Source organism: Allobosea sp. AAP35 (assembly GCF_001295925.1).
Classification (GTDB): domain Bacteria; phylum Pseudomonadota; class Alphaproteobacteria; order Rhizobiales; family Beijerinckiaceae; genus Allobosea.
The window spans coordinates 1-54,391 of record NZ_LJHQ01000042.1; the positions used below are offsets into that span (position 1 = coordinate 1).

Annotated in this window: 58 protein-coding genes and 1 tRNA gene (1 of these 59 cut by a window edge); 22 read left to right on the forward strand and 37 right to left on the reverse strand. The window is 66.9% G+C overall.

The annotated features are described in order from the left end of the window. Positions 1–355 (reverse strand): ChbG/HpnK family deacetylase (locus IP69_RS14210; RefSeq protein ID WP_156323466.1); only part of this gene is annotated, 355 nt, incomplete at its 3' end. A 184-nt stretch (positions 356–539) separates the two neighbouring features. Here IP69_RS14210 and IP69_RS14215 point away from each other — a divergent pair. Continuing rightward, positions 540–1,541 carry a glycosyltransferase family 2 protein gene (locus tag IP69_RS14215; RefSeq protein WP_054143492.1) on the forward strand — a complete coding sequence of 334 codons (1,002 nt, stop codon included), beginning with the start codon at positions 540–542 and terminating at the stop codon, positions 1,539–1,541. Between the two features lie 205 nt (positions 1,542–1,746). After that, positions 1,747–3,273: a murein biosynthesis integral membrane protein MurJ gene (gene murJ, locus IP69_RS14220; RefSeq protein WP_054143493.1), complete on the forward strand. Its 1,527-nt coding sequence runs from the start codon at positions 1,747–1,749 to the stop codon at positions 3,271–3,273. Positions 3,274–3,441: 168 nt separating this feature from the next. Here the strand turns inward: murJ and IP69_RS14225 are convergent, their stop codons facing one another. The 4 genes from IP69_RS14225 to IP69_RS14240 form a co-directional block, all read right to left on the reverse strand. Next, entirely contained in the window at positions 3,442–4,422 is a 981-nt protein-coding gene (locus IP69_RS14225) for a nitronate monooxygenase (RefSeq protein WP_054143494.1), read from the reverse strand. A 2-nt stretch (positions 4,423–4,424) separates the two neighbouring features. Continuing rightward, entirely contained in the window at positions 4,425–5,291 is an 867-nt protein-coding gene (locus IP69_RS14230; protein WP_054143495.1) for a branched-chain amino acid aminotransferase, read from the reverse strand. Positions 5,292–5,535: 244 nt separating this feature from the next. After that, positions 5,536–5,853, reverse strand: coding sequence for an AzlD domain-containing protein (locus IP69_RS14235; protein WP_054143496.1), 318 nt, complete (start codon positions 5,851–5,853; stop codon positions 5,536–5,538). Further along, the gene (locus IP69_RS14240) at positions 5,840–6,547 is read right to left on the reverse strand and encodes an AzlC family ABC transporter permease (protein WP_054143497.1); all 708 of its coding nucleotides are present in this window, start codon (positions 6,545–6,547) and stop codon (positions 5,840–5,842) included. The genes IP69_RS14235 and IP69_RS14240 overlap by 14 nt, the downstream gene beginning before the upstream one ends. 138 nt (positions 6,548–6,685) lie before the next feature. Here IP69_RS14240 and IP69_RS14245 point away from each other — a divergent pair, with 138 nt between their 5' ends. After that, the gene (locus tag IP69_RS14245; RefSeq protein ID WP_082359329.1) at positions 6,686–7,372 is read left to right on the forward strand and encodes a 4'-phosphopantetheinyl transferase superfamily protein; all 687 of its coding nucleotides are present in this window, start codon (positions 6,686–6,688) and stop codon (positions 7,370–7,372) included. A gap of 10 nt (positions 7,373–7,382) precedes the next feature. On the opposite strand, the gene IP69_RS14250 is transcribed toward IP69_RS14245, so the two are convergent. The 8 genes from IP69_RS14250 to pheS all read right to left on the reverse strand — a co-directional run bounded on the left by IP69_RS14250 (position 7,383) and on the right by pheS (position 15,986). Beyond that, on the reverse strand, positions 7,383–8,123 hold the full coding sequence (locus IP69_RS14250) for a TerC family protein (protein WP_054143499.1): 741 nt from the start codon (positions 8,121–8,123) through the stop codon (positions 7,383–7,385). 134 nt (positions 8,124–8,257) lie between these two features. Continuing rightward, positions 8,258–9,337 carry a tartrate dehydrogenase gene (locus tag IP69_RS14255; RefSeq protein WP_054143500.1) on the reverse strand — a complete coding sequence of 360 codons (1,080 nt, stop codon included), beginning with the start codon at positions 9,335–9,337 and terminating at the stop codon, positions 8,258–8,260. Further along, positions 9,334–10,245, reverse strand: coding sequence for an alpha/beta hydrolase (locus IP69_RS14260; RefSeq protein WP_082359330.1), 912 nt, complete (start codon positions 10,243–10,245; stop codon positions 9,334–9,336). The genes IP69_RS14255 and IP69_RS14260 overlap by 4 nt, the downstream gene beginning before the upstream one ends. Before the next feature lie 199 nt (positions 10,246–10,444). Beyond that, on the reverse strand, positions 10,445–12,868 hold the full coding sequence (pheT, locus tag IP69_RS14265) for a phenylalanine--tRNA ligase subunit beta (protein WP_054143501.1): 2,424 nt from the start codon (positions 12,866–12,868) through the stop codon (positions 10,445–10,447). A 10-nt stretch (positions 12,869–12,878) separates the two neighbouring features. Beyond that, positions 12,879–13,328: a hypothetical protein gene (locus IP69_RS14270; protein WP_054143502.1), complete on the reverse strand. Its 450-nt coding sequence runs from the start codon at positions 13,326–13,328 to the stop codon at positions 12,879–12,881. Next, positions 13,325–13,651: a hypothetical protein gene (locus tag IP69_RS14275; protein ID WP_054143503.1), complete on the reverse strand. Its 327-nt coding sequence runs from the start codon at positions 13,649–13,651 to the stop codon at positions 13,325–13,327. Before IP69_RS14275 ends, IP69_RS14270 begins: the two co-directional genes overlap by 4 nt. A 42-nt stretch (positions 13,652–13,693) precedes the next feature. After that, positions 13,694–14,878: a ceramide glucosyltransferase gene (locus tag IP69_RS14280; protein ID WP_054143504.1), complete on the reverse strand. Its 1,185-nt coding sequence runs from the start codon at positions 14,876–14,878 to the stop codon at positions 13,694–13,696. A 25-nt stretch (positions 14,879–14,903) separates the two neighbouring features. Next, positions 14,904–15,986, reverse strand: a complete 1,083-nt coding sequence (gene pheS, locus IP69_RS14285; RefSeq protein WP_054143505.1) for a phenylalanine--tRNA ligase subunit alpha — start codon at positions 15,984–15,986, stop codon at positions 14,904–14,906. Positions 15,987–16,122: 136 nt separating this feature from the next. Between pheS and IP69_RS14290 the strand changes: the two genes are divergently transcribed. The 3 genes from IP69_RS14290 to IP69_RS14300 are packed head-to-tail and all read left to right on the forward strand — an operon-like array spanning position 16,123 to position 17,756. Continuing rightward, positions 16,123–16,584 carry a hypothetical protein gene (locus IP69_RS14290; protein ID WP_156323467.1) on the forward strand — a complete coding sequence of 154 codons (462 nt, stop codon included), beginning with the start codon at positions 16,123–16,125 and terminating at the stop codon, positions 16,582–16,584. Positions 16,585–16,587: 3 nt separating this feature from the next. Next, positions 16,588–17,115, forward strand: coding sequence for a hypothetical protein (locus tag IP69_RS14295; RefSeq protein ID WP_054143507.1), 528 nt, complete (start codon positions 16,588–16,590; stop codon positions 17,113–17,115). Next, positions 17,112–17,756, forward strand: a complete 645-nt coding sequence (locus tag IP69_RS14300; RefSeq protein WP_054143508.1) for an SCO family protein — start codon at positions 17,112–17,114, stop codon at positions 17,754–17,756. Before IP69_RS14295 ends, IP69_RS14300 begins: the two co-directional genes overlap by 4 nt. Positions 17,757–17,804: 48 nt before the next feature. Here IP69_RS14300 and IP69_RS14305 read toward each other — a convergent pair whose 3' ends face one another. After that, positions 17,805–18,494 carry an isochorismatase family protein gene (locus IP69_RS14305; protein WP_054143509.1) on the reverse strand — a complete coding sequence of 230 codons (690 nt, stop codon included), beginning with the start codon at positions 18,492–18,494 and terminating at the stop codon, positions 17,805–17,807. 62 nt (positions 18,495–18,556) lie between these two features. Beyond that, positions 18,557–19,522 carry an MBL fold metallo-hydrolase gene (locus IP69_RS14310; RefSeq protein ID WP_054143510.1) on the reverse strand — a complete coding sequence of 322 codons (966 nt, stop codon included), beginning with the start codon at positions 19,520–19,522 and terminating at the stop codon, positions 18,557–18,559. A 146-nt stretch (positions 19,523–19,668) separates the two neighbouring features. Between IP69_RS14310 and IP69_RS14315 the strand changes: the two genes are divergently transcribed. Next, positions 19,669–20,592, forward strand: coding sequence for a LysR family transcriptional regulator (locus IP69_RS14315; protein WP_054143511.1), 924 nt, complete (start codon positions 19,669–19,671; stop codon positions 20,590–20,592). 81 nt (positions 20,593–20,673) lie between these two features. Here the strand turns inward: IP69_RS14315 and rplT are convergent, their stop codons facing one another. The 3 genes from rplT to IP69_RS14330 form a co-directional block, all read right to left on the reverse strand. Next, entirely contained in the window at positions 20,674–21,054 is a 381-nt protein-coding gene (rplT, locus tag IP69_RS14320) for a 50S ribosomal protein L20 (protein ID WP_054143512.1), read from the reverse strand. Between the two features lie 28 nt (positions 21,055–21,082). Continuing rightward, the gene (rpmI, locus tag IP69_RS14325; RefSeq protein WP_054143513.1) at positions 21,083–21,283 is read right to left on the reverse strand and encodes a 50S ribosomal protein L35; all 201 of its coding nucleotides are present in this window, start codon (positions 21,281–21,283) and stop codon (positions 21,083–21,085) included. 154 nt (positions 21,284–21,437) lie between these two features. Continuing rightward, the gene (locus IP69_RS14330; RefSeq protein ID WP_248306839.1) at positions 21,438–22,049 is read right to left on the reverse strand and encodes a TetR/AcrR family transcriptional regulator; all 612 of its coding nucleotides are present in this window, start codon (positions 22,047–22,049) and stop codon (positions 21,438–21,440) included. Between the two features lie 119 nt (positions 22,050–22,168). Between IP69_RS14330 and IP69_RS14335 the strand changes: the two genes are divergently transcribed. Next, positions 22,169–22,567, forward strand: coding sequence for a RidA family protein (locus tag IP69_RS14335; protein ID WP_054143514.1), 399 nt, complete (start codon positions 22,169–22,171; stop codon positions 22,565–22,567). A 21-nt stretch (positions 22,568–22,588) separates the two neighbouring features. On the opposite strand, the gene IP69_RS14340 is transcribed toward IP69_RS14335, so the two are convergent. The 5 genes from IP69_RS14340 to IP69_RS14360 all read right to left on the reverse strand — a co-directional run bounded on the left by IP69_RS14340 (position 22,589) and on the right by IP69_RS14360 (position 29,316). Then, complete coding sequence (locus IP69_RS14340; RefSeq protein ID WP_054143515.1) at positions 22,589–25,231, reverse strand: chemotaxis protein CheW; 2,643 nt, start codon at positions 25,229–25,231, stop codon at positions 22,589–22,591. A gap of 153 nt (positions 25,232–25,384) precedes the next feature. Continuing rightward, on the reverse strand, positions 25,385–26,473 hold the full coding sequence (locus IP69_RS14345; protein ID WP_054143516.1) for a DUF1176 domain-containing protein: 1,089 nt from the start codon (positions 26,471–26,473) through the stop codon (positions 25,385–25,387). Between the two features lie 103 nt (positions 26,474–26,576). Next, positions 26,577–27,308 carry an aldolase gene (locus tag IP69_RS14350; RefSeq protein WP_054143517.1) on the reverse strand — a complete coding sequence of 244 codons (732 nt, stop codon included), beginning with the start codon at positions 27,306–27,308 and terminating at the stop codon, positions 26,577–26,579. 149 nt (positions 27,309–27,457) lie between these two features. Beyond that, entirely contained in the window at positions 27,458–28,000 is a 543-nt protein-coding gene (infC, locus tag IP69_RS14355) for a translation initiation factor IF-3 (RefSeq protein WP_054143548.1), read from the reverse strand. A gap of 98 nt (positions 28,001–28,098) precedes the next feature. Then, positions 28,099–29,316 carry a glycosyltransferase family 4 protein gene (locus IP69_RS14360; protein ID WP_054143549.1) on the reverse strand — a complete coding sequence of 406 codons (1,218 nt, stop codon included), beginning with the start codon at positions 29,314–29,316 and terminating at the stop codon, positions 28,099–28,101. Positions 29,317–29,474: 158 nt separating this feature from the next. Here IP69_RS14360 and IP69_RS14365 point away from each other — a divergent pair, with 158 nt between their 5' ends. After that, a complete protein-coding gene (locus IP69_RS14365; protein ID WP_054143518.1) occupies positions 29,475–30,269 on the forward strand; it encodes an alpha/beta hydrolase in 795 nt (264 codons plus the stop codon). A 7-nt stretch (positions 30,270–30,276) separates the two neighbouring features. Here the strand turns inward: IP69_RS14365 and IP69_RS14370 are convergent, their stop codons facing one another. The 5 genes from IP69_RS14370 to IP69_RS14395 form a co-directional block, all read right to left on the reverse strand. Beyond that, positions 30,277–30,543: a DUF1150 domain-containing protein gene (locus IP69_RS14370; RefSeq protein WP_156323468.1), complete on the reverse strand. Its 267-nt coding sequence runs from the start codon at positions 30,541–30,543 to the stop codon at positions 30,277–30,279. Positions 30,544–30,635: 92 nt separating this feature from the next. Then, positions 30,636–31,073 (reverse strand): Hsp20 family protein, encoded by a 438-nt coding sequence (locus IP69_RS14375; RefSeq protein WP_054143520.1) that lies wholly within the window; start codon positions 31,071–31,073, stop codon positions 30,636–30,638. Between the two features lie 201 nt (positions 31,074–31,274). Further along, positions 31,275–31,351 (reverse strand) — tRNA-His (locus IP69_RS14380). A 143-nt stretch (positions 31,352–31,494) separates the two neighbouring features. Continuing rightward, on the reverse strand, positions 31,495–32,517 hold the full coding sequence (locus IP69_RS21910) for a phasin family protein (RefSeq protein WP_156323469.1): 1,023 nt from the start codon (positions 32,515–32,517) through the stop codon (positions 31,495–31,497). A 229-nt stretch (positions 32,518–32,746) separates the two neighbouring features. Beyond that, positions 32,747–33,142 (reverse strand): phasin, encoded by a 396-nt coding sequence (locus IP69_RS14395; protein WP_054143523.1) that lies wholly within the window; start codon positions 33,140–33,142, stop codon positions 32,747–32,749. A gap of 272 nt (positions 33,143–33,414) precedes the next feature. Here IP69_RS14395 and IP69_RS14400 point away from each other — a divergent pair, with 272 nt between their 5' ends. Next, positions 33,415–36,621, forward strand: a complete 3,207-nt coding sequence (locus tag IP69_RS14400) for an ATP-binding protein (protein ID WP_054143524.1) — start codon at positions 33,415–33,417, stop codon at positions 36,619–36,621. Between the two features lie 66 nt (positions 36,622–36,687). Here IP69_RS14400 and IP69_RS22210 read toward each other — a convergent pair whose 3' ends face one another. Further along, complete coding sequence (locus IP69_RS22210; RefSeq protein WP_156323470.1) at positions 36,688–37,803, reverse strand: hypothetical protein; 1,116 nt, start codon at positions 37,801–37,803, stop codon at positions 36,688–36,690. On the opposite strand from IP69_RS22210, the gene IP69_RS22215 reads away from it, so the two are divergent. Beyond that, complete coding sequence (locus tag IP69_RS22215) at positions 37,768–38,205, forward strand: hypothetical protein (RefSeq protein WP_156323471.1); 438 nt, start codon at positions 37,768–37,770, stop codon at positions 38,203–38,205. The genes IP69_RS22210 and IP69_RS22215 overlap by 36 nt on opposite strands. Before the next feature lie 16 nt (positions 38,206–38,221). Here IP69_RS22215 and IP69_RS14410 read toward each other — a convergent pair whose 3' ends face one another. After that, complete coding sequence (locus tag IP69_RS14410; protein WP_054143526.1) at positions 38,222–38,971, reverse strand: ABC transporter ATP-binding protein; 750 nt, start codon at positions 38,969–38,971, stop codon at positions 38,222–38,224. Positions 38,972–39,373: 402 nt separating this feature from the next. On the opposite strand from IP69_RS14410, the gene motA reads away from it, so the two are divergent. From motA to IP69_RS14450, 8 genes are all read left to right on the forward strand, one after another. Next, complete coding sequence (gene motA / locus IP69_RS14415; protein ID WP_054143527.1) at positions 39,374–40,237, forward strand: flagellar motor stator protein MotA; 864 nt, start codon at positions 39,374–39,376, stop codon at positions 40,235–40,237. 22 nt (positions 40,238–40,259) lie between these two features. After that, positions 40,260–41,132, forward strand: a complete 873-nt coding sequence (locus IP69_RS14420) for a flagellar motor protein MotB (protein WP_054143528.1) — start codon at positions 40,260–40,262, stop codon at positions 41,130–41,132. A gap of 162 nt (positions 41,133–41,294) precedes the next feature. Beyond that, complete coding sequence (locus IP69_RS14425; protein WP_054143529.1) at positions 41,295–41,957, forward strand: glutathione S-transferase family protein; 663 nt, start codon at positions 41,295–41,297, stop codon at positions 41,955–41,957. A gap of 90 nt (positions 41,958–42,047) precedes the next feature. Next, on the forward strand, positions 42,048–42,974 hold the full coding sequence (locus tag IP69_RS14430; protein ID WP_248306840.1) for a DMT family transporter: 927 nt from the start codon (positions 42,048–42,050) through the stop codon (positions 42,972–42,974). A gap of 151 nt (positions 42,975–43,125) precedes the next feature. Continuing rightward, positions 43,126–44,118: a LysR family transcriptional regulator gene (locus tag IP69_RS14435; RefSeq protein WP_054143531.1), complete on the forward strand. Its 993-nt coding sequence runs from the start codon at positions 43,126–43,128 to the stop codon at positions 44,116–44,118. After that, positions 44,115–44,633: a tripartite tricarboxylate transporter TctB family protein gene (locus IP69_RS14440; protein WP_082359336.1), complete on the forward strand. Its 519-nt coding sequence runs from the start codon at positions 44,115–44,117 to the stop codon at positions 44,631–44,633. Before IP69_RS14435 ends, IP69_RS14440 begins: the two co-directional genes overlap by 4 nt. A 4-nt stretch (positions 44,634–44,637) precedes the next feature. Continuing rightward, the gene (locus IP69_RS14445; protein ID WP_054143533.1) at positions 44,638–46,137 is read left to right on the forward strand and encodes a tripartite tricarboxylate transporter permease; all 1,500 of its coding nucleotides are present in this window, start codon (positions 44,638–44,640) and stop codon (positions 46,135–46,137) included. Positions 46,138–46,201: 64 nt separating this feature from the next. Beyond that, on the forward strand, positions 46,202–47,173 hold the full coding sequence (locus tag IP69_RS14450; protein WP_054143534.1) for a tripartite tricarboxylate transporter substrate-binding protein: 972 nt from the start codon (positions 46,202–46,204) through the stop codon (positions 47,171–47,173). A gap of 157 nt (positions 47,174–47,330) precedes the next feature. On the opposite strand, the gene upp is transcribed toward IP69_RS14450, so the two are convergent. From upp to IP69_RS14470, 5 genes are all read right to left on the reverse strand, one after another. Next, a complete protein-coding gene (upp, locus tag IP69_RS14455; RefSeq protein ID WP_054143535.1) occupies positions 47,331–47,972 on the reverse strand; it encodes a uracil phosphoribosyltransferase in 642 nt (213 codons plus the stop codon). A gap of 130 nt (positions 47,973–48,102) precedes the next feature. After that, a complete protein-coding gene (locus tag IP69_RS14460; RefSeq protein WP_054143536.1) occupies positions 48,103–49,320 on the reverse strand; it encodes a URC4/urg3 family protein in 1,218 nt (405 codons plus the stop codon). 4 nt (positions 49,321–49,324) lie between these two features. Further along, the gene (locus tag IP69_RS14465) at positions 49,325–50,587 is read right to left on the reverse strand and encodes a GTP cyclohydrolase II (protein WP_054143537.1); all 1,263 of its coding nucleotides are present in this window, start codon (positions 50,585–50,587) and stop codon (positions 49,325–49,327) included. 195 nt (positions 50,588–50,782) lie between these two features. Next, a complete protein-coding gene (locus tag IP69_RS22155) occupies positions 50,783–50,944 on the reverse strand; it encodes a Thivi_2564 family membrane protein (protein ID WP_197279886.1) in 162 nt (53 codons plus the stop codon). A gap of 143 nt (positions 50,945–51,087) precedes the next feature. Then, complete coding sequence (locus IP69_RS14470; RefSeq protein ID WP_082359337.1) at positions 51,088–52,125, reverse strand: polyprenyl synthetase family protein; 1,038 nt, start codon at positions 52,123–52,125, stop codon at positions 51,088–51,090. A gap of 230 nt (positions 52,126–52,355) precedes the next feature. Between IP69_RS14470 and IP69_RS14475 the strand changes: the two genes are divergently transcribed. Together IP69_RS14475 and IP69_RS14480 are read left to right on the forward strand one after the other, a co-directional pair. Beyond that, on the forward strand, positions 52,356–52,580 hold the full coding sequence (locus tag IP69_RS14475) for a DUF2007 domain-containing protein (protein WP_054143551.1): 225 nt from the start codon (positions 52,356–52,358) through the stop codon (positions 52,578–52,580). Next, positions 52,573–53,373, forward strand: a complete 801-nt coding sequence (locus IP69_RS14480) for a methyltransferase (protein WP_054143538.1) — start codon at positions 52,573–52,575, stop codon at positions 53,371–53,373. Before IP69_RS14475 ends, IP69_RS14480 begins: the two co-directional genes overlap by 8 nt. Here the strand turns inward: IP69_RS14480 and IP69_RS14485 are convergent. Next, positions 53,367–53,723: a hypothetical protein gene (locus IP69_RS14485; protein ID WP_156323473.1), complete on the reverse strand. Its 357-nt coding sequence runs from the start codon at positions 53,721–53,723 to the stop codon at positions 53,367–53,369. The genes IP69_RS14480 and IP69_RS14485 overlap by 7 nt on opposite strands. 113 nt (positions 53,724–53,836) lie before the next feature. Continuing rightward, complete coding sequence (locus tag IP69_RS14490) at positions 53,837–54,139, reverse strand: hypothetical protein (RefSeq protein WP_054143540.1); 303 nt, start codon at positions 54,137–54,139, stop codon at positions 53,837–53,839. Positions 54,140–54,387: 248 nt separating this feature from the next. Between IP69_RS14490 and IP69_RS14495 the strand changes: the two genes are divergently transcribed. Then, on the forward strand, positions 54,388–54,391 hold the beginning of the coding sequence (locus tag IP69_RS14495; protein ID WP_054143552.1) for a glycine--tRNA ligase subunit alpha. It continues 899 nt past the right edge of the window; the window shows 4 of its 903 coding nt (coding positions 1–4); its start codon is at positions 54,388–54,390; its stop codon lies off the right edge, out of view.

The following is a 54,391-nucleotide window of genomic DNA, read 5'->3' on the forward strand; positions in this document are numbered from 1 at the left end:
GGAGCCGGTCCTCGAAGGCGTCGAGCTGGCGGGCGATCTCGGCTGCGATCTCGCGGCGCGCCGTGGGCGATGTCGCGGCCGCGCGCGCCAGATCGCGCAGCGCCGGGAATTCACCGCCGGGGGCCAGCCGCGGCATCGCGCCGAGCGGGGCGGCGCAGGTCAGGTTGAGATGCAGGCCGAGATCGGCCTTTTCGCCAAGCGCGCCGAAGGCTGTGGCAAAGGTCTGCCAATGCGGCCGGTTGGTCATCGCGCCGGCCGCCGAGAGCTTGCCGGCCTCGATCAACGCCAGGATCGAGCGGCTGACGCCCTCCGTCAACGCGAAGTCGTCGGCGCAGAGAACAAATCCGCTCGCCATGTCGTCTGTTGTCCTTCGTTCAGCCGCGATGCGCTAAAGCAGCGGCCGGGCTTGTGAGCGCGCAAGCTTTACGGTTCTGTGCGCGGCGCGTCACGCGCGACGACCCGGCCTCGTGCCGGGGGCCGCGACGCCGCCGAGAGGTTCGATTGCTGTGTCCGAGATGTCGCCCCCATTCGCTTCGCCCATGCCGCGCGCTGCGTCCGATCGCCCCGAGCTCTCGATCGTGGTGCCTGTCCATAACGAGGCCGAAAACCTGCCGCTGCTGGTCGAGCGGCTGAAGCAGGTGCTGGACGGCGCCGTCTCGTCCTGGGAACTGGTCTGCGTCGACGACGGCAGCCGCGACGGATCGCTGGCGGTTCTAAAGCTGCTGGCCGCGCAGGACCCGCGCGTCAGCGCCGTCTCCTTCAGCCGCAATTTCGGCAAGGAGATCGCGATTGCCGCAGGGCTCGATCACGCCTCGGGCGACGCCGTCGTGATCATGGATGCCGATCTCCAGCACCCGCCCGAGACCATCCTCGCTTTCCTGGCAAAGTGGCGCGAAGGCTTCCTCAACATTTACGGCCAGCGCTCGGACCGCGACGGCGAGAGCCGGTTGAAGCGCAACTTCGCCAAGCTGTTCTACCGGCTCTTCGCCTCGTTCGGCGAGACCGAACTGCCCGAGGGCGCGGGCGATTTCCGCCTGCTCGACCGCAAGGTCGTCGATGCGCTGCGCGCCCTGCCGGAGCGGGCGCGCTTCTCCAAGGGGCTTTACGCCTGGGTCGGCTTTCCCTCGACGGGCGTGACCTTCGACGTCGCCGAGCGCGAGCATGGCGAGACGAAATTCAGGTATCGCAAGCTGTTCACCTTCGCCTTCGACGGGCTGTCGTCCTTCTCCACTGTGCCACTGAAGATCGCGACCTGGGCGGGGGCCATGATCGCGCTGATCTCGACCCTGACCGCGGTGTTCTTCCTCATCCGAACGCTGTTCTACGGCACCGACCTGCCCGGCTTCCCGTCGCTCATCGTCTCGATCATGTTCTTTTCGGGCATCCAGCTCGTTTCGCTCGGTATGATCGGCGAATATGTCGGGCGCATCTTCGCCGAGGTGAAGCGCCGGCCGCTCTATCTGATCGGCGAGCGCGTCGGCTTTGACGCCCGCACCGTCGACCATCCGCGCGGCGACGCGCTACCGCCGCTGATCCGGTAGACGCTGACGTTTCGATCTGGGATGAAGGCGACCTGTTTGGCCCATTCGACCAAGCGCACCGTCATCCCGGACAAGCCGCGAAGCGGCGCCGATCCGGGATCCATCATAGAGCGCTGTCGGCGCCATACGATGGATTCCGGGTCTGCGCTTCGCTGCGCCCGGAATGACGGCGCTCTGGTGACAAGCGAAGATTGCTGACGCCCCGATGCTTCGCAAAATCCTCTCCGTCGGCGGCTTCACCCTGCTCTCGCGGCTTTCCGGCTTCGCACGCGACATCGTTCTCGCCGCCGTGCTCGGCGCCGGCGCGATGATGGACGCGTTTTCGGTGGCGCTGCGCCTGCCCAACCATTTCCGAGCCATTTTCGGCGAGGGGGCGGTCAACCAGGCCTATATCCCGGCCTATGCGCGCATTCGCCAGCAGGGCGGCGAAGCGGCGGCCGCGCTCTTCTCCAACCGCGTCTTCAGCCTGAACCTGATCGTGCAGCTCGTGCTGGTGGCGGTTGCGTTGCCCTTCATGCCCGAGATCGTGCGGCTGCTGGCGCCTGGCTTCGCAAACGATCCGGAGCGTTTCGATCTCGCGGTGTCGCTGACGCGGATCACCTTCCCCTATCTGCTGTTCATCACGCTGGTCACCCTGCTCTCGGCCAATCTCAATGCGGTCGACCGCTATGCGGCGGCAGCCGCTGCGCCGATCCTGATGAACCTCTGCCTGATCGCGGCTTTAGCGGTGGCATTCCTGTTCCCCAATGCCGCCTATGCGGCGGCCTGGGGCATGGCGGCGGCCGGCGTGCTCGAATGGCTGCTGCTGGCCTTCGCCGCACGCCGCGCCGGCGTTGCGGCCGCCCTGGCACGGCCCCGGCTGGACGCTGATGTGAAGAGCTTCTTCAAGGCCTTCGGCCCGGCGGTGATCGGCTCGGCCGGCGTCCAGATCGCGTTGTTTGCCGACACCATCATCGCCTCGCTTTTGCCGGCGGGCGCCTATGCGGCGCTCTACTATGCCGAGCGGCTCTACCAGCTGCCGATCGGCGTCATCGCCATCGGCGTCGGCACCGTGCTTCTGCCGACGATGAGCCGGCTGATCGCGGCCGGCGACGAGGCGGCCTCTGACCGCGCGCAGAACCGGGCCATCGCGCTGACGGTCGTCGCGGCTGCCCCCTTCGCGGCGGCGTTCCTGGCCATCCCCGAGCTGATCGTCTCGGCGCTGTTCGAGCGCGGGCGCTTCGACTCGACCGCGAGCCAGGCGGCGGGCGCGGTGCTTCTGGCCTATGCCGCCGGCCTGCCGGCGATCGTGCTGATCAGAACCCAGCTCTCGACCTTCCAGGCACGCGGCGACACGACCACGCCGATGCTGGTGTCGCTGGGTGCCATCGGCGCCAATGTCGCGCTGAAGCTCTTGTTGTGGCGCGATTTCGGCGCGCCTGGGCTGGCGCTGGCGACGGCGGCGGGAGCCTGGATCAATGTCGGGACGCTGTTCGTGCTGGGCATCCGGCGCGGCTGGGCGCGACCGGAGCCGCGACTGGGGATGCTGATCGCCATCGCCGTGGGAGCCGCGATCCTGGCGGGGGTTGCGGCGCGCTACGCGGCGCCGGCGCTGCTTGCGGCGCTTTCAGGGCTCGCCTTCGAGCCACGACTGGTCGCGCTCGGGCTCGTCGGGCTGGGCGCGGCTGCGCTTTACGGCGTGGTTCTGGCAGCGGGGCTCAAGGCTACGGGTACGCTGCGATTGTTGCGGTAGCGCTCAGTACACGGTGATTTCGCTCGGAAACACGGCGTCATCCCGGACAAGCCGCGAAGCGGCGCAGCTCCGGGATCCATCATAGAGCTAAGTCAGTGCTCTATGATGGATCCCGGGACGACCTACGATCGCCCGGGATGACGGTCGTGTCTTCGCGTGAACCGACCATCAGCCGAGAAAGCCCCGCGCCCGCTCGCCCAGCAGCGCCGCCGCCTCCTCGACCATGCGCGTCACGATCTCCCCGGCCGGCGGCACATCGGACACCAGACCCACCGCCTCGCCGACGATGACGGCGGCGTTCTGCGCATCGCCGGCCGCGAAGGCTTCGCGATAGGCCGGCGCCTCCTGCTCGATCGCCGCCCTGAACTCTTCGTCCCGCCCGGCCCAGCGCCTGGTGAAGGCGTTGGCGGCGACGCGGATGTCGAAGGGTTTCGGCCAGTCGAGCCTTCGGGCGATGTCGGGCAGCGAGGTGCGGACCGTGCCGTCGCCGGTCGCGGCCAGCGCCGCCGCGTGGTGTCCCTCATGGACCAGCGCCTCGCGGCTCGCCCAGAAGCGGGTGCCGACCAGAACGCCGTCCGCGCCCAGCATCAGCGATGCCGCGAGTCCCCGCCCATCGGCGATGCCGCCGGCCGCCAGCAGCAGCGTGTCAGGGCTCTGGCGCGCGAGCAGATCGGCGACCTCCGGCACGAAAGGCAAGGTTGCGCGGCGGTGACCATGCCCGCCGGCCTCGCCACCCTGCGCGACGATGATCGCAGCCCCCGCATCCAGCGCCTGCCGGACATGGTCGAGCGATTGGCACTGGCAGATCAGCGGGACATTAGTGGCGGCGATCTCGGCGGCGAAAGGCTGCGGATCGCCGAAGGAGAGCATCAGGGCGGCCGGGCGATGCGCCAGCGCCTGCGTCAGCAAATCCGGCTGCCTGGCCATCGACCAGGTGATGAAACCGCAGCCGATGCGGGTGTTGCCGGCCTGGCCGAATTGCGTCTCGAGCCAGGCCGCGTCGCCATAGCCGCCGCCGATCAGGCCCAAGCCCCCGGCGCGCGTCACGGCGGCCGCGAGCGCCCCGCCCGCCGCCAGCGCCATCGGCGCCGACAGCACGGGATGCTCGATGCCGAGCTGCCGCGTCAGCCGGGTGACGAGGCGGGCCATGCTCAGGCCTTCGCGCTCTTGGCGAAGTCCATGTAGAGCTCGCGGGCCCTGGTGTAGAGCGGGCCGGGCTGAAGCTGGCGGTTGTCGATGCGGCCGACCGGCACGACCTTCGAGTAGTTGCCCGAGGAGAAGATCTCGTCGGCCTGCTCGAAGTCGCTGTAGCGCAGGCTGGTTTCCTCGACGGTCACGCCGTCCTGCCGCAGCAGGCCAATCACCCGCTGGCGGGTGATGCCGTTTAGGAAAGTGCCATTGGGAACCGGCGTCTTCACCACGCCGTCCTTGGCGAGGAAGATGTTGGAGGTCGCGGTCTCGGCGACATTGCCGAGCATGTCGAGCACCAGCGCATTGTCGAAGCCGGCGGCCTTGGCGGCGCGCAGGGTGCGGGCGTTGTTGGGGTAGAGGCAGCCAGCCTTGGCGTCGGTCGGGGCGGTCTCGACGGTCGGGCGGCGGAAGACGCCTTGCGTCACCGAAAGCCCGTTCGCGGGCAGGCCCATCGGCGCCTCGAACAGGCACAGGCAGAAGCGCGTCGAGTCCTCGTCAGGGATGATGGTCGAGACGCCGTCGGCCTCGGCCCAGTACATCGGCTTGATGTAGAGGGCGGTCTCGCCGCCGAACTTCTTGATACCCTCATGCGCCTTGGCGATGATCGTTTCGGCGGTTTCCGTCGGCTTCAGGCCGAGCGCGGTGGCGGAGCGGTTCACGCGGGCGGCGTGCAGGGCGAGATCGGGCGCGACGCCGTCGAAATAGCGGGCGCCGTCAAAGACCGAGGAGCCCTGCCAGGTCGCGTGGCTACGCGGGCCCATGATCGGCGGATTGCCCTCGTGCCACTCCCCCTCGAACCAGGTCCATGTCTGCGAATACCAGGCCATCAGGCGCTCCTGCTGTGTCGATCGATGTTGCGCGCACCGTCTGCCGCGCGTCGGCCTGCGTCAACACGCAGCCCCGCACAACCCGATGACGGGATGTGATGCAAGCGATCGGTGCCGGTGATGGATCAGGCGCAGGCGAAAGGCTTCCGTCATTGCGAGCGCAGCGAAGCAATCCAGCCTTGGTGCTCGACGCCCCCTGGATTGCTTCGCTGCGCTCGCAATGACGCTACACAAACCGCCCCGCCTAAAACCCCAGCGCGCGCAGCCCTGCAATCACGCTCATGCCGACGACCAGCGCCAGCAATTCGCTGCGGCGCAGGACCATGCTGCCGATCGCGGCCAGAAGCGCGATCGCAGCGGCCAGCCCGAGACGCTCGATCAGCGGCAGAACGGTGGCGGCGATGATAGAGCCCGGCAGAGCGGCGAGCCCGCGCCGGACATGGGGCGTCAGCGGGATGAAGCCCATCAGCACCACCCCGGCGATGCGGCAGAGATAGGTCGCCAGCGCCATCGCGACGATGGCGATGATCGCGCCCCAGCTTCCCAGATCAGGCAGCGTCATCGGCGAACGCTCCCACGAGCGCGCCCGACAGCGAGCCGACGATGATGAAGGCATAGCCGTCGAACAGCTTGGCCGTGACCAGCGCCACCAGCCCGGCGACGACCCAGGGCACGGCCGCCCGCCGGCCGCGCCAGAGCGGGACGATCATCGCCGCAAAGAAGATCGGCATGACGAGGTCGATGCCGAAGGCGCGCGGATCGGAGACCAGCGCGCCCAGCCCATAGCCCAGCCCCGTGAACAGGATCCAGACGACCCAGAGCAGCACGCCCGCCCCGATCAGCACGCCGAGATCGCGGCCGCCCTCGGCCCGGTAGCGCGTGCCGATGACCCAATTGGCATCGGTGAAGAAGAAGAGGTGAAAAGCGTTCAGCGCCTTGGAATAAGGCGCGAACCAGGGCTGCAGCGAGGCGCCCTGCAGGATCATCCGGGAGTTGACGGTGGCGGTGACCACGGCGAGCCCGACGATCGCGCCCCAGCTCCATTCCGGCCGCCAAAGCTCCATGGCGACGAGCTGGGAGATGCCGCCATAGACCAGCCCGCTCATCAGCAGAGTTTCAAACAGGCTCAGGCCCTTGGCGGACGCCGCCGCGCCGAAGGCGACCGCGAAGACCACGACGCCGGGGACGAGCACCGAAACCTTGCGCATGCCGAGCCGGAAACCGGCTCCGGTCACGGGTGCGGCGGATTTGTCCATGGGGTCGGCTCTCTCCTTCGTGGTGCGCCTATTGGGCACGCGCGCTTCGGGTCGCCTCGCCCGGCCTCGGGCGACACACATGTCCCTTTGGAAGGCCGAAGCGGGCCTCAGGTCAACGGCCCGTCGCGGACGGGGCGCATGCCTCCCGCACAGAACGGCGGCGTCGCCTCACGACGATGCGTGGTCGCGACGGAGCGACTGCCCTATCCTGCCGCGATGCTCTGGCTGACCTCCCCCGACCTGACCGCGACCACCCTGCCTGCCGCCTGGCTGATCGCGACCGGCGCGCAACCCGCCAACCTGATCGAACGCTCGCAACTGCGGCGGGGGCTGGCGCAGCGCGTCGTCGCGCGGCACCTCGGCCTGACGCCGGATGCGGTGACGATCGGCCATGACCACAAGGGACGCCCGCTGATCGAGGCTCCGAACGGCACCGGCCTGCAGCTGTCTCTGGCGACGCGGGCGGGGTTCGTCATGGTGGGTCTGGCCGAAACGGCTATCGGCGTCGATGTCGAGCGGATCGATCCCGACGCGGCGCTGCCGCCGGCGGTGCTCCACCGCGATGAACGGGCCGCGATCGTCGAGATGCCGCCGGAGGCCCGGCCGCTGGCCTTCGCCCGGCTCTGGAGCGCCAAGGAGGCCTATGTGAAGGCGCTCGGCACCGGCTTCGCCCGCCCGCCCGAGAGCTTTTCCGTCACGCTTCTGTCCAGCGATCGCTTCTCCATCGCCGATCCCACGCATGGCCGCACCACGCCGGGATCAAGCCGCACCATCGAAAACGGCGGCCAGGAGATCCTGGCCGCCGCGATGGTGGTTCTCGACTGAGGCCTGAGGATCAGCCCGCCTTGGCGGCGTGCCTCTGCTTCAGGACATAGGCGATGCCGCAGACCAGGGCTGCACCCAGCACCGAGGTGACATAGTGCGGCATCGAGGCCGGGCCGATGCCGATGGCACTGACCTCAGGCGGCACGGGCTTCACCCAGGTCGGCATGTTGACCTGCAGCCATTGCAGCACGGCGATGTCGCCCAGGATCATTTCCGCCGCGATCCAGCCGAGCAGGGCCGCGCCGATCCAGATCAGGATCGGATAGCGCGTGATGATCGAGGTCAGGAACTGCGCGCCCATGATGATCAGCGGGATCGAGAGCAGCAGACCGAAAATGAAGAGTTCAGGGTGTCCGCGCGAAGCGGCGGCAATCGCGATGACGTTGTCCAGGCTCATCACGGCGTCAGCGATGGCGATGGTGCGCACCGCCTGCCACAGCGTCGTGCCGCCATCGATCTCCGCGTGGGATTCGTCCTCGCCCATCGCGAGCTTGACGGCGATCCAGAACAGCAGCAGGCCGCCAATGACCTTCAGATAGGGCACCAGCAGGAGATAGGTCACCACCAGCGCAAAGATGATGCGCAGGCCGATCGCGGCCGATGCGCCCAGCCAGATGCCGATCTTGCGCTGCTTTTCGGGCAGCGAGCGGCAGGCGAGCGCGATCACGACCGCGTTGTCGCCCGACAACAGCAGGTCGATCCAGATGATCTGGAGCAGCGAGACCCAGAATGTGGAGGATGAAAAATCCATCGGTCGGTCAGTCCCTCATGTCTTCGGGCATTGCGCCCTCCTGTGACCCCATCAAGCCGTTGAAGGCAAGTGGCATATGTCGCGAAAGAGAGCCTTACGCGACGCCGCGTCCCGGCGGACACAGCTGGGGCGGTTCAGCCCAGCGCCTGCTCGACCGCCTTGCCGGCGGCCTGCGTGCCCAGCGAACCACCGAGATCGCGGGTGCGGGTGCGGGCATCGCCCAGTGCCCGCTCGATGGCGGCCTCGATGCCCTTGGCGGCCTCATGCTCGCCGAGGTGGTCGAGCATCATCGCCGCCGACCAGATCTGGCCGATCGGGTTAGCGATGCCCTGCCCCGCGATGTCGGGCGCCGAGCCATGGACCGGCTCGAACAAGGACGGATAATCGCCGGTCGGGTTGATGTTGCCCGATGGCGCGATGCCGATCGTGCCGGTGCAGGCCGGGCCGAGATCCGACAGGATGTCGCCGAACAGATTGGAGGCGACGACGACGTCGAACCGGTCCGGATTCAGCACGAAATGCGCGGTCAGGATGTCGATGTGGTACTGGTCGACGGTGACGTCGGGATAGTTCTTGGCCATCTCCTTCACCCGCTCGTCCCAGTAGGGCATGGTGATCGCGATGCCGTTCGACTTGGTGGCCGAGGTCAGCTTCCTGCGCGGACGACGCATGGCGAGCTCGAAGGCGTATTTCAGGACGCGATCGACGCCGACGCGGCTCATCACCGTCTCCTGCATGACGATCTCGCGCTCGGTGCCGGCATACATCCGGCCGCCTACCGAGGAATACTCGCCCTCGGTGTTCTCGCGCACGACGAAGAAGTCGATGTCGCCGGGCTTGCGGCCGACGAGCGGGCCGGGCACGCCGGGCATCAGTCGCACGGGGCGCAGGTTGACGTATTGGTCGAATTCGCGCCGGAACAGCAAAAGCGAGCCCCAGAGCGAGATGTGGTCGGGCACCTGCGCGGGCATGCCGACCGCACCGAAGAAGATGGCGTCATGGCCGCCGATCTGGTCCTTCCAGTCGTCGGGCAGCATCTTGCCATGCTTGGCGTAGTAGTCGCAGGACGAGAAATCGAACTCGTCCAGGCGGATCTCGAAACCGTATTTCTTCGACGCCGCCTCAAGGATGCGCAGGCCCTCGGGCATCACTTCCTTGCCGATGCCGTCACCGGCGATGGCGGCGATGCGGTAGACGCGGTTGGTCCGGTTCATGACTTGTCTCCGAAGAAGGCGGTGAATTCGGCGGCGACGAGATCGGGGATCTCCTCGGCGAGATAATGCCCGCCCGGAAGCGCGCGGCCCTGGACGTTCTCCGCGCGCAGCCGCCACAGCGCCAGCGGCTCGAAGCACTTGCCGATGATGCCGTTCTCGCCCCAGAGCGCGAGCAGCGGCTGCGTCAGCTTGCGGCCGCCATCCTCGTCGTCATGGCGGATGTCGATGGTGGCGGCCGCGCGATAATCCTCGCAGGAGCCATGGATCGTCGCCGGATCGGCAAAGCAGCGAAGATAATGCGCCAGGGCCTCGGGCGCGAAGGGCGTCAGGCCGGCGGCGCCGGAGCCGCATTTCTTGCGCCAATAGGCCTCGGGATCGGCCCCGATCATCTTCTCGGGGAAGGGGGCGGGCAGGATCAGGAAGAACCAATGCCAATAGGCCCGGGCGAAAGCGTCGGTGGTGCCGGCATACATCTCGCGCGTCGGCGCGATGTCGAGCGTGGCGAGCCTGGTCACCCGATCGGGGTGGTCGAGCGCCAGGCGATGGGCGACGCGCGCGCCGCGATCATGCGCACCGACCATGAAACGCTCATGGCCCAGCGATGTCATGACCTGGGCCATGTCGAGCGCCATGGCGCGCTTGGAATAGGGGAAGTGTTCGGGGTCGGTCAGCGGCTTGTCGCTGTCGCCATAGCCGCGCAGATCGGCGCAGACGAGGGTGAAGCGGTCCTTCAGACGCTCCGCCAGCTTGTGCCAGAGCACATGCGTCTGCGGATAGCCGTGCAGCAGCAGCAGCGCCGGCCCCTGCCCGCCCGTCCGCACCCGGATGCGCGCGCCCGACGTCGCGACATCGAGCAGGCGGAAGCCGGGAAAGAGGCTGTCGGTGACGGGGATTTCGGTGAGGGGCATGGGTGCCACTTCAGGTTCAGGCAATCGGGAGCGCGTACGCTGAATCCCGGGGGATTGCGCGCAGCGATTATTACACAATCCTCATCAATGGTCGGAATACGTCATTCTCGGGCTGCGCCGCGCGCAGACCCGAGAATCTCAGGACGAGACGGGACTGGTTTCCGAGACGCTCGGGTCAAGCCCGAGCATGACGCTGCCACTACCCCCTCAGGGCCGCCCCGTAGCGCTTGGCCATCTCCGCCACGATCTTCGCACCGACCGCCTCGATCTCGCTTTCCGTCAGCGTCTTTTCGACCGGCTGGAGCGTGACCGCCAGCGCGACCGACTTCTTGCCGGGTTCGACGCCCTGGCCCTCGTAGAGATCGAAGACCGAGACGTCCGAGATCAAAGCTCGGTCGGCATTCTGGGCCGACTTGACCATCTCGCCGGCGGCGGTGGCCTTGTCGACGATGAAGGCGAAGTCGCGCGTCACCGGCTGGAAGCCGGAGAGAGCGAGCTTCGGCTTGACCTTGGTCGGCTTGTATTTCGGCAGCGGCAGCGCATCGAGATGGATTTCGAAGGCGACCAGCGGTCCCTTGACGTCGAGCGCCTTGAGCACGCGGGGATGGACCTCGCCGAACGCGCCGATGACGCCCTTGGGGCCGAAGCGCAGCGTCGCCGAGCGGCCGGGATGGGCCCAGCTTGGCCCGCCGGGCACGACCTGCAATCCGCCCGTCGGAACACCGAGGCCCGCGAGCAGCGCCATGACATCGGCCTTGGCGTCGAAGGCATCGACACTCTGCGCCGCCCCGTCCCAATGGCGGCCGGCGCCTTCGAGCTTTGCCGTGCCCCGGCGCAGCCCAGTGGCAGCGATGATCTGGCCTTCCGGCTCATCGTTCTGGAAGATCTGGCCGACCTCGAACAGCGCGACATCGGCATAGCCGCGATCGGCGTTTATCTGCGCGGCCCGGATCAGGCCGGGCAGCAGCGAGGGCCGCATGTCGGACAGATCGGCTGCGATCGGGTTGGCGAGCACGAGCTGGCGCGAACCGCCGCCGAAGAGCTTCGCCTGTTCATGCGAGATGAAGGACCAGGTCACGCCCTCGACCATGCCCCTGCTGGCGAGCAGGCGCTTGGCGGCACGGGTGCGCTTCTGCAGGACAGTGAGAACCGGCTTGACGACCTCGCCTTTGATGCGCGGCAGCGGCGTCGAGACGACACGGTCGAGCCCGACGATGCGCAGGATCTCCTCGACCAGATCGGCCTTGCCGCCGATATCGGCGCGCCAGGAAGGCGCTGCAACCTTGACGCGCTCGCCGGCGCCCGAAACGTGGAAGCCCAGCGAGGTCAGCGCCAGCTTCATCTCGACCGGGGACAGGTCGAGCCCGGTCAGGCGCTTGATCTCCGACCAGGGCAGGTCGATCGCATGGGCGCTGTCGGGCAGTTCGCCCGCAAAGACCATCTGCGAGGCCTCGCCGCCGCAGAGCTCGATGATCATCGCAGTCGCGAGATCAAGCCCGGGCCTGCAGAAATCGGGATCGACGCCGCGCTCGAAGCGGTAGCGCGCATCCGAGGTGATGCCGAGCGCGCGCCCCGAACGGGCGATGTTGAGCGGGTCCCACAGCGCGCTTTCGACCAGCACGTCGGTGGTGCCCTCGTCGCAGCCGCTCGCCTCCCCGCCCATGATACCGGCGATCGATTCGACGCCGGCCTCATCTGCGATCACGACCTGCTCGTCGCCCAGCGTGTAGGTCTTGCCATCGAGCGCCACGATGGTTTCGCCCTCATGGGCGCGGCGGACGACGAGATCGCCCTTGACCTTGGCCGCATCGAAGACGTGCAGCGGGCGGTTGCGGTCGAGCGTCATGAAGTTGGTGATGTCGACCAGCGCGTTGATGGGGCGCAGACCGACCGCGCGCAGCCGCGCCTGGAGCCATTCCGGCGAGGGACCGTTCCGGACGCCGCGCACCAGCCGCAGGGCGAAGGCCGGGCAGAGCGCCTTGTCCTCGGCGGCGAAATCGAGCCGGACCGCGACTGGGCAGGGAAAATTCCCGCGCACCGGCGTGACCGACGGGGATTTTAGTTTGCCGATGTCGGCGGCGGCAAGATCGCGGGCGATGCCGGCCACGCCGAGCGCGTCTGCCCGGTTTGGTGTCACCGCGATCTCGATCACAGGGTCGCTCAGGCCGGCATAGGCGGCGTAGGACTGGCCGACGGGTGCGTCGTCGGGCAGATCGATGATGCCATCATGATCCTCCGAGAGCTGCAGTTCGGCGGCCGAGCAGAGCATGCCGTTGGATTCGACACCGCGGATGACGCCCTTGCCGAGCGTGATGTCCTTGCCGGGGATATAGGTGCCTGGCGGCGAGAAGACGCTCTTCATGCCGGTGCGGGCATTGGGCGCGCCGCAAACGACCTGAACGGGTTCGCCGGCGCCCGTATCGACCATGCAGACGCGCAGGCGATCGGCATTGGGGTGCTGCCTGGCCTCGACCACATGGGCGATGGTGAAGGCGGCAAGTGCCTTGGCCTTGTCTTCGACACCCTCGACCTCAAGGCCGACGCGGGTCAGGGCCTCGCTGATGGCATCGACGGAGGCATCGGTGTCGAGATGGTCTTTGAGCCAGGAGAGCGTGAATTTCATCGGGTTTCTATCAGCGGCGTTTTGAGGAAAGAATAGCGACCGTAACGGCCAAGCGTTGTTTTGGGCCCAACGCTCGAACGGCCAATACGGCGGTCTCGGCTTGCTGAACACGTTCCTTGGCTTCACTCTTGCCCATGCCGAATGGCGCGGGGTCGTAGTCGGCCTGCATGCGCAGTTCCTGAAGCGTCTTCAAGGTCGCGCCGATCGTCCGGACCTCATGGTCATCGACATCGAGAAGCCTCTTCAAGAGCGTTCCATGCTCAGGAAACCGATATATCGAAGCATAGGCTTCCTCCTGCCGGGCCTCACGTCCTGCAACCTGATCTGCAAAGGTCTCCAGCAGTGCGTGAAAGAGAGCGTAGTAAGCCGTCGAAATTGCTTTTCTGATCGAGACCTCTCGGGGAGGACCGTCGTCGCGCTCGGCGAGTTCCAGCGCCAACGCAATGAGATCGTCGGTCATGCAGGTCGTTTCCGGGACCGGACGAAGACATCTTCGGGATACTGGTCGTTGGGACGCTTGGTCGCGAGATAGGGAAAGCGCGTTTCCCCCTCAGCCTCGAGCGCCGACATCACGGCCAGTTGGGTTTCGACGAACCGCTTGCCGAGATTGTCGGGAGCCCGGTCATTCAGAAACACATCGACATAGATCGCAGGCTCTCCCTGCTGATCATCGGCAAAACGGACCTCAACCGTCTCGACCATCTCAGCGAGCTCGGCGCGCACGATGTGCTCGACAAGATCCACAATGTCTTTCGCATAAGCGGCGCGACTTCCCGTCAGCATCGGTGAACTCCTGCCTTTCGGATACCGTACACCCTAGCTCCGTCAGGCATGATTGTCCTGCCTCGCCGCTCCTTGCGACCCCGCAGGCCCCGCATTCAGCTCGTCCTCCCCGTCCGTCTTGATCTTCATGGCGTTGCCGCGCCAACTCACCTCGCCGGCGATGAAGGCATAGGCCCAGACGCCGGGGAAAATGATGTCCCGGATGAGCAGGGCCAGCGGCATGCGCCAGGACGAATACCAGCCGACACCCCAGGCGAGGGCCAGCTCGGCGGCATACCAGGGCAAGAGGACGAGCAGCGGCGCGAGCCATGGCGAATAACCGAAGCCGGGCAGCGCGACCGCGGCCAGGAGGATCGGCACCAGCGGGCCGGACAGGATTTCCGGCAGGAAGAAGGGCAGGAACGTGACGCGCCGCAGCCGTGCCCAGCGGAACTGGCGCTGCACCACGTCATGCAGGCTGCGCCGGCCCAGCGGCTGCTCGAAGGGCTGTCCGACGAGGTGGACATGCTTGCCCGCGCGCCGCACGAGCTTGGTCGCCGCCGCATCCTCGGCGATCTCCTCGCCGAGGATCGCGATGCCGCCATGCGCTTCGAGGAACGGCTTGTTCCAGAGCATCGACTTGCCCTGCGCGAAGCCGTGGCCGCAGGCCTCTCCGGCATATTGCCAGCGGGCCTGGAAGGTGTTGAGGAAGGCGCATTCGAGTTCGGACCAGAAGCCGACCGGGCGTGAGCCGGCCGGCGTCGAGCAGACCAGCCCGGTGTCCTCGCGCCAGGACGCCAGCATGCGCTGGATGTAGTCCTTGGGCATCATCACGTTGGAATCGGCGAGGATGACCCAGTCCGTCGTCGCCGCTGCCCAGCCCTTGACACAGTTGTTGAGCTTGGGGTTGGCGCTGACTTGGACATCGCCCGTGATGAGGCGCGCGCGGTCGCTCCCGTAGCGGCCGATCATCTCCTCGACCAGCGGCACGATCGGATCATCGGCATCGGCGACGGTGAAGATCGTGAAGTAATGCGGATAGTCGAGTTCGAAGCCCGAAATCGCCGTCTCGCGGCTGAAGGCCTCGATGCCGCGCAAGGGCCGCACGATCGTCACGGGCGGCAGCGCGTCGAGCAGCGCCGTGCGCCGATCCTTTCGGCGCAGGCGCACGAGCGCGATCGCCTGGCAGAGCAGGTTCGTGGCGACGAGAAACGTCGCGACCAGCCCGGCCACTGCCGCGAAGCTCATCGCATCGACTCCGTGACGGCCAGGCTCACGACGACAGGCCGCCGGTCAGCGTCGGCAAGTCGAGCGGGCGGAAGCCATAATGGGCGAGCCAGCGCACATCCGCCTCAAAGAAGGGGCGCAGATCCGGCATGCCGTATTTCAGCATCGCGATGCGGTCGATGCCCATGCCCCAGGCGAAACCCTGATACACGTCCGGGTCCAGCCCGCAATTGCGCAGCACATTGGGATGGACCATGCCGCAGCCGAGGATTTCGAGCCAGTCCTCACCCTCGCCGAAGCGAATCTCGCCGCCTTTGCGCGAGCACTGGATATCGACCTCGACCGAGGGCTCGGTGAAGGGGAAGAAGGACGGGCGGAAGCGCATCTTGACCGTGTCGATCTCGAAGAACGCCTTGCAGAACTCCTCGAGGATCCATTTCAGATGGCCCATATGGGCCTTCTTGTCGATCACCAGGCCCTCGACCTGATGGAACATCGGGGTGTGGGTCTGGTCGGAATCCATCCGGTAAGTGCGGCCGGGGCAGATCACCCGGATCGGCGGCTCCTGGGCGAGCATGGTGCGCACCTGCACCGGCGAGGTGTGGGTGCGCAGGAGCTTGCGCTCGCCGTTCGCATCCGGTGCGAAGAAGAAGGTGTCGTGCATCTCGCGGGCCGGGTGCCCGACGGGGAAGTTCAGCTTCGTGAAATTGAGATCGTCGGTCTCGACATCGGGACCTTCGGCCACGGCGAAGCCCATATCGCCGAAGATCGCGGTGATCTCGTCGATGACCTGGCTGATCGGGTGGATGCGGCCGCGGGCTTCGGGCCCCTCGCGCACCGGCAGCGAGACGTCGATCGTCTCGGAGGCGAGCCTGGCTTCGAGCGCCGCCTCGCCCAGCGCGTCCTTGCGCGCGGCCAAAGCGGTCTGGACCCGGTCGCGCAGGCCGTTGATCAGCGGGCCTTTTTCCTTGCGCTCGTCTGGCGTCATCGCGCCCAGCGTCTTGAGCAGGGCCGAGATCGAGCCGGCCTTGCCGAGCGCGCCGATCCTGATCTGCTCGAGCGCGGCTTCGTCCTGCGCGCTCGCGATCTCGGCAAGGAGGCTCGCGCCCAAGTGATCGATCTCGTTCATGCCTGCTCTGGTCCGTTTGCGAGGCATCTTCTAGGGTGTCGCCAGCGTCGATGCTAGAGGCAATCACGCCGGCAAAGCAGGGCCGCGACCGCGAAACCGGGGCGTTCGTCACGATGGGTGCTGTTGCATGACAACCATGTCGCAATCCCGGAAGCGGCCAAGCCGCCCGTCGCCATGGCGGATGCTGGTGGCGGCGAGCCTGCTATGCGCCGGTGCTGCGTTTCCGGCCATGGCGCAGGATGGCCGCCGCGTCACCGTCAGCGGCGAGATCAGCGACACCTGGTGTTCGATCAGCGGGCTGATGTTCGCCAAGGGCACGGCCCATCACCAATGCGCGGTCTGGTGCGCGCTGGGCGGCATCCCGGTCAGCATCCGCGATGCGAAGGGCGATCTCTATCTGATCCTCAAGATCGGCGACGACGAGGACAGCGTCGCCAATCCCCGCATCGCCCGGATGGCGACCCATGAGGTCACTGTCGATGGCGAGTTGCTCGAACGCGACGGGGTGAAATACCTGCTGGTCGACCGCATCGCCGACGACAAGGGCGTCATCACCATGACCCATGACGAGCACGGCATTCAGCCGTTCGGGAACTGAGCGATGGCGCGCGCGACCCGCCTTGCGATCTTTTGGACGATCGCCGTCCTCGGCGCCGGCTCGCCCGCACTGGCCGCCGAGCCCTGGGGCATTCCCCATGAGAAGCCGCTGGTGCTGAAGGGCCGCGTCGTCGATGCGCTGTGCCATCTGACGAAGCGGTGCGTGCCGGATTGCGGCGGCGGCAAGCGCCAACTCGGCGTCGTGCAGGCGGATGGCAGCTTCCGTCTCGTCGCCAAGGGCAATGTCGATTTCGCCGCGGCTGTGCCCGATCTGATCGGCTTCTGCGGCAAGGAGATCGAGGCGGATGGGCTTTTGATCGAGAACCCCGCGATCACGTTGTTCTTCGTGCAGGGCGTCCGCGCCGCCGGCAGCAGCGAGCCCTTCGTTGCGGCCGAGCGCTTCAAGACCGAGTGGGAAGCCCGCAACGGCAAGGCCGAGGAATGGTGGCGCGCCGATCCGGAGGCCAACCGCATCCTCGCCGAGGATGGGCCGCTCGGCATCAAGGGCCTCACGCCCAAGCCGAAGCCGTGAGCGCCAGGTCGGTGTACATCACGCGGCGCATCTGTCTGGCGGGTCTCGCGGCCGGCGTAGCGGCACCGACCTGGGCCCAGCATGCCACCACCCATCACGGCCCTGCTCACGGCTCCCCGCCCCCTGGCCGCGATGCCCGCGATCCCCTGGCCGGGCGCTTCGGCGGCCCGTTCTCGCTGATCGACCATACCGGCAAGCCCGTCAGCGACGGCGATTTCCGCGGCCGCTTCATGCTGGTCTATTTCGGCTTCACGCGCTGCACGGACACCTGCCCGGTCGATCTGCCGACCATGGCGCAGGCGCTGGATGGGCTGGGCCCGCTGGCGCAGCGCGTCGCGCCGCTCTTCGTCACGGTCGATCCGGCCCATGACACGCCGCCGGTGCTGGCGGCCTATGTCGCGGCTTTCCATCCCGCGTTGATCGGGCTGACCGGCAGCGAGGCGCAGATCGCCGCTGTGGCCAGGGCCTACAAGGTGCATCGCCGCAAGCTGACACAGCCGCATCACGGCCATGGCGAATACGCCGTCGACCATGGCTCGCTGACCTATCTGATGGATCGCGAGGGGCGCTTCCTGACCCTGCTGCCGCACAAGACCGGGGCGGATCGCATGGCGGCGGTGCTGCGGGGCTATCTGGCGTAAGCCTCCCTCGACCGCATTCGCTCCATGCCGAAGCCTCGCCGCCCGCGCTCAGGACCCGGCCGGCCGTGACGCCAACGCCGCTTCCTGAGCCCGCTGGTAGCTTTCGATCACGGCGGCATAGTTGGGAGACACCAGCCCGTAGAGCTGCGCCAGTTCCGCCGCCTCCGGGCGCGCCCAGGTGCGGTGCAGCTCCGACAGGAGCGCGTTTGTCGTCGTCGGCTTGACGCCGCCCTGGACAAAGCGGGCCAGCGAGGTGCGCGACGCCATCTCGCTGGGATCGCCTGACGCATCGATCACGGCATAGACGTCGTAACCCGCCACATGAGCGTCGAGAGCCGGAAACATCACGCACACACTGGTCCAGACACCGGCCATGACCAGCGTCTTTCGGCCGGTCGATTCCACGCAGGCCACGAAGTCCGTGTTGTCCCAGGCGTTCACCTCGCCCTTGCGCGCGACATAGGTGGCGTGCGGTGCGTATTGATGGATTTCCGGCATCAGCGGGCCGTTGGTGCCGGCGGGCTCCGAGGCCGTCGTGATCACCGGGATATTCAGCAGCGTACAGAGCTTCGCGATCATCTCGACATTGCGCCTGAGATCGGCGACCGGGATATCCTTGACCGTCTGGAACAGGCCGGACTGGTGGTCGAGGAGAAGGACGACCGTGTCGGACGGGTCGATCAGCGCGGCTCCCCCGCCTGTCGGAAGCACGCTCGATTTGGTCCGCGACGGTTCCATGGCAATCGTCCCCTGCTGCTGTTGATCGGCTCGATGGCGCCTACGCGGCGTCCGTGCCCCGCTCAGTCCTGAAGGGCCCAGTCGGCGACCTGCCAGCGCAACTCGCCCCGGTCGGAGACGATACGGCCGAGGCCGGGGAACGGCATATGCGTCGCGGCGATCAGAATGCCCTCCGCGGCGGCGCTTGCAAAGAACCGGTCCCGCATCGCCTTCGCCGCGGCGCGATCCTGCTCGAACAGGAAGGTCACATCGGTCGCCGCCGGGTGAACGACGGGGAAGACCGTGTCGGAGACCATGATCAGGCTCTGGCCGGCATCGGCGATGCGCACCCCGATATGCCCGGGCGTGTGGCCCGTGAGATCGACGATGGAGATGCCGCGCGCAATCTCGCGCGCGCCGTCGGTGGCCTGGAGGCGGGGATAGAGCCGCACGACGTCCGTGGCCATCCGGAAGCTGGTCTGAAGATAATCGGGAGCGGTGCTGCGCTTGGCCGGGTCGGTCCAATGCGTAACGTCGCGCCGGTCGATATAGAGTTCCGCCTTGGGGAAAACCGTCTGCCCGCCGGCGATCAGGCCGCCCATATGGTCCTGGTGCATATGGGTCACGATGATGGCGTCGATCTGGTCGGGGCTCACGCCGAGCGCGGCCAGCGCTTGCGGCAGCGCGCCGGTCTTGCCGATCGAGCCCGCCGGTCCGGTGTCGATCAGGATGCGGCGCTCGCCATCCTCGATCAGATACTGGTTGAAGACGAACCGGACGCCGCTGGGCCTGGCGATTTTTTGCGCCACGGCCGCCTGCTCGACCTGGGCGGCGCTGCGCCCCGGGAAGAAGGTGTAGGGCATGTCGGCATAGCCGTCCGTCAGCGCGGTCACCGTGAAGCGGCCGATCTTGATCTGCGCCAGAGGTGTCACCGGCCCCGCGACCGGGGCCGCGACGGCGTCGCCGGGCGCGAGCAGCGGCAGCAGGCCGCCGCCGACCACGCCGAGGGGAAGGATGCCTGCAAAAGCGCGGCGGGAAAGATTGGCCATCACAAAGGCTCCATCCGGCTGCCGCCTGAAATCCGGAGGAGATTTCCGTGGGGTGCGGCCCGCCCGACCGCGACATTAGAACTCCGTTCGCACCTGCAGTATCTTGGCGTTTCGGGAGTGTTCCTCCCGCATGGCAGGAGGAACGGATGGACCGGTTTGAGGCGATGTCGGTCTTGCTGGCCGTGGTCGAGGCGGGCAGCCTCTCGGCGGGCGCCCGTCAGCTCAGGGCGCCGCTTGCCTCCGTCAGCCGCAAGGTTGCGGAGCTGGAGCAGCATCTGGGCACCCGACTCATCGTCCGCACGAGCCGCCGGGTCGCCCTCACCGAGGCCGGGCGCGCCTATGTCACCGCCTCACGGCGCATTCTCGGGCAACTGGAAGAGGCCGAGCGGGAAGCCGCCCGCGAATATCAGATCCCGCGCGGGGAACTGCATGTGACCGCACCGGTCGCGTTCGGGCAGCGTCATCTCATGCCCATCGCGCTCGGCTTTCTGGCGGAGCATCCCGAGATCAGCCTGCGGCTTCTCCTCGCCGACCGGCTGGTCAATCTGGTCGAGGAGCATGTCGATATCGCTCTGCGGATCGGGCATCTGGCGGACAGCACGCTGATCGCGACCCGCGTCGGCCGGGTGCAGCGGGTGATCTGCGCCAGCCCCGGATACCTCGCCCGGCGCGGCCTGCCGCACTCGCCGGAAGACCTCGCCGGCCATGACGGGATCACGTTTCAGGGGTTCGCCACGTCGCCGGAATGGCGATATCGGCGCGACAGCGCAGCCTTCGCCGTCGAGCCGCGCCCCCGACTCGCCGTCAACTCGACGGAGGCAGCCATCCAGGCCGCTCTGGCCGGCCTCGGGGTCGTCCGCCTCTTGTCCTATCAGGTGGTCGATGAGGTGCGGGCCGGCCGGTTGCAGGTGCTCCTCGCCGACTTCGCTCCGGAGCCGCTCCCGGTCAGCCTGATCTATCCGGACGCGGAATTGCAGCCGCTGAAGGTGCGGTGCTTTCTGGACTGGGCGGTGCCGCGGCTGCGGGCCGAGATGATGGGTCTGGAGGGCAACCGGCCCGCGATGGCCTGACGGCGCGATCATCGCCACCGTGATCAAACAAAAAAGACCGGCATCGCTGCCGGCCTTTTCATATCTTCAGTGCCCGAAAGCTCAGGCGGCCTGGGCCTGCGGCTCGGCGGCGAGCGCGGCCTTGACCATCTCGACCACCGCCGTGAAGGAGGCGGCGTCGTCGATGGCCATCGCCGACAGGGTCTTGCGGTCGAGCTCGATGCCGGCCTTGTGCAGGCCGTTGATGAAGACCGAATAGACCAGGCCATGTTCCCGCACGGAGGCGTTCAGGCGCTGGATCCAGAGCGCGCGGAAGGAGCGCTTCTTGTTCTTGCGGTCGCGATAGGCGTACTGCATCGAGCGATCGACGGCCGCCTTGGCGGCGCGGATCGTGTTCTTGCGGCGGCCATAGAAGCCCTTGGCGGCCTTAAGTGTCTTCTTGTGCTTGGCATGGGACGTTACGCCCCGTTTCACGCGAGCCATGTTTGATCTCCGGAAAGGTTAGGGGGCGTCAGCCGTTGGGGAGGAAATACTTCTTCACGTTGGCCGCATCACCCTCGAACAGGGTGGCTGTGCCGCGGTGATTGCGGAGCTGCTTGTTGGTCCGCTTGATCATCCCGTGACGCTTGCCGGCCTGTGCGTAGAGCACTTTCCCGGTTCCGGTGATCTTGAAGCGCTTCTTGGCGCTCGACTTCGTCTTGATCTTGGGCATTTTCGCTCCTCAATAGGTCGCGAGCGCGCAAACGGCGCCGCTTCATGTTTGCTTGCTGGAAGCAAAGATCGACCGCCACGGCAGCCCTTATCAGCCGGGCGATCGAAGGACGCGCGTATGACAGAAAAGGCAGGGGGTGGCAAGGGTCGTGCCGTCAGCTCTCGCCAGTGCTTTTGTTCAGCAGACCTGTCGCCAGTTGCCGGAAGGCGCCGACGGCCTTGCCGAACACGGCTCGAGGATCGTCGGCAGCGGCGATCCAGAGCGCAGCATTGAGGGCCGCTCCATTGAGCAGCCGGGCGGCGGCCTCCGCATTCACGGGTCCAATGGTTCCCTCGTCGATAAGCGCCTGGATCGTCTGCGTGGTCGTGCGCAGACAGGCGTTCTGGTTAGGCCACTGCGAGGGGTCGCCCAGAACCGCCGGCCCGTCGAGAAGCATGATGCGCTGGATTTCGGGCTCCAGGGCCATCTCGATATAGGCCACGCTTTCGCTCAGAAAGCCGAGCCATCGCGTATCCGCCTGCTCTTTTGCCTCGCCCATGCGGACCAGCATCTCCGCGTCGAGTTGGTCGATGACGGCCTGAAGCAGGCCCTTCTTGTCGCCGAAATTGTGGTAGAGCGCGCCGCGCGTCAGTCCAGCTTCAGCGGTCAGGTCATCCATCGAGGCTCCCGCATAGCCCTTGGCCGCGAACGCCTTTCGCGCGGCCTCGATGAGCTTGGCCCGGGTTTCCTCGACCATGTCGGCACGTCGTCTCGCGGCCACCGCCATCTCCTGAAAATCACATACGAACCGTATGCTTATTGACATACGCCCCGTATGCTCCGACATATAAGCATACGGGGCGTATATCAATGACGGCCCTGCCCTCTTCCAACCGGAGCTACACCATGACCCAACGCGATGCGATCTTTCCTCCCGGCCGGCAGGCGCTTTACGAGATCAACCGCTATTCCGCGGCGGTTCGCTCGGGCGACCTTCTGTTCGTCTCGGGCCAGGTCGGCAGCCGTGAAGACGGCTCACCCGAGCCTGACTTCGCAAGACAGGTCCAGCTTGCCTTCGACAATCTTGGGGCCGTGCTGAAGGCCGCCGGCGCCTCGTTCGACGACGTCGTCGATGTGACCACTTTCCACACCGACCCGGCCGCGCAATGGGAGATTCTCAATCCGATCCGGCTGAAAGCCTTCGGCGAACAGCCCTACCCGACCTGGACGGCCGTCGGCGTGACCTGGCTGGCTGGCTTCGATTTCGAGATCAAGGTGATCGCGCGCCTGCCGCAGGCCGCCTGACGCCTCCGGCCTGCAAGTTCGCTACTCAGCGGCGCGGATGAAGCCCTCGCCGTTCTCGCCGCTGAGGCGCGCGCCGAGCCGATCGACATCAAGCAGCATCAGCATGCCCGCCGGCTCGCCACGGGCGTCGCGGGCCGCGACGACGCCGAGCGCCGGCACGTCGGCCTTGGCCGTGAGGTCGCGCAGCGGCTGCAGATCGGAGGCCGCGATCTCGGGGATGAGGCCGAGCGCGTCGACGATCAGCCCCAATGTCCGGCCGGCGGCGCGGACGATGACGATCTGCTGCTCGTCGGACGACGCGTCGGGGATGCCGAGCAGGCGCGCCAGGCGCAGCACCGGTACCGGCTGGCCCTGATGCAGCTTGTAACCGGCGAGCAGCCCGTCGCCGGCCTTGCGAGCCGATGGCTTCAGGCCGACGATATCGACCGCTTCGATCACGTCGCGGGCCTTCACGCCAAGCCAGTGCCGGCCGATATGGAAGGTCGCTACCTCGAAGGCTTCGACGCCGTCGCCCGGCTTGTGCGCGGCGAGCGTGCCTCGTCCGGCCCCACCTGCAGCCGGCCTGACGGCCGCGCCTGCAGCAACATCGCCGAGCGGCACGGCGCAGAGCGCCACGACATCGGCACGATGGCCGTCGCTGGTCTTGTATTCGCGGTAGCCCTTCGAGAGCGCCGCGCCCACGGCCATATGCTTGCCATCGAAGCTGCGGATGCAGGCAAGGTCGCCGTCGCGATCGAGATTTGCGGCATCAACCGGCAAGGGCGTCTGCGAGCCGATCGGGAAACGTGGATCGCTCGAGGCGATCACGCGCTCGTCGCTTCCCACCAGCACCGCAAAGGCGCCAGGCAAGGGCGCGCCATCCTCGCTGGCCGGCAGGGAATCCGCCAGGATCGCGGCAAATTGCGGCGTCGAATCGAAGACGATGGCGATGCCGCCGAGCGCCTTGCCGCCGGACGGTGCCTGCACCGCCGCCGTGTAGACCAGCGTCGCGGCGTCGTCATACAGCGGGCTCGGCTCGAAGGCGGAGACGCCGTAATGCTGACCCGAACGCAGGCTCAGCGTGCGTGCGACCCATTCGGCTTCCAGCGTCGTGCCGACGAGATACGCTTGGGAGGGCTGCGAGACGGCAACGACCACGCCCTGCGCATCGAACAGGATGAGGTTGCTGTAGACGGTGTAGAGCGCGTTGATCGTGGCGAGGATCTCGCCGCAGAGCCGCCGCCGCTCCGGCGAAGGCGCGGCCAGCACGCGGGCGAAGCTCGCATTCAGCGCCCACCAGCGGCAGTCATTGGCGCGCTCGTAGAGATTGCGGTCCATGACGTCGATGGCGAAAGCGGCGCGCGAGCGGCACTTCTCCATGATCGCCGCGACGACCGTGCGGTGAAGGTCGCCGATCGAGGCGTCGCAGACAGCCTGCGTCTTGCGGCCGGCGCTGGAGATCTCCCAGAGCAGGATCTTCGAGAAGGCGGCGTTGGCGGCGGTCGAGCCCGCCTGGCGGATCGAGCCGTTCCAGACCGAACGGTTGAGATCGCCCTGGATCGTCGCCGCCTGACGCGAGACGTCGCGCAATTCGGCGGAGAACAGGCCGGCCTGGCTGGTGACGGCCGCGAGCAGATCCTCGCCGATGCCCTTGCTGAGTTCGCCCTCGCCCTGATCGAACGCTGCATCCAGCGGAATCAGGCCGAGCCCGATCCAGCCGGGGCCCATATAACCCTGATAGCCCGAGGTCCTGCAGGCCATGGCGAGATATTGCCGCCCGCCGAGCCTGATGACCGGATCTCGCCCCTGCAGCGCCGCCGGCGACAGCTTCAGCCCGGCCGGCAACTGGATGGGGCAGGAGCCGGCGATGACGTCGCCCTCCGGCGAGACACAGGCCAGCACGGTCCAGTCATGCTCCGGCAGCAGCTTGCGGAAGATGCCGGCCATCTCATCGGCCAGCTTGAAGACCAAAACGAGCACGCCGAGCGGGCGCTTGGCGGCGTCCTCGACCCGCCAGGCATAGACCAGCGCCTGCTCCTCGGAGACGAAATCCAGCACGCCGTAATGCTCGACATAGGCGCCGCTCGAGGTCAGCGCCTCGTCGATGATCGCGTGGCGCGCGGTCTGCGCGTCATGGGTGGCGAGCCTGGCCCGGATCGCGCCCTCGCGATCGACGAGGACGATGTCGGAATAGACCGAGTACTTCGCGACATAGTCGCGGAAGCGTGCCTCGATCGTCGCGCGCGCATCCGGCGACGGCTTGGCCTCCAGCATCTCGCAAATGTCGGTGTCGGCGGCGAGGAAGCCGATATCGGCCGTGCGCTCGAACAGGTTGCGGACCAGAACGTCGATGGCGTTCTGCGCCTTGATGCGCAGATCGGTCATCACCTTGTCGCGGGTTTCCTTGGCGAGGTGGCCGATAAGCCGCGCGGTCAGATTCTCGAAGGCGGAGCGCGTGCCCGACATCTCGGTGGCGTTGCCGGAGAGCTGCCCCAGCAGCGTCAGCGTGTCCCACGAACCCTGCAGACGGTCGAAGACCTGACGATAATCGTCGATCGCCCGCATATGCCGGATCAGGCTGGCCAGCGCCGGATCGATCTCGATTCCTGGGTGCAGGGTAGCCAAGTCGCAGGCGCCTTCCGGTCGGCCGTCGCCCGTCGGCACGGCGCCGGTCGGGGAACGCATGCCAACGGTACTCATCGTATCGCAGCGCGCGAGAGAAAATCACCAAGCACGCTGATTCGCATCCGTGCTCGAAGGTCTCGATGCCTAAATTTCCAGCAGCATGGCCGCCAACACGGCGCTTGAGCGCCTCTGCCTTCACGTCACCGCGAGCTTTTACCGGCCCCGATACACCAGCGGGAACTGCTCGGGCTTGGTCGCCTTTCCGTCGCAGGCCACCTTCTCGCGGTACTCGACCAGGACGAATTCGCCGTCCGGTCCGACGCGGTGACGCTCATACACGCCGCAGTCGCCCTCGCCGCGGCCAAGCGCAGTACCGGCGACGGTGCGGGTCTTGACGTCCCATTCCGGCGACATCAGTTCGGCCGGGGCGCTCGTGCGCTTCTTGCCGGGCGGTGCCTTGAAGCTCAGGAAACGGAGGTTCTGCGCCGGCTCCGGCAGGTACACCAGCGCATAGACGGCGTTCGCCTGGATGTTGAAGCGCTGGCAGGGCAGTTCCCAGATCGCCGATTCCTCCGACATCTGGAAGCCGGTGACGCCGGCCTTCAGCATCTCCGGCTCGCAGCCGAAGCGGCTCTTGAGCGTCGCCGGGAGCGTGCGCGGGATCTGGGCGGGCCTGACTGTGTAGCGGCTGAAGATGCCATCTAAACTGGTGGGTACTGCCGCTGTGGCGGGTGGGGCAGCCGGAGGCGGGGCTGCGGCAGGCGCTGTCATGCAGCCGGCCCCGCCCTTCACGGGCACGCGTGCCTGCAGCTTGCCGACCATCGACACGGTCAGCGTACCGCTCTCGATCTCGACCGCCTCGCCCTCGATCTCGCCGAGCTTGAGGTCGAGCACGGCGAAACCGTCGCCCTCGCCGAGCCTGTAGAGTTGGTAGGGGTAGAGGCCGTAGCCACCGACCTTGCCGCCGATCGCCACGCGCGTCATCGGCAGGATCTTCTCGCCGACCTTGATGCGCGCGGGCGCGCGGGCGTGGTTCTGGCCGCTGAGCGCCTCGGAAAAGATGAAGGCGTAGCGGTCCTTGTCGGGGTCGCGGTTGGCCTGCCACAGCGCAACCGAACAGCCTTTCGAGCGGTCGACCTCCGCCTTGTCGAACAGCTTCAGGTCGAGTTTGCCGTCATCGGGCCGGGGCTGCGCAGCCGGCTGGGCCGGGGGCTTGGGCTGGGTCTGGGCCCGAACCGGCCCGAACGACACAGCGGCGATCACCGATGCGGCGATGGCCGCTGCGACCGATTTCGAACCCATAGCCTTGCCCCCAGCCTGAGGGGGGTCCAAGCCACCACCCCTCACCGCAGCGGGGACAGTAGCCAAAACCGCATCAACGGAGAACAGGAAACATGACGCAGCGTCAGACACCCTCGATGCGCATCAGCGCCGCGAAATGCTTCTCCGATTGATGCACCAGAACCTGGCGCCATTCGCGCGCGGTGGCTTCGATTTCAGGCTGCGGAATCAGCTTCAGCGGCTTGCCGGTCGACATCGCCAGCACCTGCTGGCGGCAGGCGCGCTCCAGGAAATAGAGATCGTCGAAGGCGACCGCGACGGAGGGGCCGCCGATGGTGACGCCATGATGGGCGAGGAAGGTGATGTCGGCGCCGGCCTGCGCCCGGTTGGCGGCGACGATCGCCTCGCCCTCGCTTTCGTCGAGCGCCAGGCCCCCGAAATGATCGACATAAAGCGTGCGGCCATGGAAGCGGCAGGCTGTCTGGTGCGCCATCTCCAGCCTTCCACCCTCGACCATGGTCAACGCGGTGGCATAGGGCATGTGGACATGCAGCACCGCGACATGGCGCGGATTGGCCTTGTGGGCAGCGACATGGATGTTGCGGGCGGTGGCCTCGACCTCGCCCTCCCCTTCCAGCACCTGCCCGCGCTCGTCGATGAGCAGGAGGTCGGAGGGCTTCATCTCCGACCAATGCACGCCATAGGGGTTGATCAGATAGCGCGGGCGGCCGTCGGACCCGTCGGGCAGGGCCACCGAAAAGTGGTTGCAGATGCCCTCATTGAGCTCGAACTTCGCGGCGAGGCGCAAGGCGGCGGCGAGATCGCGACGCTGGTGGGTGATGCTGGGCTGGTGCATGGCGATGGCTGCTCGCGCTCGATGGGATCAAACCCGAACGAAGCATCCCGTGACCGCACATGACAAGGCCCGGCGCTGGGGCCGGGCCTGATGCCGATTGCATAGCAGTAATAGCCTGGCGCCAATCGTCCGGCGCCACTGGCGACAGCTTATCGCGGTGCCAGCACCATGACCATCTGGCGGCCTTCGAGCTGCCAGTCGCTTTCGACCTTGGCCTGTTCGACCAGATCGGCCTTGACGCGCTCGAGCACCTTCACGCCGAGATCCTGGTGGGCCATCTCGCGGCCGCGGAAGCGCAGGGTCACCTTGACCTTGTCGCCCTCCTCGAAGAAGCCGAGCATGGCCTTCATCTTGACGTCGTAGTCATGCTTGTCGATGCCCGGACGCAGCTTGATTTCCTTGATCTCGATGGTGCGCTGCTTCTTGCGCGCCTCGGCGGCCTTCTTCTGCTCCAGGAAGCGGAAGCGCCCGTAATCGAGAATCTTGCAGACCGGCGGCTCGGAATTGGGGGCGATCTCGACAAGGTCGAGACCGGCATCCTCGGCAATCTTCAACGCCTCGAAGAACGAGACCACGCCACGGTTGGCGCCGGTATCGTCAATGAGCTGGACGTCACGGACGCCACGGATGTCGCGGTTGGAACGCGGGCCGTCTTTGGTCGGGGTCGGGGCAGCACGGAAAGGACGACGAATGGTGGTATTCTCCTGTGAATGGCGCTTCTGGCGCCCATGAGCAGACACATTGCACAAAGATGCGCGTTGTCAATGGATCAGGCGAAAACGATAGGTGGTTACCGCCCGAGCAGCGCGCAATAGACATCGAGAGTCTCGTTGACCATCGTCTCGAGCGAAAACCGGCCCTCGACATGACGGCGCGCGCGCAAAGCGAGATTGTCGCGCGCAGAGGGCCGCAAGCCAAGCGCGCCCTCCAGCGCCGCCGCGAGCGCGTCAGCATCGCCCGGCGGCACCCGCCAGCCGGTGCGCTCGCCCGGGCTGGTCTGCGGCGGGGCGAGCACGGTTTCGGGCACGGCGCCGAGATCCGACACGACGACCGGCGTTCCCATCGCCTGCGCCTCAACGGCGACGCGGCCGAACGCCTCCGGCTCGGTCGACGGCACGGTGACGACGGAGGCCGCCAACAGGGCGGCGGGCATGTCGGTGCAATGGCCGACGCGCTTGACGCGGCCCTCCAGCCCGGCCTTGGCGACAAGCTCGTCGAGTTCACGGACATAGCCGTCGCGGCCCTGCGCGTCGCCCGCGAGGATGAAGGCGGTGTCGGTATCGCCACTGTCGCGCAGGATCCGGGCGGCTTCGATCAGGACGCGCTGGCCCTTCCAACTGGTCAGACGGCCCGGCAGCAGCACGATGCGCTGATGCGGCTCGACGCCCCAGGCCCGGCGCAGGGCCTGGATGCGCTCCGGCGCAACGGCCTGCGGGGCAAAGGCTGAAAAATTGGTGCCGCGGTTGACGATGCGGATGCGGTCCCGGGCGAAGCCGTGCCTGGCCAGGATCAACTCGGCGGTATAGGCCGAGTTGGCGATGACGACGTCGCCGCGCGCCATGATCGAGTTGTAGAGCGTCTTCACGGCCGAGCGGCTGTTGTAGGAGCCGTGATAGGTGGTCACGAAGGGCCGCTTGAGCGTGCGTGCCGCGGCCAGCGCCACCCAGGCCGGTGCCCGCGATCGCGCATGGATGAGATCGACGCCCTCATGTCGGCACAGCAGCACGAGCTTGCGGATGTTGAGCGCCATGGCGAGCGGGTTCTTGGCCGCCGCCGGAAACGGCAGCCAGACACCGCCCTTGGCCTGAAGCTCGGCCACCAGCCGGCCGCCTTCGGTTGCGACCAGAGCGCGGGCGCCGACGGCCGTCAGCCCCTCGGCGATATCGACCGTGGTGCGCTCGGCGCCGCCCGCGTCAAGATCGGGGATGATCTGCAGGATCGTCCGCCCGACGAGGGGGTGGGCCTCGGTCGATGGCAGCGACAGATGCGCGCCGGGTTGGAAGGACATCATCACCGTTTCGCAACAACGCTTTCAGTTCAAGCCGGCCGATCCTGCCGGCGCGTTTCGACGCCGCCGCTTCGGCGCCGCGCGACTATGCCCGGGCATGCACCGAACATGCAGCCTATATTCGCCCCGCAACGCCGATTCGTCACAGGAGATTTCCGTTGGAGCGCGAAGCCCCGCAATGGCTTGAGGTCGGACCAGCCCAGGAACGCCGCCGCCTGGCCTATCTGGCGCAGCCGGGCGCATCGTCGCCCGTGGTCTGGCTCGGCGGCTTTCGCTCCGACATGCGCGCGACAAAGGCGCAGGCGCTGGCGCAATGGGCCGATGAGGCCGGCCGGGCCTTTCTGCGCTTCGACTATGCGGGCCATGGTGAAAGCGCGGTGGCCTGCAACGACGGCGACGATTTCGGGCGCTGGACCCTGTCGCATTGGCTGGAGGATGCGCTGGCGGTGATTACGGCGCAGTGCAGCCAGCCGCCGATCCTGGTGGGGTCGTCGATGGGCGGGTGGATCGCGCTGCTCGCGGCCCGTCGCCTGCTCGGCACGCCGCTGGCGCCAGCCGGCCTCGTGCTGATCGCGCCGGCCGTCGATTTCTCGGAAGAGCTGATGTGGGCGCAACTGCCCGAGGCGATCCGAGAGACCATCATGCGCGATGGGGTCTGGATGCGGTCTTCAGCCTATTCGCCGCATCCCACCCCGATCACGCGCGCGCTAATCGAGGACGGCCGCACGCATCTCCTGTTCGGCGGGGAGATCCGAACCGGCTGCCCGGTGCATATCCTGCAGGGGATGGCTGATCCCGATGTGCCCTGGCGCCATGCGCTCAAGCTCGTCGAGCATTTGAGCGGTGATCCTGTCGTCCTGACACTGATCAAGGACGGCGATCATCGCCTGTCGACGCCGCAGGACATCCTGCGTCTGGAGGCCGCGGTCGCGGGGATCGCAACCGCAGCCTGATAGCGGCCTAGTGGACGCTCACCATCCGCAGATCATGCTCCCAGGCATTGGCGGTGGCGGCTTCGCGCGAATCGGTCACCAGGATCGGCGCGCCGTCGGCCGAGAGCAGCGCAAAGAGCTGCAGGCCCGACTGGATTTCCGGAGCCTGCGGGAAGATCCGCACCAGCTCGTCGGACGTCATCGATTTGAGATAGGCGACCTGACCTGTTCCCAGCGCCGCGAATTCGGCCGGGGTCAGGGGGTTCATCTGGATCATTGTCCTGTCTTCGTTCATCGCGCCCTCCTTCAGAGCAGTGCGAGTGCGGTTACAAAAATGCGCCTGGAAAGATGAACGGATGCAAAACCGCGCTTGCATCCGCCACGAGTTCAACCAGCCTCGTCACGGCTCACGATATCGATACGCCGGATGAGCCTTTCCGGTTCCGGGCGGACCAGATCGATGGCCAGAAGGCCGTTCGAGAGGTCCGCGCCCATGACCTGCATTCCTTCCGCGAGCAGAAAGCTGCGCTGAAACTGCCTGGCCGCGATGCCGCGATGCAGGAACTGCCTCGTCTTGTCGTCGGCCTGCCGACCGCGGACGGTCAGCTGGTTCTCCTCGAGCGTGATCTCGAGCTGCTCTCGCGAGAAGCCCGCCACCGCCAGCGTGATGCGGAGCCGGTCCGGCTCCTCTCCGAGGCGCGGGAGACGCTCGATATTATAGGGAGGATAGCCCTCGCTCGCGCCTTTGGCGACCCTGTCGAGAGCCCGTTCGATATCGTCGAACCCGAGCAGAAAAGGGTGCGACAGACTGGGTGTACGCGTCATTTCAGGACCTTGCCTGACCGTGCCGAAGCCCCCGAAGGGCGCTCCCAACCGACCGGGGCCCGCCCATGCAGCGCCCCGCAGGCGGAAGGCGAAGCCCCTCTGCCTCAACCGGATATGGCGAGAGTCTCGCGCCGCTTCAAGGGTCGCACGGCGCGCAGGTAACGCACGAAACCGCTTCGATGCGCGGGCGGCGGGGACGGGTGGTACAGCCACCCCGGCTTGAACGGGGGACCTCTAGATCCACAATCTAGCGCTCTAACCAACTGAGCTATGGCTGCCCGCACCCGGCGCTTGGCGATCAGCTTTCGCAAGATCGGCGGCGGCGCGGAACCTAGAACCGACGCGCCGCGATTGCAACCGGGGAAATGCGGGTTTCGCCGGGTAAGTTCCAGCGCGACCGCTGGAGCCTCGCTTTCGCCGCTCAGTCCTTGGCCGCAAGCTTGTTGGCGATCTGCGCCAGTTCCTTCAGGTGCTGCGCATAGGAGTCGTAGGCGCGCCGCACGGCCTTGGCCTGCAGAGCGACCGCGTCGGCCGCGCTGTCGGTGTGCGCCAGCGTCTGCGCCTCGCCGAGTGTCGCCTCGAGTTCGGCACAGGCATGGTCCAGCATTTTCGCCTGCAGCGTGCCGAAGGCTTTTGCCATCGCCACGGTCTGCGTCATCACGGTCGTCGAGGTGATCGCGGCAAAGGCGGGCAGGCGCGGCAGCGGCATTGCCGCCAGCGACACGGGCGATTTCGCTTGCGGCGCCGGCGGGACCAGATTGGTCACGGTCTTCGCGATCGCCACGGCAGCCTCGACTGCCTTGGGCTCGACAGCCTTTGGCTCGACTGCCGGCGTGCTCGGCTTCGCTTCGGGAGTTGCGAGAGGCGCCTGGCCGGAGGCGGATTTCGTGGCCGACGCGGGTTTTCTGGCGGATGTCTTGTCGGCGGACGCTTTGGTCGCCGAGGGCCTCGTCGCAGAAGACTTCGTCGCCGGAGACGTGCTCTCGACCGGCTTGCTGTCGACGGCTTTAACGGACTTCTCGATCCGCTGCTTCGGGGACGCCACCCTTGTTTCGGGCTTGGGCTTGATCAAACGGGCCGCAGCCTTGATCGAAGACGGCCTCGCCGGAACCGATTTGGCTTCTGGCGCTTTGGGCACGGCGGCCTTGGTTTCGGGCGCCTTGGTTTCGGGCGCCTTGGTTTCGGCAGCCTTGGTTTCGGCAGCCTTGGTTTCGGGCGCCGTGGTCTCAGGCGCCTTCGTCTCGGGCGCCGTGGTCACGGATGGCTTCGTGCCGGGCGCCGCGGCGGGATCCTGGGTTGTGGACCGGGCGGCGGTCGCGGCCGGTGGCGAGGCGCTGGCGGCGGGCGTCTCAGACGCCGGCACCCCAGCGCCCGAGAGGGCCTTGACGGGCGACAGGCTGACCGGAGCCTTGGACTTGGTCCGGGTCGGGGCGGGCTTGGCCATCGCGGGGCTCCTTTGGCGCTGAAAACGTTGGGCCAGGCGGGGCCGGGCCGTCCGCTGTTTTGAGTGGCGCCTGGGCTGTCCGGAATGATCAGTTCGGCGCAGTCATGGGATCATGGCCGCAGGCTGAGCGGCCATGAAAGCAACCATCAAGACCGCCGTGAAGGCGCTCGTGAGGGTTGCGTCTAAGCCGGGATGGCATCGGCCATACGGCTTATGAATTCGGCCGCGACTACTTGGCCTTGGTGGCCTTCGTCACGGTTTCGGCTGCCTTGGTCGCGATTTCCTGAGCGGTGGCGCCAATTTCCTTGAACTGCGACTGCAGCGAGGCCATCTGCGCCTTCATGAACTCGGTCTGGTGCGCCATGACCTCGTTCAGGTCCTTGGACTGGACCAGCTTCTGGGCCAGGTCGAAAGCGGCGGCGACGTTGTTCTCGGCATAGGAGATCGCCTTGCGGGCAACATCATGGGTGTTGACGCGCGTGCTCTCGGCCGACCCATGGGCAGTATCGACAGCCTTATGGGCCGCGCCGATGAAACCGTCGAAGGCCTTGCGGGCCTGCTCGACGCTGCGCTCGGCGAATTCGCGCATTTCCGGGGGAACTTCGTAGGGGGTCTTGGCTTCCATGGGGTCGTCCTCCTGTGGCGTCGTTATCGACTCACTGCGTGCCTGAACCGCGATTTGCCGATCCTGCACGCCTTTGGTTATTGTGCAGTGCAATATCATTATTGCCGCGCGATGACAATCATAACCCCGAAGGGCGCGCGCGTTAACGCTGTTTCGACGCAGGCGGGGACAGGCCGGCGCCTCGCATGGCGTCGCGGTGATTTGGCCGCTATTAAATGTTTGTTAGCCATGATGGCGTGGACCATGATGGCACGAACCAAGAGCGGACAGGCATGAGCGAAGCCGAACAGGACTGGGCGCGGCTGGGCGCGGCGGCGGCGCAGGATGCGAGTCTCGCCTCCTTCGCGGCTGACGGCGCGCTGCTGCTCTGGGACGCGGCGGCACAGCGGCCCGGCTTCGCCAACGCCGCCGGTCAAGCCCTGCTGGGCGGCGATGCGGACGCCCCCCTCCCCGCCGCGACGCGCCAGCGCCTGGGCCTGCTCGCCAGTGGCCTGGCTTCGCGCCAGGGCGTCCGGCTGGAACGCCTGCGGCTGACCTCGGGATTTGCCGCGACGCTCGTCACCTGCGGCTGCAAGCTGGTCACCGAGGGCACGTCCGAGCCCCTGCTGGCCATCGCGGTGCAGGCGTCAGAACTGCGGCGCCTGGGCATCGTCGTCGCGCCGACAGCGCCTGCGCCTTTGCCCCCAGCCGCCGTCGAGAATCAGCCGCCTGCGGCGGAGGAACCGGCAACGCCGCCGGCGGCTTCCACGCGAGCGATCCGCTTTATCTGGCAAAGCGATGCCGATGCGCGCCTGTCCAGCCTGTCTCCCAATCTCGCGGAACTCGTCGGCGCCGATGCAGCGGCGGGCCTGACCGGGCGCCTCTGGGCCGATCTGATCGGCACCGATCTGATCGACCGCGATGGCGGGCTGCTTGCGCGGCTGACCGGCGGCACGACCTGGAGCGGCCATGAGGTGCTCTGGCGGACGACGCCGGGCGAAGGCGCGCGTGTCGAACTGTCCGGTGTGCCTGTGATGGACGCGGCACGTTGCGTCACCGGCTTTCGTGGATTCGGGCTGGCGCGACCGGGGGCGCGGGAGCCCTTCGTGCTGCCTGTCGAAAACCTCGCGGCAATGGCCGACGCCGCCCCTCCTGCCGCGCAGTCGACCGCTACGATCGTGCAGGCGCTCGAAGCCGAGCCCGGTCCGATTCAGCTAAAAGGCGTGCCCGAGACCACCGATGCTCATGCCGAGGCGCCGCAAGGCAGCGACTTGCAGGATGATGCCGTCCAGGCTGATGCAGATGATATCGCGGCTTCGGCGAAAACCCTGCCGGACGCCCATCATGACGACGTTGCGGCTCGCGATGAGGACTCGGGACATCCCGGCCTGACCGATGCTGTCGCCGCCCCGGGAGAAGCAGAAGCGGCAGCGCCGCTTTCCGACGCAGAGATCGTCGAGGCTCTGGACAAAGCGACCGTCGCTCCGGCGCAGCCTGCATCGGAAGCGGAGCTGGATCGGGCGCCCGTCGAGGCGGAGATCGCCAGCCAAGCCGTCACCGAAGCTGCCATCGATCCCGGCGAGACGCCATCCGGCGAGGCCGAGATCGCCGCTGTCGAAGAGGCTCCCGCTCCCGAGCCGGCTCCGCATGAGATGACGGAACGGGACGCCGCGCACCCGGAACCCGCCGCGGCGCCCGCCAATATCGTGCCCTTGCGCAACGGGCATCTGGCCGCGGTGCGGCCGGTGCTCGAACCCTCGAAGCCCAATCTGAGCTCGGCCGAGCGCAACGCCTTCCGCGAGATCGCAAAGGCGCTGGGCGCGCGAATCGCCGGCGATGAGGAAGGCCTGGCGCCCCGGCTGCCGCCGGCCGCGCCGTTGCGCCTGAAAGCGGGCGAGGCGGAACCGTCCCCCACCCCGGCGGCCGCCGAACCGGCGCTTGCGCCCATGCGCACGCGCTTGCCCAACTCCCATGCCGACGTGCTCGACAAGCTGCCGATCGCGGTTCTGGTCAACCGCGACGACGAGGCGCTCTACGCCAACCGCACGATGCTCGACCTGCTCGACTATGCCGACCTCGACGATCTGACTGCTGGGGGCGGCGTCAGCCGGCTGATCAAGGAAGCGACCCGCACCGATGGCGGCGCGATGATCCTGATCGACCGGCTGGGCCATCTCGTCAGCGTCGAAGCGGTTCTCTCAAGCTTGGCCTGGCAGGGCGAGCCGGCGACGCTGATGGCCTTCCGCCACCCCAATGGCGGCGGCGAGGTCAAGGCACTGACGCCGCAGGAGGCCGAAGAGGCCGAGATGGCCGCCGAATTCGAGGCGGAGGCCTCCGAGAGCGCGGCCCGGGTCGAGGCGCTGCGGCTTGATGCCGATGTCCGCGATGCGCGCATCAGCGAGCTCGTCGCCATGCTCGACACCGCCACCGACGGCGTCGTCACCGTGGACGAACGCGGCCGCGTGCTCTCGCTCAACAAGACCGCCGAGGCCTTGTTCGGCTATGATCAGCGGGAAGTCACCGGCGAATTGTTCACGCTGCTCTTCTCGGCCGAGAGCCATGCGCCGGCGCTGGATTATCTCGAAGGGCTGAAGGGCGGCGGCGTCGCCTCGGTGATGAACGATGGCCGCGAGGTCATCGGCCGCGTGCGCCAGGGCGGCAAGATCCCGCTGTTCATGACCATGGGCCAGATTGCGGAGGGCACGGAGCGGCGCTTCTGCGCCGTGCTGCGCGACATCACCGCCTGGAAAAAGACGGAAGGCGAGCTGGTCGAGGCGCGCAAGGCGGCCGAAAAGGCCAGCGCCCAGAAGTCGGACGTGCTCGCCAAGATCAGCCATGAGATCCGCACACCCTTGAACGCGATCATCGGCTTTGCCGAGGTGATGGCGGAGGAGCGTTTCGGGCCGATCGCCAATGAGCGCTACAAGGAATATCTGCGCGACATCCACCAGTCCGGCGGCTACGTCATCAGCCTGGTCAACGATCTGCTCGACCTCGCCAAGATCGAGGCCGGCAAGCTCGATCTCGATTTCGTCAGCGTCAATCTCAACGAGATCGCGCTCTCGACCGTCAATCTGCTGCAGCCCGAGGCGCAGCGTGGCCGTGTCGTGCTGCGCTCGGGGCTCTCGCCCAAGCTGCCGCCAGTCGTCGCCGACCAGCGCTCGATCCGGCAGATCGTGATCAATCTCCTGTCGAACGCCGTGAAGTTCACCGATGCCGGCGGGCAGGTGATCATCTCGACGGCGCTTGGCGACCAGGGCGAGGCGATCCTGCGGGTGCGCGACACCGGCATCGGCATGGACGACAAGGAAATCGCGCTGGCGCTCGAGCCGTTCCGCCAGGTCCCGACGACGCGACGCGCCGGCGGCACGGGCCTGGGCCTGCCGCTGACGAAGGCGCTGGTCGAGGCCAACCGCGCCGCGATGTCGATCACGTCGGTCAAAAAGGAAGGCACGCTGGTCGAGATCACCTTCCCGCCGCAGCGGGTGCTGGCGGGATAGGTCGAGGCCTCGCGCCAGCAGCCGACGGTCTACTGCTCAGGCTGCTACTGTTGAGGCTGCCGCTGCTCAGGCTGCTCTGCGTGGGCGCGCCGCATACAGCACGCCCATCGTTGCCATAGCCAGGAGCGCGCCCAGCATCGCGGCCAGGTAGTCGCCAGCCAGCAGGGGCCAGAGTCCGACCGCGACCATCATCAAGGCCAGAAGCTCGATGAGCGTCACCGAGATGGGACTCTTCATGCGACGCCTGATCATGCCGGTCCTCGCCAGTCTCGGTTGATGCCAGACGTTGACCATGATGCCGCAGGCGATGGCGCATGCAACGCCGAGCAAGCTGACCAGGCCGGCCCAAGGATCGAATATCAGCAAGAGCATCAAGGGCGGCGCAGCGAACATGACTGCAAGCCAGGATATGGCGCCAAATCGAGCGCGCTCGCGCAAGTGAGCGTCCAGCGGGGCGGTCAAGGCCAGTTCGGCTGCCTCGTCCGCCGTCATCGCGATCCATGTCAGACCGCCGGCAATCTGGCCGCACAGCACGATCAGGACGGGCACCAGCGCCGAGGCATCGTCAGCCCCGCTCGCAACCCGATAGACTGTCACGATGGCGATCGGGATCAGGAAAATGCATTGCATCAGGATCTGCGACAACAGCCACGGATCACGCAGAATGATGCGCCGTTCCTTGAGCATCAGGACCGCCATCGGAGACGCTCCGAAGGATGCGCGACTGCGCCTGGCGCGGGGTGAAACCGCAGACGCCGATCCTGCCGCGAGGACCGCATTGCGCACAAAGCTCTCGGCAAGGCCGGTCAACATCAGCCCGGCCAAGAGCGCAGCGCAGGCAACCACAACCAAGAGGGCCACAACATCGCCCGTCACGGCGCGGGCGGGCAGCATCGCCAATTGCCAAAGCAGAGATTGAGGGTTTGCCACATAGTCCGCGACAAGGGCGTCCTTTGGACCCGGCCCAAAAATAGCCTCCCACTGCACCATCACAAGCACCAGCAGACCGGCCAGCGCCGCCACCACCTGCGCCGCGACGCGCGTGCTCCGGATCCCGATCAGGCGAACCAGGCCCATGGCCAGTCCGATCGCGATGGCCGTTGCGCCGAGCGCAAGCGCCAGGATCAGGGGCAGGCCAGCCAACCAGTGCGGTCCGCGCTGCACCGCCAGCAGGATCAGCATCGGCGCGCCATAGAGGCCGGCTTTTGCGAGCGTGAAGCCAAGGACGTTGAGGGCCCTGACCAGCAGCACCGTTTGCGGAGGCAGGGGCGCGGAGAACATCAGGTCATAATCGCCGCGCGCGTAAAGCGCATAGGCGGCGGAATCGAGCGCGGCCGAGATCATGAGGATGAACAGGAAGGCGAGGTTGACCGTCAAAGCGATCTGAAGGCGCGGATCGGCAGGGTCCAGTTCGCCGGCTGTCATCAGCAGAAGGTGCGACACGCCGAAAATCATCGTGCAGACCACAGCCAGAACGCCCGCGATGCGCCAGGGACGCATGGCCGATTTCGGGCCTGCCATGTCGGCAATGCCGCGCCATGCCAGGCGGGCTTCGAGAGCCAGAACGGCGCGGGTTGCGCCTGACAAAAGGGCCGCCATCTCAGGCTGCCTCTTCGCGCGCGACGACGTCGAGAAAAACATCTTCAAGGGTCGAGCCCGGGGAGGCGCCACCCTCGCGCAGCTCCGCCATCGTGCCTTCGCAGACCAGCCTGCCATTGCGGATGATGCCGATGCGGTCACTGAGCCGCTCAGCGACTTCGAGGATATGCGTGGTGAGGATCACCGTCACGCCGGTTGCGACACGGTCCTGAAGCAGTGTTTTGACGTGGCGCGCCATCGACGCATCGAGGCCTGTCAGCGGCTCATCGAGGATCAGCAACGCGGGTTCGTGAATCAACGCGCCAGCAAGAGCGACCTTCTGGCGCATACCCTTGGAAAAGCCCTCGCAGCGCTGATCTGCCACGCGGGTCAGGTCGAGGGTCTCGAGCAGGGCGTCGCGGCGCCGCTTTGCGGCCGTTGGCTCGACCTGCCAAAGGCCGGCTACAAAATCGAGATATTCGACCGGCGTGAGCTTGTCATAAACCATCGGTTCATCCGGGAGCCACGCCACCAAACGTTTGGCCGCAACCGGATCCCGCAGGCGGTCGATCCCGCAAATGCTGATCTCGCCCGCGTCCGGAGAGAGCAGCCCCGCGACAATCCTGAGCGAGGAGGTCTTGCCCGCCCCGTTTGGACCCAGCAACGCGTAGAGTTCGCCGCGCCGTACATTGAGATCAAGGCTGTTGACAGCTGTGAGGCCGCCAAAGCGCTTCACCAGACCGCGTACGACCAGTGCATCATGGCCACTCATTTCGAACGCTCCCGTCATGATGGGGCGTTATGCGGCATTGCTGGTGACGTTCAGGTTAAGCTGACATTCCCCAGATAGAGGTGGCGCGGTTTGTCGGCGTCGGTCGAGACGCGCCGTGGCCAACCTCGCCGCGCCACGGCAAAACGGCGCAGCGTCGTTGCCCCCCGGAGAACCGCCACCTGTCCGATTCCGATCAACGGGATTGGCGCGGACTTATCGCGCGCCCATCTCCTCGTGGGACGACAGATGCCCGAAGCCTCGACACCGCGGCCGGAGGACGGCGTTTCCAGGCCTGCAGGGCCGTGTCTCTAAACTCGCCCTTAACCTCGATCGATCATTTCGTTGGGTCAGCAGTGGCTTTGCGGGGGCTGTACCCGCTGCGCGGCCCGAGGTGGCAAATTCATGCGGCTGATTGTCGGTTCAATCTTCGTCTTCCTCTGCGTCTTCGGCGGCTATGCGGCGATGGGTGGCAAACTCGGCGTCCTCTGGCAGCCGTGGGAGTATGTCATCATCCTCGGCGCAGCGATCGGTGCCTTCATCATCGGCAACTCCGCGCCGGTGCTCAAGGCCGTGCCCGCCATGCTCGGCACGATCGTGAAGGGCCCCAAGTACAATCAGAAAGCCTATGTCGAGCTGCTGGCGATGCAGTTTTCCCTGTACAGGCTTGTGAAGCAGAAGGGCGTCCTCGCGCTAGAGCCGCACATCGAAAATCCAAGCGAATCGACGCTGTTCAACGCCTTCCCGACTTTTGCAGCGAACCATCACGCGGTCGAGTTCGTCTGCGATTACATGCGCATGTTGTCACTGGGCGCCGACAACGTCCACGAAATCGACGCTCTCATGGACCAGGAACTGGAGACGCACCACCAGGAGCAGGAGCGTGTCGTTGCGGCCATGCAGTCGATCGCCGACGGAACGCCGGCGCTCGGCATCGTCGCCGCCGTTCTCGGCGTGATCAAGACGATGGGGTCGATTTCCGAGCCGCCGGAGGTGCTGGGGCATCTGATCGGCGGCGCGCTCGTCGGCACCTTCTTCGGCGTCTTTGTCGCCTACGGCTTCTTCGGGCCCATGGCGCAGTCGCTCAAGGGCACCTACGAGGCGGAATCCAAGTACTACGTTTCACTCAAGGCGGGCCTCCTCGCCTATATCAGCGGCCAGCCGCCGGTGATGGCGGTGGAATTTGCCCGCAAGGCTTTGATGAGCGAAGTCCGCCCGACCTTCAGCGAAGTGGAAGCGGCAACCGCCAATCTGCCCGCCACCGTCTGACCCAATTTCCAGCAGGAACCCGATGGCCAAGTCCGACCAGCCGATCATCATCAAGAAGGTCAAGAAGGCCGCTCACGGTCACCATGGCGGGGCCTGGAAGATCGCCTATGCGGACTTCGTGACGGCCATGATGGCGTTTTTTCTGCTGATGTGGCTGATCAGCATGACGACGAAGGAGCAGAAGATCGGTCTGGCGGAATACTTCGCGCCGCCGAATGTCAGCCCCAGTAACAGTGGCGCTGGCGGCGTCATGATGGGCACTGCCCTGGACAAGTCGGGCGCCAAATCGTCGGCGGCCCGCGACGCGGCGATGGGCGCCCCCGGGCAGGAGGGCGCAGCGCGCCAGACCGGGGCGGGCAGCCCCAGCGACCGCGAGGCCAACCGCCCGGCCGCAGGCGTGCAGGCCAACCACAGTGCCGCGGCCAGCATCCGGCAGGCCCTCCAGAACATGCCCGAATTTGCCGAGATTTCGCGCAATATCGTGATCGAGGTAACCAAGGAGGGGGTGAACGTGTCCCTTGTGGACCAGGAAGGCCGCTCCATGTTCCCCGAGGGCTCGACGCAGCCCCATGAGCGCACCCGTCGCGTGCTGGAGGCGCTCGTGCCCACCCTGCGAAGGCTGCCCAACCGCCTCGCCATCACCGGTCACACGGCCGCTTCGCGCCCGGGCGCGGCGCGGGGTGTCGATTCCTGGAGCCTCACCGCCGGGCGCGCGCTCGCCGTGCGCGAGATTCTGTCGGGGGCCGGGCTCCCCAACGACCGCTTCATCTCCGTGGTGGGACGCGCCGACACCGAGCCGGTCTTCCCCGACAATCCCTATCTTTCGCCGAACCGCCGGTTGAACATCATGCTGCTCAGCGAAGCGCCGCCTCTGCCTCCGAACGTCCCTCGCTGACGCCAAGGGCGCCTCACACTCCGTTCGAGATTGCGATCAAGGCTGACACGACGTGGGAGGCTGACCCTTGCGACGCCGAGCCGGCCTCGCAGACGTCGCTGTGCCCGCCCCCAATCTCCTGTATGGAGCCTCGTCACCTCCCTCTTCCGAAGGCGCACTCCCATGACCCTGACGATTTATGGCTGCTACCGCTCGCGCGCCTCGCGCAACATCTGGCTGGCCAACGAGCTCGGCCTTGAGTTCACCCATGTCCCTGTGATCCAGGTCTACCGCCTGCCCGATCCCAATGCGCCGGGCGCGCCGATGCATACGCAGAGCCCGGAGTTCCTGGCGGTCAATCCCAAGGGGCAGATCCCGGCCATCGACGATGGCGGCTTCAAGCTGCAGGAATCGCTGGCGATCAACCTCTACCTGGCCCGCAAGCAAGGCGGCCCGCTCGCGCCGCAGGATGCGCAGGAGGAGGGGCTGGCGGCGATGTGGTCGCTCTGGGCGAGCACGGCCGTCGAGAGCCATGCGCTCAACATCCAGTACCACATGGCCGCCTATCCGCCGGACAAGCGCGACCCCAAGCTGGTCGAGGCCGCGCTGGCCGCCCTGCCCGCGCCCTTCGCGGTGCTCGACAAGGCGCTGGCTGAGGGCGGCGGCTTCGTCATGGGCGGGCGCTTCACGGTGGCCGACATCAATGTCGCCGAGATCATCCGCTACGCCAAGCCCGCGGCCCAGCTGTTCGAGGCGGCGCCGCATGTGAAGGCCTGGCTCGACGCCTGCCATGCGCGCCCGGCCTTCCAGGCGATGTGGCAGGCGCGGGACGCCGAAGCCGCATGAGCGGAAAGCGGGTGGCGCTGTCGCGCGCCCCCACCTAACCCATGCCGGCAGATGGCGGAGCCTCCGCCGCCGCCAAACGAGTCTCCCGGCATGGCCACAAGCCTCTCACCTCCTGCGATGGGCCCGCGCGAATGGGGGCTTCTCGTCCTGCTCTCTGTGCTCTGGGGCGGGTCGTTCTTCTTCGGCAAGATCGCGGTCGGCGAATGGCCGCCGCTGATGGTGGTGCAGGCGCGCTGCGTGCTGGCGGCGGGCGCGCTTTATCTCGTGCTGAGGGCGCGGGGCCTGGACCTGAAGGTCGGGGGCGCGATGTGGCGCTCCTTTTTCGCGATGGGGCTGCTCAACAACCTGATCCCGTTCTGCCTGATCTTCTGGAGCCAGACGCAATTGCCCAGCGGCCTTTCGGCGATCCTGAACGCGACCACGCCGGTCTTCGGGGTGCTGGTGGCGCATGGGTTCGGCCAGGGCGAACGGGCGACGCCGCTGAAGCTCGGCGGCGTGCTGGCAGGCCTGTGCGGCGTCGCGATCCTGATGGGGCCCGATGCGCTGGCGGGCCTCAGTGGGCCGCTTCTGGCGCAATTGGCGGGGCTCGGCGCCGCCCTGTCCTATGGCTTCTCGGGGCTCTATGGCCGGCGCTTCCGGGACTTGCCGCCGCTGGTCACCGCGACGGGGCAGCTCAGCGCCACCAGCGTGATGATGCTCCCGATCGTGCTGATCTTCGCGCCGCCCTGGGCGCTGCCGCTGCCGAGCCTCCAGGCCGCAGGCGCGCTTGTGGGCCTGGCTCTGGTGTCCACCGCGCTGGCCTATGTGATCTTCTTCCAGATCATGCGGCGGGCCGGCGCGACCAACGCCATGCTGGTGACCTTCCTGATCCCGGTCAGCGCGATCCTGCTCGGCGTCGGCCTGCTCGGCGAGAGCCTGCTGCCGCGGCATTTTGCCGGCATGGCGGCGATTTTCGCCGGGCTTGCCCTGATCGACGGGCGGCTGTTCCGGCGGCTGAAGCCGAGCGCGCGGGCGTGATCGGACAGATCCGGACACGCATCGGTTTATTGCCAAAAAATTATGAATTGTTCTAGGGTCGCTTTCGCGGCCCGAGCCGCTATCGGCTTCACGGCAGCGACTGGAAGATATCGAACCAACGATACGCCAGAGGGGATTTTGAGGAACGCCCATGGATGTTCGGCAGCTGCGATGTTTCATCGCGGTGGCGGAGGAGCTTCATTTCGGCCGCGCCGCGGAACGGCTGGGCCTGGCTCCACCCGCTCTTTCCCGGCAGATCAGCACGCTCGAGGACGAGCTTGGCTGCGTTCTCCTGACCCGCACCACGCGGCAGGTCGCCCTGACGCGCGCCGGTCTGATCATGCTCGAAGAGGCCAAGGGCATCCTCGCGCGGATGGAACACACCTCGCGAGCCGTGCGGGAGGCCTCGCTCGGCGCCGGCAAGGTTCTGCGCATCGGGGCGATCGATGCAGCGTCGTCGAGCTTCGTGCCGGAGGCGCTGGTCGCCTTCCGCGAGCGCTATCCCGGCGTCCAGATCAAGTTCGTCGAGGCGATGACGGCGTCGTTGATCCAGATGCTGGAAGCCGGCAAGCTCGACCTCGCCTTAACAAGGCCGCCGCGCAAGCCGACCGACTGCTCTTTCGAAGTGCTGCGGGTCGAGCGGCCGATCGTGGTGCTCAGCGAAGCCCACCCGCTGGCGGCCCGCGAGCACCTGACGATGCGCGATCTGGTCGGCGAGCCCTTCGTGGTGCCCTCCAAGCGAATCCGGCCTTTCGCCTATGATCTTGTGATGGCCTATTTCGAGAGCGTCGGAGCCGTGCCCAACGTCATCATCGAGGCGACGGAAAAGCCGGCGATGATGTCGGCGGTGGCAGCCGGGCTGGGCATGGCGCTGGCACCCGACTGGGTCTGCCGGCTGAGCTTCCCGGGCGTGACGATGCGGCGCCTGCGCGGTGCCCTGCTCGACCCGCCGCCGCCCGGCGCGCTGGTCGGCATCGCCTGGCGACCGCAACAGCGACTTGACCCGCGCGACGATTTCCTTTCGATCCTGCGCGAGAGCGTCACCTTGATCGACGAACGGCATGTTCTGCCCTTCGCCATTCCCGTCACGAAGCTGAAACGTGCAACCCGCCTGGTCGGGTCGGCAGTCGGAGGAACCCGATGAGTTTGAACAAGATCGAGAGGTCGCAGGGTCTGCGCATTCGTTCGACGCAGGATCTGGGGGCCGGCGTCTTCATGATCGTGCTCGCCGGCCTGGCGCTGGTGCTGGCGCGCGATCTGCCGCTGGGCAGCCTGCGCCAGATCGGGCCTGGCATGCTGCCAACCTCGTTTGCCGTGTTCTGCGGCATTCTCGGACTGTTCCTGGTCATCACCTCGCTGCGCTTCGATGGCGAGCAGCTCAGCGGCTGGTCCTGGCGGGGGGTGATCTTCGTGCTGGGTGCCGCCATCGTCTTCGGCCTGACCATCCGTGGCTTCAGCATCGGGCCGATCAGCGTTCCGTCGCTCGGCCTGCTCGTCTCCGGCCCGCTGGTGATGCTGATCTCGGGCCTCGCCGCCGACGACATGAAGTGGAAGGAGCTGATCATCTTCAGCGTGGCGATGTCCACCGCCTGCATTCTCCTGTTCAAATATGCGCTGAGCCTGCCGATCCCGTTGGCACCCTGGCTGCTTGGGATCTGACACGATGGATATGTTTTCCAATCTGGCGCTGGGCTTTGGCGTCGCACTGTCCTTCCAGAACCTCGCTTTGTGCTTCGTCGGCTGCCTCGTCGGCACGCTGATCGGCGTTCTTCCCGGCGTCGGGCCGATCGCGACGATCTCGATCCTGCTGCCGATCACCTTCGGGCTTGACCCCACCGGCGCCCTGATCATGCTCGCCGGCATCTATTACGGCGCGCAATATGGCGGTTCGACCACGGCGATCCTGGTCAATATCCCCGGCGAGGCCACCGCCGTCGTCACCACGCTCGACGGCCACCAGATGGCCAAGCAGGGCCGCGCGGGCATCGCGCTCGGCACGGCGGCGATCGGCTCCTTCGTCGCCGGCTGCTTTGCCACCGTGGTCATCGCCGCGCTGGGGGCTCCGCTCACCAAGATGGCGCTGCTGTTTGGACCGGCCGAATATTTCTCGCTGATGGTGATGGGCCTGTGCTTTGCCGTCGTGCTGGCGCGCGGCTCGATCCTCAAAGCCTTCTGCATGATCATGCTGGGGCTTTTGCTCTCGACCGTCGGCACCGATCTCGAGACCGGCCAGGAGCGGCTGACCTTCGGCATCCCGGCGCTCGCCGACGGCATCGACTTCTCGGTCCTGGCGATGGGCATCTTCGGCTTCGCCGAGGTGCTGCGCAATCTCGAGGCCCCCGAGGCGCGCGACGTCGTGCGCGCCAAGATCGGCAGGCTTCTGCCCGGCTGGTCGGATATCAAGCAGTCGGTCATGCCCTGCCTGCGCGGGACCTTCATCGGCGGCACGCTCGGCATCCTGCCCGGCAACGGCGCGGTGCTGGGCCCGTTCGCCAGCTACACGGTCGAGAAGAAGATCGCCAAAGATCCTTCCCGCTTCGGCAAGGGCGCGATCGAGGGCGTGGCGGGGCCGGAATCGGCCAACAACGCCGGCGCGCAGACGGCCTTCATCCCGCTGCTGACGCTCGGCATCCCGCCCAATGCCGTGATGGCGCTGATGGTCGGCGCGATGACGATCCACGGCATCATTCCCGGCCCGCAAGTCATGACCCGCAACCCGGAGCTGTTCTGGGGCATGATCGCCTCGATGTGGATCGGCAATCTGATGCTGCTGATCATCAACCTGCCGCTGGTCGGGCTGTGGGTGAAGCTGCTGCAGGTGCCCTACCGCCTGATGTTCCCGGCGATCCTGATCTTCTGCTGCATCGGCATCTACTCGGTGAACAACCAGCCGCTCGACGTCGCGTTCACGGCGATGTTCGGCCTGTTCGGCTATCTGCTGATCAAGCTCGGCTTCGAACCGGCGCCTTTGCTGCTGGGCTTCGTGCTGGGCAAGCTGATGGAGGAAAAGCTCAGGCAGGCGCTGATCATCTCGCGCGGCTCGTTCGTCACCTTCCTGGAGCGGCCGATCTCGGCCGGGCTCCTGCTCGTCGCGGTCGCCGTGCTCGTCATCGCGCTGCTACCGTCGATGTCGAAGAAGCGCGACGAGGTCTTCACCGAATGACGGGGTTGCCGTGCGTCACGCGCCGCCCCACCTTGACCCCAACGATAACGAGGAAGGAACCGCTATGAAGAAAACCGTGTTCGGAATTGCCGCCGCGCTCTCCCTGGCATTGGCCGGAACGGCGGTCGCCCAGGGCTATCCCAACAAGCCCGTGACGATGATCGTTCCCTTCGCCGCAGGCGGCCCCACAGACATCATCGCGCGCATCGTCGGCGACCACATGTCCAAGACGCTGGGCCAGCAGATCGTGATCGAGAACGTCGCCGGCGCCGGCGGCACCACCGGCATCACCCGCGCGATGACCGCAGCCCCCGACGGCTACACCATCGCGATGGGGCATCTGGGCACGTTTTCGGCAGCACCTGCGACCTATCCCGGCCTGAAATACGATCCGCTCAACGGGATCCAGCCGATCGGGCTTGCCGGCGGCACGCCGATCCTGATCGTCGCGCGCAAGAACCTCGAGGCCAACGACCTGAAGAGCTTCGTCGCCGCCATCAAGGCCACGCCGGACAAGTTCAATGAGGCCCATGCCGGTCTCGGCTCGGTGTCATGGACGACCTGCACCCTGCTCAAGGGCCAGCTCGGCGTGCCCAAGCTCAACGCGGTGGCCTATCGCGGCACGGGCCCGGCGCTGAACGATCTCGTCTCCGGCCAGATCGATTTCATGTGCGACCAGATCGTCAGCGTCGCCGAGCAGATCAAGGCCGGCACGATCAAGGCGTTTGCGGTTGCGTCCGTGCAGCGCTCGCCGGCCCTGCCCGACGTGCCGACGACGACTGAAGCCGGTCTGCCCGAGTACCAGATCGAGGCCTGGAACGGCATCGCCGGCCCCAAGGGCATGCCGAAGGAGGCGGTCGACAAGCTCGTCGACGCGCTGAACAAGGCGCTGAACGACGAGGCCACCAAGAAGCGCCTGCTCGATCTCGGCGCGGTGATCCCGACCGCGGCGGATCGTACGCCGGACGGTTTCGGCGCCGTGATCAAGCGCGACGCCGCCAAGCTCGACCCGGCCCTGAAGAACGCGCCGCGCTGAACTGAGGCGACCGAAAGGTCACAGGCGGCGGGCCGTCGGCCCGTCGTTTGCCTATCCAGAGGCCCCGTCGCGTCCCGGCGGGGCTTTTTGCTGTCTGATCTCGGCTCGGCAAGAATATCGGCCGGGCCGCATCGGGCGGCTTGCGTCGCGCAGCGCGTCAGCGGGTGCCGAACATGCGGTCGCCGGCATCGCCCAGCCCCGGCACGATATAGCCGTGGTCGTTGAGCTTCTCGTCGATCGCGGCGGTCCAGATTCGGACGTCGGGGTGGGCGCCGCGCAGGCGCCCGATGCCTTCCGGCGCCGCCAACAGGCAGACGAAGCGCAGATCCTTCGCGCCGCGCTCCTTCAGCCGGTCGATCGCGGCCACCGCCGAGTTGGCGGTCGCCAGCATCGGGTCCATCACCACGATCATGCGGTCGGCGACGTCTGAGGGTGCCTTGAAGTAGTACTCGACCGCCTGCAGCGTATCGGGATCGCGGTAGAGGCCGATATGGGCGACGCGGGCGGCGGGCACCAGTTCCAGCATGCCGTCGAGAAAGCCGACGCCGGCGCGCAGGATCGGCGCGAACACCATCTTCTTGCCGGCGATGACCGGCTGCATCGACTTTTGCAGCGGCGTCTCGATCTCGATCATCTCGACCGGCAGATCGCGCGTCACCTCATAGCAGAGCAGCATGCCGATCTCGTTCAGCAGCTGGCGGAAGCTCTTGGTCGAGCGGTCCTTCTCGCGCATCAGCGTGAGCTTGTGCTGGACGAGGGGATGGTCGACGACGGTGACACCGTCCTGCTGCTTGGTCATACGTTGAGCCCCTGTTGTCTCGTCTCGATCGCTTGCCGAGGCGTCATTGCAAGCGCAGCGAAGCAATCCAGGGGTCGTCGCGAGGGACCTTCTGGATTGCTTCGCCGCGCTCGCAATGACGGTTATCCAATTAAAACACCGTCCCGTCGCTGATGATCGTCAAGGGCGGGCCGCCGCCGTCGCGCTTTTGCGCGGCAATGCGCCGGCCGGCTGCCCAGGTGCCGCCTTCCAGCACCTTGGCCAGCGGCAATTCCTCACGCGTCCGGCCCAGCCGCTTGCGGATCAGGCTGCCCATCTCGTCGAGCAGCGCGACCGTCAGCGCCCGCCATTCAACGACGAGGGTCGAGCCCGCCTCATGGGCGCGCGCCGCATCGGCCTCGTCCTTGAGCGCGATCACGCCCATGTCCAGGAACAGCCCGCCATTCCTGTATTCCGGCAGGCCGGTGAGATCGTCGATGTCGATCACCGCGATGCCCGCCCATTGCAGCGGCTCGATCAGCGAATAGGTCAGCCATTGCGACAGCTTGTGGAAGGGCACGAGGCCCGGCGTCGTGCTGGCCTGCGCGATCAGGGGGTGACGCCAGGTGTCGCCCAGCGCGATGCCGGCCAGGGTCATGCGCGAAGGCCAGATGCCGCCGAAACAGGCCAGCACTTCACGCAGCATGTGGCTGGCCCGCAAAGTGCCGGTTTCGGCGGCGGCAAAAAAGCGATCGAACAGATCGCCCGGGCGTTTCAGGCCCTGGCGCTGCAGCTCCTCGCCGAGCCGGTTGAGCAGGGCAGCGCGGCCGGCCACCGCCAGAAGGGGATTTCCCGGCCCCGCCTGGAAACCGGCCGCCAGCACGGCGGGATCGAGCCGTTTCAGCGCCGCGGCGTCCGCCCGCAACGGCCGCGCCGGGTCACTGGAGAACAGACCCGCCGCGAACATGTCGAGCGAGGCAAGCGCCAGCCCCTCGGAGCGGGCGATCTGCTTGCCGGTGGCCGCATCGCGATAGGACCAGTCCGGCCCGGCCCCGGCATCGAGCAGGACGCTGACGATGGCAAGATCAAAGGCGGCGCGTCCGCGCTCGCTCGCATCGGCGAAGTTCGCTCCCAGATCGAGCACGCTCCAGCGATCCATGCCGGCAACGGTGAAATGGCGCCAGCGGGCGTGGAAGGGGATGTCCAGCGTCGGGTAATTGAGCTTGATCGTCTCGAGAACGTAGTCGGCACAGGCCTCCAGCCGCTCGCTATGCACGGTGAAGTGCAAAAGCTTGCCGGCAAGGCCCAGCCTCAGCATCTCCTGGGCGCGGGCCCGGATGGAAGCGGGTTTGAGCAGGAGGCGCAGGGCTTCGGGATCGCGTTCCGGCATCGCGTCAGAACTTGTCGAGGGCTCGGCCGACAGTGGCCTTAAGGGTGTTGTCGCCGGGCGCGCCGTCGGGCGAGTAGTAGCCGGCCGCTTTCTTCGCCTCGATCTCGACCGAGGCATCGGGCGGGACGAGTTCGGGGGGAATCGCGACCCGCTCTCCGATCTCGATGCCACTCTCGACCATGGCGTCGTATTTCATGTTCGACATCGACATCAGCCTGTCGATCCGGGTGACGCCGAGCCAGTGCAGCACATCGGGCATCAGCTGCTGGAAACGGGCGTCCTGCACGCCGGCGACGCATTCGGTGCGCTCGAAATAGGTCGCGGCGGAATCGCCGCCCTCCTGGCGCTTGCGGGCGTTGTAGACGAGGAACTTGGTGACCTCGCCGAGCGCCCGGCCCTCCTTGCGGTTGTAGACGATCAGCCCGACGCCGCCGCCCTGCGCCTCCTTCACCGCCTCTTCGATGCCGTGAACGAGATAGGGCCGGCAAGTGCAGATGTCGGAGCCGAAGACGTCCGAGCCGTTGCACTCGTCATGGACGCGGCAGGCAACGCGCCTGCCCGGGTCGGTGATGGCGGACACCTCGCCGACGATGTAGGCCGTGATCGAGCCGATCGGCGGCAGAAAGACGTGCAGGTCGGGCCGCGTCACCAGCTCAGGATACATTCCGCCGGTCTGCTCGAACAGCGTGCGGCGCAACTCGTTCTCGCTGGTGCCGAAACGCTCGGCTATGCCCGGCAGATGCCAGACCGGGTCGATGGCGATCTTCGTGACGCTGATATCGCCCGATTTGTGCAGGATCTGGTCGTCGGGCGCCAGGCGATGGGCTGCCATCGCCGCCAGGATCTCGGGCAGGTTGAGCCGCGCCTTGGTGATGGCGATGGTCGGGCGGATGTCGATGCCCTCCCCGATCAGGCGTCCGAAATCCTGCGCGACGCGGTGGCCAAACGGGTCCAGCGAGACGATCTTGCCGGGCTCGAACCATTGCGGCTGCTCGGGGATCTCGGCGGTGGGATGGGTGTTGTGCAGATCGGGTCGCTGCGCCGGGTTCATCGCACGCGCGGAGATAGCAAGCGCGCGATAGATCGAATAGGAGCCGCCATGGGCGCCGATGACGTTGCGGTCCGCCGGAGTCGTGGTCGAGGCGATGACGGGACCGCGCTCGGCCGCCGATTCCGCACCCCAGCGGATCGGAAAGCGCGTCGCGGCGCTGCCCGGCTCCGGATGAGAGGTGAGCCGAATATGGGTGGTGCGGTTCGGCGCGTTCATTGCGATGTCGCCCTGCAATAGGAAAGGGCCCCGAGACGGATCGTCCGGGGCCCTCTGGACCTAAGCAAGTGTGCATCAGCGAAGGCGGAGCGTCAATCTCACTGGTCTGGCACGTCATGCCCGGGCGGCGAAGCGATGCGCAGACCCGAGAAGCTCTTCGCTCGGGTCAAGCCCGAGCATGACGACCGGGTATGCTCAGAACACTGCAAGATAGCGCAGGAGCGAGATGATGCCGATGACGATGACGATGATCTGGATGATGTTCTTGATCTGGCTGTCGAGCGGCAGCATCCGGACGAGGTAGAGAACGAGGCCGATGACGAGAACCGTAATCAGCAGCGAAATGAGAAGCGACATAATGTAAAACCTTCGATACGGCCGTGAGCCGGCCCCCCGGAGCCAGTGCCGCGACGCATTCGCCGGCACCTCAATCCGCAGACAGAACGTCGCAGGGCGTCAATAGGTTCCGTGCTCGCACCAGGGCGCGCCGACGAGACCGTTCAGTGCGCGCGCGCCACGCAGAAATCGACGGTTTCGTTCAACGCCTGCTTCATCGCCGAGGCGGGGAACAGGCCAAGCGCATCCTTGGCCATCTTGGCATAGTGCTCGGCACGTTCGATCGTGTCGGCCAGCGCGCGATGGCGCTTCATGATGGTTTGCGCCTCTTCGAGATCACCATCGCGGATGTCGCTGTCCTGCAGCGTGCGCGTCCAGAAGGCGCGCTCGGTCTCGCTGCCGCGCCGGAAGGAGAGCACGACCGGCAGGGTGATCTTGCCCTCGCGGAAATCGTCGCCGGTGTTCTTGCCGAGCGTGTTGGCGATGCCGCCATAATCGAGCGCGTCGTCGATGAGTTGGAAGGCGATGCCGAGATTGAGGCCGTAGCTGCGGCAGGCGGCGGCATCGGCCTTGGGCGCATTGGCAATCACCGGGCCGACCTCGCAGGCTGCGGCAAACAGCTCGGCCGTCTTGCCGCGGATCACAGAGAGATACTCGTCCTCGGTCGTCTGGGTGTTCTTGGCGACGGACAGCTGCAGCACCTCGCCTTCTGCAATCACGGCGGCCGCTGTGGAGAGAATATCGAGCGCCCGCAGCGAGCCGACCTCGACCATCATCTTGAAGGCCTGGCCGAGCAGAAAATCGCCGACGAGCACGCTGGCCTCATTGCCCCAGAGCATGCGGGCGGCGAGCTTGCCGCGACGCATGTCGCTCTGATCGACGACATCGTCATGCAGCAGCGTCGCCGTGTGCATGAACTCGACGCCGGCCGCGAGCTTGACGTGACCGTCGCCGCGATAGCCGCTGAGCGCGGCGGTCGCCAGCGTCAGCATCGGCCGCAGCCGCTTGCCGCCAGACGAGATCAGGTGGTTGGCCACTTCGGGGATCATCGTCACCTCGGAGCCGGTGCGCGACAGGATCATCGCATTGACGCGCTCCATGTCCGGACGCGTCAGCTCGACCAGCTGCTCGATCCGGGCCTGGCTCGCCTTGCCGGCACCCTGGCCCGTTTCCTTGTCTTCGAACGCGACGACGACGCCCATATCATTCACTCCGGCAGCTTGCGCAGCTTGCGACCTGCGCAAGCCTTGCCACAACCGGCGCATGGGTGACCAGCCCTCGCGCGGCGGCAACGACGCCGCAGGCCGCTCGCATTCACGCAGGCCGCATCCCACGAAGCTGCGCAGCAGCGTGCGGAAACGATGAGGCCGGAGGCGGGGGGCGATGGCATTGGGGCTTGCGCTTCGGCCTTCGTACGGGCTTCCATCGCGCGATGCATGAACTCGTCCGCACCAACGACATCGTCCTGCTCGGCGCCATCGAGGCCTTGCTGACCTCGGCCGATCTCGGCTGTCTGATCGCCGATCAGCATATCAGCGCGCTGGAGGGCATGATCGGCGCCTTCCCGCGCCGGCTGCTGGTGCGCGAGGCCGACCGGATGCGGGCTCGCGCGCTGCTGATCGACGCCGGCTTCGGCGGCGAGTTGCGCGATGGCTGATGCCTCGTCTGGGCTCGGCGATATCGGCGAGGACCGGCTTCTCGATGGCCGGTTGATCCTGCGCCAGCCCCGGCGCGGCCACCGCGCCGGCAGCGACGCGATCCTGCTCGCGGCCGCGGTGCCGGAGCTGGGCGAAGGGCCGCTGATCGACATCGGCGCCGGCGTCGGCACGATCGGGCTGGCCGTCGCGCTGGCGCAGCCGGCCCTGCAGGTGGTGCTGCTGGAGCGCGACCCGGACCTCGCGGCGCTGGCTTCGCAGAACATCGCCCTGAACGAACTGGGCGCCCGGGTCTCGGTCCTCGCCGGCGATATCGCGGGCCCGGCGGCTGCGCTTGGGCTCGCACCGGCGCGCTTCGCCTGCGCCGCGATGAACCCGCCCTTCTACCCGCCTCGGGACATCAAGGGCTCGCCGGTGCCCAACCGCCGCGCCGCCCATGTCGCCGAGGGGCCGCTCGATCCCTGGCTGAAGGCCGCGCGACGCCTGCTGCAGCCGGGTGGGCGGATCGTGCTGATCCATCGCGCGCAGGCGCTGGCGGAGGTGCTGCAGGGGCTTGCCACCGGCTTTGGCGATGTTGCCATTCGGCCTGTTCATGCACGCGCTAATCGCCCGGCGATCCGCATCATCGTGACCGCCGTGCTGGGCAGCCGAAAGCCGGCGGAGCTTTTGCCGGGCTTCGTGCTCAACCGGGCCGAGGGCGGGTTCACGCCTGAAAGCGAAGCCGTTCACCGGGGCGAGACGCGGCTTTCGATGGCGGCTGAAGGCAAATCGCCCTCCCCCGATCGGGATCAGTAGCGCGGTCCGAAGACCGGCGCTGGCGGTACGAAAAGCGGTGGCGGCGGAACGAACAAAGGCGGCGGGGGCACAAAGAGCTTCTGCGGCGAGACGAGCGGCGGACCGCTGTGGCGCGGCTGCCCGTAGGCGCGGCGCGGCCCTCCATCGCCCGGCCGCACACCATACCGTCGCGAGCCGTCATTCTGGCGAAAGCCGCGCTGTGGTCGGCCATCGTACTGGGCCTTCTGGCCGAGCCCAGCCTCGGCTGCCACCACCTGTCCGGCGACGGGCGCCGCACTGGCGGGTGCAGCAAGGAACCACAGGCCGCCACAGGTGATCGCCACGATGGCGAGACGGGTCTCGCGAACCATGGCGGTCATCCTTCGCATCTCACGCGGCGAGCTTCAGCAACGGGGCCAACTCGGGCTTGCTCGAGCGGGGGCCGCAGCACAGCGGCCCCCGAATGCTTGGCAGTGACGCTGCCTTAGCGGCAGACGCGGACCGGGCGGACGACCCAGCCATAGCCGGTCCAGACGCGACGCTGGGTGACAAAGCAGCGCGGGCGATAGACCGGACGGCCATAATAGCGCGGCGGGCCGTAATAGCGGCGCGGACCATAACGGCGCGGGCCATAATACTGGGCCTGCTGGACAAGACCGCCTTCAGAGGCGACGGTCTGGACCGTGCCGGCGGACACCGGAGCGGCGGTCGCCGGCGCGACGGCGAAGGCAGAGGCCGCGAGAGCCACGGCACCGAAGGCCGCAGCGAGGATACGGGATGACAACATGTTGAACTCCTCACCGACTTCAAAACCGTCGATCCGACTCAAGCGCTCGCCCCGAACGCCGCGAATCCGGCGGATGAAAACGAGATTATCGCAGACGCGATGAACAGAAGCTGTCCGACGCCACCCCCCTCCGACGCTTGACCGAAAGCCTCGCCAGCCCCTAAGCACGGCCCGTTCCCGCCTTTTTCCGGAAGGTTTCGACGCCCGTGTCCGTCCTCGCCTCGCAATCCGCCGCCGCCTCGCCCGCGATGG

What these genes read in the sequence shown, in the direction of transcription:
- IP69_RS14430 (WP_248306840.1), top strand. Translation starts at nt 42,048, where the DNA reads ATGGCCACAAGCCTCTCACCTCCTGCGATGGGCCCGCGCGAATGGGGG.
- IP69_RS14445 (WP_054143533.1), top strand. Translation starts at nt 44,638, where the DNA reads ATGGATATGTTTTCCAATCTGGCGCTGGGCTTTGGCGTCGCACTGTCC.
- IP69_RS14340 (WP_054143515.1), bottom strand. Translation starts at nt 25,231, where the DNA reads ATGCGTTCCCCGACCGGCGCCGTGCCGACGGGCGACGGCCGACCGGAA.
- IP69_RS14480 (WP_054143538.1), top strand. Translation starts at nt 52,573, where the DNA reads ATGGCTGATGCCTCGTCTGGGCTCGGCGATATCGGCGAGGACCGGCTT.
- IP69_RS14435 (WP_054143531.1), top strand. Translation starts at nt 43,126, where the DNA reads ATGGATGTTCGGCAGCTGCGATGTTTCATCGCGGTGGCGGAGGAGCTT.
- IP69_RS14225 (WP_054143494.1), bottom strand. Translation starts at nt 4,422, where the DNA reads ATGGCCCGCCTCGTCACCCGGCTGACGCGGCAGCTCGGCATCGAGCAT.
- IP69_RS14305 (WP_054143509.1), bottom strand. Translation starts at nt 18,494, where the DNA reads ATGGAACCGTCGCGGACCAAATCGAGCGTGCTTCCGACAGGCGGGGGA.
- IP69_RS14255 (WP_054143500.1), bottom strand. Translation starts at nt 9,337, where the DNA reads ATGAACCGGACCAACCGCGTCTACCGCATCGCCGCCATCGCCGGTGAC.
- rplT (WP_054143512.1), bottom strand. Translation starts at nt 21,054, where the DNA reads ATGGCTCGCGTGAAACGGGGCGTAACGTCCCATGCCAAGCACAAGAAG.
- IP69_RS14450 (WP_054143534.1), top strand. Translation starts at nt 46,202, where the DNA reads ATGAAGAAAACCGTGTTCGGAATTGCCGCCGCGCTCTCCCTGGCATTG.
- IP69_RS14395 (WP_054143523.1), bottom strand. Translation starts at nt 33,142, where the DNA reads ATGGAAGCCAAGACCCCCTACGAAGTTCCCCCGGAAATGCGCGAATTC.
- IP69_RS14235 (WP_054143496.1), bottom strand. Translation starts at nt 5,853, where the DNA reads ATGACGCTGCCTGATCTGGGAAGCTGGGGCGCGATCATCGCCATCGTC.
- IP69_RS14275 (WP_054143503.1), bottom strand. Translation starts at nt 13,651, where the DNA reads ATGCTGACGGGAAGTCGCGCCGCTTATGCGAAAGACATTGTGGATCTT.
- IP69_RS14475 (WP_054143551.1), top strand. Translation starts at nt 52,356, where the DNA reads ATGCATGAACTCGTCCGCACCAACGACATCGTCCTGCTCGGCGCCATC.
- IP69_RS14335 (WP_054143514.1), top strand. Translation starts at nt 22,169, where the DNA reads ATGACCCAACGCGATGCGATCTTTCCTCCCGGCCGGCAGGCGCTTTAC.
- IP69_RS22155 (WP_197279886.1), bottom strand. Translation starts at nt 50,944, where the DNA reads ATGTCGCTTCTCATTTCGCTGCTGATTACGGTTCTCGTCATCGGCCTC.
- pheT (WP_054143501.1), bottom strand. Translation starts at nt 12,868, where the DNA reads ATGAAATTCACGCTCTCCTGGCTCAAAGACCATCTCGACACCGATGCC.
- IP69_RS14370 (WP_156323468.1), bottom strand. Translation starts at nt 30,543, where the DNA reads ATGAACGAAGACAGGACAATGATCCAGATGAACCCCCTGACCCCGGCC.
- pheS (WP_054143505.1), bottom strand. Translation starts at nt 15,986, where the DNA reads ATGAACGAGATCGATCACTTGGGCGCGAGCCTCCTTGCCGAGATCGCG.
- IP69_RS14250 (WP_054143499.1), bottom strand. Translation starts at nt 8,123, where the DNA reads ATGGATTTTTCATCCTCCACATTCTGGGTCTCGCTGCTCCAGATCATC.
- IP69_RS14315 (WP_054143511.1), top strand. Translation starts at nt 19,669, where the DNA reads ATGGACCGGTTTGAGGCGATGTCGGTCTTGCTGGCCGTGGTCGAGGCG.
- motA (WP_054143527.1), top strand. Translation starts at nt 39,374, where the DNA reads ATGCGGCTGATTGTCGGTTCAATCTTCGTCTTCCTCTGCGTCTTCGGC.
- IP69_RS14440 (WP_082359336.1), top strand. Translation starts at nt 44,115, where the DNA reads ATGAGTTTGAACAAGATCGAGAGGTCGCAGGGTCTGCGCATTCGTTCG.
- IP69_RS21910 (WP_156323469.1), bottom strand. Translation starts at nt 32,517, where the DNA reads ATGGCCAAGCCCGCCCCGACCCGGACCAAGTCCAAGGCTCCGGTCAGC.
- IP69_RS14295 (WP_054143507.1), top strand. Translation starts at nt 16,588, where the DNA reads ATGGCGCGCGCGACCCGCCTTGCGATCTTTTGGACGATCGCCGTCCTC.
- IP69_RS14420 (WP_054143528.1), top strand. Translation starts at nt 40,260, where the DNA reads ATGGCCAAGTCCGACCAGCCGATCATCATCAAGAAGGTCAAGAAGGCC.
- IP69_RS14410 (WP_054143526.1), bottom strand. Translation starts at nt 38,971, where the DNA reads ATGAGTGGCCATGATGCACTGGTCGTACGCGGTCTGGTGAAGCGCTTT.
- IP69_RS14310 (WP_054143510.1), bottom strand. Translation starts at nt 19,522, where the DNA reads ATGGCCAATCTTTCCCGCCGCGCTTTTGCAGGCATCCTTCCCCTCGGC.
- IP69_RS14465 (WP_054143537.1), bottom strand. Translation starts at nt 50,587, where the DNA reads ATGAACGCGCCGAACCGCACCACCCATATTCGGCTCACCTCTCATCCG.
- IP69_RS22210 (WP_156323470.1), bottom strand. Translation starts at nt 37,803, where the DNA reads ATGCTGATCCTGCTGGCGGTGCAGCGCGGACCGCACTGGTTGGCTGGC.
- IP69_RS14485 (WP_156323473.1), bottom strand. Translation starts at nt 53,723, where the DNA reads ATGGTTCGCGAGACCCGTCTCGCCATCGTGGCGATCACCTGTGGCGGC.
- rpmI (WP_054143513.1), bottom strand. Translation starts at nt 21,283, where the DNA reads ATGCCCAAGATCAAGACGAAGTCGAGCGCCAAGAAGCGCTTCAAGATC.
- IP69_RS14400 (WP_054143524.1), top strand. Translation starts at nt 33,415, where the DNA reads ATGAGCGAAGCCGAACAGGACTGGGCGCGGCTGGGCGCGGCGGCGGCG.
- IP69_RS14425 (WP_054143529.1), top strand. Translation starts at nt 41,295, where the DNA reads ATGACCCTGACGATTTATGGCTGCTACCGCTCGCGCGCCTCGCGCAAC.
- IP69_RS14490 (WP_054143540.1), bottom strand. Translation starts at nt 54,139, where the DNA reads ATGTTGTCATCCCGTATCCTCGCTGCGGCCTTCGGTGCCGTGGCTCTC.
- IP69_RS14375 (WP_054143520.1), bottom strand. Translation starts at nt 31,073, where the DNA reads ATGACGCGTACACCCAGTCTGTCGCACCCTTTTCTGCTCGGGTTCGAC.
- IP69_RS14260 (WP_082359330.1), bottom strand. Translation starts at nt 10,245, where the DNA reads ATGCCCCTCACCGAAATCCCCGTCACCGACAGCCTCTTTCCCGGCTTC.
- upp (WP_054143535.1), bottom strand. Translation starts at nt 47,972, where the DNA reads ATGACCAAGCAGCAGGACGGTGTCACCGTCGTCGACCATCCCCTCGTC.
- IP69_RS14245 (WP_082359329.1), top strand. Translation starts at nt 6,686, where the DNA reads ATGCCTCCCGCACAGAACGGCGGCGTCGCCTCACGACGATGCGTGGTC.
- murJ (WP_054143493.1), top strand. Translation starts at nt 1,747, where the DNA reads ATGCTTCGCAAAATCCTCTCCGTCGGCGGCTTCACCCTGCTCTCGCGG.
- IP69_RS14270 (WP_054143502.1), bottom strand. Translation starts at nt 13,328, where the DNA reads ATGACCGACGATCTCATTGCGTTGGCGCTGGAACTCGCCGAGCGCGAC.
- IP69_RS14240 (WP_054143497.1), bottom strand. Translation starts at nt 6,547, where the DNA reads ATGGACAAATCCGCCGCACCCGTGACCGGAGCCGGTTTCCGGCTCGGC.
- IP69_RS14330 (WP_248306839.1), bottom strand. Translation starts at nt 22,049, where the DNA reads ATGGCGGTGGCCGCGAGACGACGTGCCGACATGGTCGAGGAAACCCGG.
- IP69_RS14360 (WP_054143549.1), bottom strand. Translation starts at nt 29,316, where the DNA reads ATGTCCTTCCAACCCGGCGCGCATCTGTCGCTGCCATCGACCGAGGCC.
- IP69_RS14345 (WP_054143516.1), bottom strand. Translation starts at nt 26,473, where the DNA reads ATGGGTTCGAAATCGGTCGCAGCGGCCATCGCCGCATCGGTGATCGCC.
- IP69_RS14350 (WP_054143517.1), bottom strand. Translation starts at nt 27,308, where the DNA reads ATGCACCAGCCCAGCATCACCCACCAGCGTCGCGATCTCGCCGCCGCC.
- IP69_RS14230 (WP_054143495.1), bottom strand. Translation starts at nt 5,291, where the DNA reads ATGGCCTGGTATTCGCAGACATGGACCTGGTTCGAGGGGGAGTGGCAC.
- IP69_RS14215 (WP_054143492.1), top strand. Translation starts at nt 540, where the DNA reads ATGCCGCGCGCTGCGTCCGATCGCCCCGAGCTCTCGATCGTGGTGCCT.
- IP69_RS14290 (WP_156323467.1), top strand. Translation starts at nt 16,123, where the DNA reads ATGTCGCAATCCCGGAAGCGGCCAAGCCGCCCGTCGCCATGGCGGATG.
- IP69_RS14470 (WP_082359337.1), bottom strand. Translation starts at nt 52,125, where the DNA reads ATGGGCGTCGTCGTCGCGTTCGAAGACAAGGAAACGGGCCAGGGTGCC.
- IP69_RS14460 (WP_054143536.1), bottom strand. Translation starts at nt 49,320, where the DNA reads ATGCCGGAACGCGATCCCGAAGCCCTGCGCCTCCTGCTCAAACCCGCT.
- IP69_RS14280 (WP_054143504.1), bottom strand. Translation starts at nt 14,878, where the DNA reads ATGAGCTTCGCGGCAGTGGCCGGGCTGGTCGCGACGTTTCTCGTCGCC.